We start from the raw sequence: 55,224 nt of genomic DNA, 5'->3' as shown, positions 1-55,224 counted from the left end.
GCAGAGCCACAGCCGTACAAGCCGGACCAGGACGGTCTTCGCGCGAGCGGGTCATCCAGCATGTACGAGCTGGAATTTCCGGGCCCGCAGCTGGCATCTGCCGATGGCCGCGGCCCGGTTCTCGTGCACGCGCTACAGGGTTTCTCCGACTCCGGCCATGCCGTGAAGTTGGCCGCAGCGCATCTGCGCAACACGCTGGAGAGCGAGTTGGTGGCCTCATTCGCGATCGATGACCTGCTGGACTACCGCTCGCGCCGGCCGGTGATGACGTTCAAGAGTGATCACTTCACCGAATACGCCACTCCCGAGCTCAACCTGTACGCGCTCAAGGACACCAAGGGCACGCCATTCCTGCTGCTGGCCGGGCTTGAGCCGGATCTGAAATGGGAGCGGTTCGTCAACGCCATCCGGCTGTTGGCCGACCAGCTGGGCGTGCGCAAGACCATTGGGTTGGGCGCCATTCCGATGGCCGTTCCGCATACCCGGCCGATTACCCTGACCGCGCACGGCAACGACCGTAAGACGCTCGACGAGCATCCGGGCTGGATCGACGAGGTCCAGGTGCCGGGCAGCGCATCGAATCTGCTGGAATTCCGCCTGGCTCAGCACGGCCACGACGTGGTGGGCTTCGCCGTCCACGTTCCGCATTACCTGGCGCAGACCGACTATCCGGAGGCCTCGCAACGCCTGCTGGAGGAGGTGGCGCGGACCGGCGATCTGGATCTGCCGTTACAGGAGCTCACCGAGGCAGCCGCCAAGGTACGAAACCAGATCAACGATCAGGTGGAAGGCAGCGAGGAAGTGGCCCAGGTGGTCCAGGCACTGGAGCGCCAGTACGACGCCTTCGTCGCGGCACAGGAGAACCGCTCGTTGCTGGCACGGGATGAGGAGCTGCCCAGCGGCGACGAGTTGGCTGGCGAGTTCGAGCGATTCCTGGCCGAACAGGCCAAGTTCGGTGATGACCCGTCCGGGCAGTCGCCGGATGGCCCGATTCTCTAGCCCGGTTAAGCGCTCGCCGCGCCAAATTTGCGGCGAAGGGTGAAAATACTTCACATGAACCCTCCCCCGCGGCTGCTGCGTCCGGTGCCGGACGCCGAGCGCATCGACGGGGTCGGTGGCGACAACACCGATTCCGCCGCCGGCACACCGACGCAGCCGCGGCTGGCGTTCCGCACCATCCATGGCTATCGTCGCGCGTTCCGGATCGCCGGGTCCGGGCCGGTGCTGCTGCTCATCCACGGGATCGGCGACAACTCGGCGACATGGGACAGCGTGCACGCAAAGCTCGCCGAGCATTTCACCGTGATCGCCCCGGACCTGCTGGGGCACGGGCAGTCGGACAAACCGCGGGCCGACTACTCGGTTGCGGCCTATGCCAATGGCATGCGGGATCTGTTGGCCGTCCTGGACGTCGACAGAGTCACGGTCGTCGGACATTCGCTGGGCGGCGGCGTCGCGATGCAATTCACGTACCAGTTCCCGCACCTGGTGGAGCGACTCATCCTGGTCGCGCCGGGTGGGGTGACCAAGGACGTCAACATCGTATTGCGTTGCGCATCACTGCCGTTCATCGGAGATGCGCTGGGACTGTTGAGGTTGCCGTTGGCAATGCCCATGGTCCGGCTGACCGGTGCGGTGGCGCGGGCGACCTTCGGACGGGCGGGAATGGCTCGCGACATCCCCGACGTGCTGCGAGTTCTGGCCGACCTACCCGAACCCCGGGCCTCGGCCGCGTTCACCCGGACGCTGCGCGCCGTGGTGGACTGGCGCGGCCAGGTGGTGACCATGCTGGACCGATGTTATTTGACGGAATCTGTTCCTGTGCAGCTTATTTGGGGCAGTGACGACCTGGTTATCCCCGTCAGCCACGGGCATCTCGCCCATGCCGCGATGCCCGGCGCGACGCTCGAGATCTTCGACAAATCTGGGCATTTCCCGTTCCATGACGATCCCGAACGATTCATCGGCATCGTGCGCCAATTCATCGCATCGACAGAGCCCGGCGAATACAACGAGGACGAATTGCGCCGATTGTTGCGCACCGGGGTCACCGAACACGCCATCGGCGGGGCCGCACGCACCCGCATGGCGGTCCTCGACGCCATGGGCACAGACGAGCGCAGCGCCACATAACCTCGAGAGCTGAAGCGCCACCAAAGATTTGCCCTGTTCACGGGTACCGTCGCAGGTAGCGTATGCGGGACGTAGAGTCGAGGAATGAGCGTTGACGTCGCGGTTGTACGCGTATTCACCGACGAGACAGGCAACTTCGGCAATCCCTTGGGGATCGTCAACGGCGCCGACGTGGCGGCGCCGGATCGGCAGCAGATCGCTGCCCGGTTAGGTTTCAGCGAAACGGTTTTCGTCGATCTTCCAGCCGAAGGATCCAACACCGCACATCTACGGATCTTCACTCCGGCGGCCGAACTTCCCTTCGCCGGGCATCCGACAGTGGGGCTGGCGTGGTGGCTGCGCGAACGCGGAACACCGGTCAACACCCTGCAGGTTCCCGCGGGCGTGCTACCTGTGAGCTACGACGAGCGCACGTGGATACAGGCCCGGTCCGATTGGGCCCCGGAAACCGATTTCCACGAAACCGGCTCCCCTGCCGATGTGGAGGCCGCAGACCCCGCCGACTACGCGGACGAGCTGCTGCATTGCGTATGGGCGTGGCAGGACCGCGACGCCAGCCTGGTGCGATCACGGGTGTTCGCATCCGACCTGGGCGTCAGCGAGGACGAAGCGACCGGGTCCGTAGCGGCACGGATGACTGATTTGTTGAGCCGCGACCTGATCATCAATCAGGGCAAGGGATCGCAGATTCTCACGCAGTGGAGCCCTGAGGGCTGGGTGACGATCGGTGGCCGTGTTGTCGCCGACCAATCGCTCACATTGGATTAGAGCAACCGACACCGCGCCGCGGCAGGTCAGGATCCTGTTGGCGCGTCCCGATGCGCTCTCAGCGCGGCGATCTCACGTTCGAAGTCCTCGGCGGAGCTGAACCCTCGATACACCGAGGCGAAGCGCAGGTATGCAACCTCATCCAAGTCGCGCAACGGGCCAAGGATCGCCAGGCCCACCTCATTGCTAGGGATCTCCGGGGATCCGGCAGCCCGGACGGCGTCCTCAACCTGCTGGGCAAGCAGATTCAGCGCATCGTCGTCGACATCGCGGCCCTGGCAGGCCCGGCGTACCCCCTTGATGACCTTGTCACGACTGAACGGCTCGGTGACGCCGCTGCGCTTCACCACGGCCAGCACAGCGGTCTCCACGGTGGTGAAACGACGGCCGCACTCCGGGCACGATCGGCGGCGCCGTATCGCCTGGCCCTCGTCCGCCTCACGGGAATCGACAACGCGCGAGTCAGGATGACGGCAGAACGGACAGTGCATTACTGCTCCTTCGCCGGTTCTGAACTCCATGTCGTTGGCCCGGACGGGCTGACGCACCGCGCAGCGCGCCCAGACCGGTGTCGAGGATACCCGTGCTCCCGCACGCCTGAAGGTCACGTCCGTGCGCCGATCAGCCGACCGGGGAAACCAGCGTCTGACCGGCTTGCACTGTCGCCGAGTCGAGTTCATTGAGTTCACGAATCTTGGAAACCACCGCTGAGCGCGGTGCCTCCGGCGCAACACGCGAGGCCACGTCGGCCAGGGTCTCTCCAGGAGCGACCTGAACGACCGCCACACGATCCGGCACACCCGCTCCACCGACTCCTGCGGCGCTGACCTGGCCGAGCATCAACAGCCACATCGTCGCGACCGCAGCGCCCACCGCGACGACAAGGGTGGCTTTCAGGCTCACGGGGCGGCGACCATGCACTGCGGCCGAGACGCGGATACCGGTACCCCGGTACGCGACCGGCCGCCCGGCGGGCCGGCGGTAAGCGACGGTGCGCACCGGCAGTGCCCGACGCTGAGTCCGCGGATATTCCGCGCTGTACGCCCGTACTTGTGGCGCGCATTCGCGCGTCGTGTTCGCGCGGACGTGAGAACTACGTGGCGTGGCGAGAACGTTTGTGCTCATCTGCAATGCCTTCCTGTCCTGTCGATCGGTGTGCCCGTTCGCTCTTATGTTCGAATGTACTCGATCATGTGTTCGATATCCGAACATGTGATCGATTTGTAGCATTCACCACCGACAAGTGCCTCTGACCAGTGCAGATGCGCCGCTCAGCCGACCTGCCAGGCAGGATGCACGACACGCATCGAACACATGTTTGATAAATGTCGTCGACAGGTCTAGATTCGGGCCCATGAGCGATACACCCAGCAAGGGACCCGCCACCGGTTCACTGACCGAGCGCCAGCGGACCATCCTGGAGGTCATCCGCGCATCGGTGAATGAACGGGGCTACCCCCCGAGCATCCGCGAAATCGGAGACGCCGTCGGGCTCACCTCCACCTCATCGGTCGCCCATCAGCTACGCACCCTCGAACAGAAGGGATTCCTGCGGCGCGATCCCAATCGTCCGCGCGCCGTTGATGTTCGAGGACTCGAGGAAACCCGCGGTGCGTCGGTCACCAGTGACGTCATCGGCTCGGGCGACCTGCCGGAACCGACGTTCGTGCCGGTGCTGGGGCGCATCGCCGCCGGTGGTCCCATCCTGGCCGAGGAGGCCGTCGAGGATGTGTTCCCGCTCCCCCGTGAGCTCGTCGGCGAGGGCTCGTTGTTCCTGCTCAAGGTCGTCGGTGAGTCGATGGTCGACGCAGCGATCTGCGATGGCGACTGGGTGGTGGTTCGCCAGCAGAACGTCGCCGACAACGGCGATATCGTGGCGGCGATGATCGACGGCGAAGCGACCGTCAAGACGTTCAAGCGGACGGCGGGTCAGGTCTGGCTGATGCCGCACAACCCTTTGTTTGAACCGATTCCCGGTAACGACGCCGCCATCCTCGGCAAGGTTGTCACCGTTATCCGGAAGATCTAGGCCTGTCCGGGCGGTGGCCCGGGCGCGGAATCATCATCCGCATGACCGTCCGAGGACGGTAGAAATAGCTGGAAATACGCAACGTCCTGCCAGCTGCCAAGCTTGTAGCCAATCCTGCGGTAGAGCGCAACCTGCTCGAATCCCATTGCCAGGTGCAGCTTTTCGCTCGCGCCATTGGGCACTACGACACCCGCCAGCACCGTGCGATAACCAAGATCGCGAAGCCGGTCAAGCAATGCCGTGTACAGCCGGCGGCCCGCGCCGCGCTGGCGTCGCGCACCATCGACATACACGCTGACCTCACAGGCCCATTGGTAAGCCGAGCGTGACTTCCAGGGCACCGCATAGGCATACCCGAGAATTTCCCCGCCATCCTCGGCGACGAGCCAGGCGTGGCGGTGGGCCGCCGTCTGGATGCGTTCGGCAAGAACGACATCCGACGGCGGCACCTCCTCAAACGAAATAGCCGTGTCGGTCACATACGGCGCATAGATCGCCGCACACGCGGCCGCGTCGGCGGCCGTGGCGTCACGAATATGCATGGGCGACTAGAGCGAACGCCCGATGATCTCCTTCATGATCTCGGTGGTTCCGCCGTAGATCGTCTGGATACGGGAGTCCATGTACGCCCGGGCCACCGGGTACTCACGCATGAAGCCGTAACCACCGTGCAGCTGCAAGCAGCGGTCGATCAGGTGGACCTGCTTCTCGGTGCTGTACCACTTGGCCATCGCGGCCTGCTCGACACTCAATTCCTTCTTGTTGAGCAGCGTGATGAACTCGTCGACCATGATCCGGATCATCGTGGCATCGGTGGCGAGTTCCGCCAGCACAAAGCGGCTGTTCTGGAAGCTCTTGATGGGCTTGCCAAACGCCTTACGTTCGGACGTGTACTGGATCGTCGCCTCAAGCATGGTTTCCATCGCGGCGGCCGCTACGACGGCAATCGACATGCGCTCCTGGGGCAAGTTCTGCATGAGGTAGATGAAGCCCTGCCCCTCGTCACCCAACAGGTTGGCGGCGGGCACGCGGACATCGGTGAAGGACAGCTCGGCGGTGTCCTGTGCGTCAAGGCCCATCTTGTCGAGCTTGCGGCCGCGCTCAAAGCCCTCCATGCCGCGCTCCACGACGATGAGGCTGAAGCCCAGCGCACCCTTCTCGGGGTCGGTCTGTGCGACCACGATGACCAGATCGGCGTTGATGCCATTGGTGATGAAGGTCTTGGACCCATTGAGAATGTAATGATCGCCGTCCTTGACGGCGCGAGTCTTGATGCCCTGCAGGTCACTACCGGTGCCCGGCTCGGTCATGGCGATTGCCGAGATCAGCTCGCCGGAACAGAATCCCGGGAACCAGCGGGCCTTCTGCTCGTCGTTGGCCAAATCCCGGAAGTACGGACCCGCGACATCGTTGTGCAAAGTGAAACCGATACCCGACTGGCGAGCCTTGGTGATCTCTTCGCCAATGATGGCGTTGTAGCGGAAATCGACGAGTCCGCCGCCGCCGAACTCCTCGGGCATGTCAGTGCCCAGGAAGCCCTGTTTGCCGGCCTCGACCCAGAGAGAGCGGTCGACGATCTTGTTCTCGTCCCACTCCTCCCGGTACGGCTCGGCATGCCGTTCCAGGAAGGTCTTGAACGACTCGCGGAACAGTTCGTGCTCGGGTTCGAAAATGGTGCGTTTGAACTTGACGGCGCCGGCCATGATCACCTTCCGGTTTGGGTTTACGTACTCGGCAGAATGTATACCAACCCACTGGTCGGTTGGTACTCGCCTACCTGGTTTCGACGGACAGAAAGCCTAGGCTGATTAGGGTGACCAGGCCGGCACTTTCACATACCCACTGGGGGGCGTTCACGCCCGAGGTCCGTGACGGCGAAGTGATCGGCGTCACTCCGCTGGGCACGGATACCGATCCTTCACCGCTGCTGCAGAACATTCCCGGCTCGATCCGGCACCGGGCCCGGGTGACGGCGCCGTCGGTCCGCCGCGGCTGGCTGCGGGACGGTCCCGGCCCCAGCACGGCGCGCGGTTCCGACGAGTACGTGGAGGTGTCCTGGGATGAGCTCACCGAACTGCTGGCCGCCGAGCTGCGGCGCATCGTCGACACCCACGGCAACGAGGCCATCTACGGCGGATCGTACGGCTGGGCCAGCGCGGGGCGCTTTCACCACGCCCAGAGCCAGGTGCATCGATTCCTGAAACTGCTTGGCGGGTACACCTTTTCCCGTCACTCGTACAGCCTCGGCGCAACCGGCGTCATCATGCCGCACGTGATCGGAACCCATGACGGACTGTTCAAGAGGTCAACGTCCTGGGATGTCATCGTCGAGAACACCGATCTGCTGGTGTCATTCGGCGGAATCGCCCTGAAGAACACGGGCGTCAACCACGGCGGAACCACCGCCCACCCCGCGCGCGATGCCCTCAACCGGTTCCGCGGCCGTGGTGGACGCATCGTCTCGTTCAGCCCACTGCGCGACGATATCGACGGCGAATGCGAATGGCACGCACCAGTTCCCGGAACCGATGTCGCGGTGATGCTCGCGCTGGCACACGTGCTGGCCACCGAGGGCCTGGCGGACTTGACCTTCTTGCGCACCTATTGCGCCGGTTACGAACGATTCGAGCGCTACCTACTGGGCACCGACGATGGCGTGCCCAAGAGCCCGGAATGGGCGCAGAACCTTAGCGGTCTGGACGCCGGCGGGCTGCGCAGCTTGGCGCGCCGCATGGCGGCCGGGCGCACCCTGGTGACCGTCAGCTGGTCGCTCCAACGGGTACGCCACGGCGAGCAAGCGCCATGGATGGGACTCACCTTGGCCGCGATGCTCGGTCAGATCGGCATCCCCGGAGGCGGTTTCGGACATGGCTACGGGTCGATGAACGAGCCCGGGCTGGCCCCGGTCAGTTGCCCGCTGCCGACCTTCCCGCAGGGACCCAACCCCGTCGAGACGTTCATCCCGGTGGCGGCCATCAGCGAGCTACTGCTGCGGCCCGGGCAGACGCTGGCATACAACGGCCAAACACTGACCTTGCCGGATATCAGATGCGTGTACTGGGCGGGCGGAAATCCCTTCCACCACCACCAGAATCTACCCAGGCTGCGCCGTGCGCTGGCCCGCGTCGACACCGTGGTGGTGCACGATCCGGTGTGGACGGCGATGGCCAAGCACGCCGACATCGTCGTGCCGTCCACCACCAGCCTGGAGCGTGACGACTTCTCCGGCAGCCGCAATGATCCGCTGCTGGTGGCGATGAAGGCCGTGGCACCGCCGTATGCCAACTCCCGGGACGACTACACGACGTTCTCGGCGCTGGCCGACCGGCTCGGGTTCGGCGCGCAGTTCACCGAAGGGCGCACCGCCTCCGAGTGGTTGCGCCACATCTACGCCGAATGGGCTGGCGCCCTGAACTTCCCGGTGCCGTCCTTCGACGAATTCTGGGACAGCGGCTCCCTGGAGCTGCCGACCGACCCTGGTTTGACCCTGCTCTCGGACTTCCGCGAGAACCCCGACGCGCACCCACTACATACCCCCAGCGGACGCATCGAGATCTTCTCGGAGACCATCGACGGGTTCGGATACGCCGACTGCGGCGGCCACCCACGCTGGTATGAGCCCACCGAATGGCTCAAGGGAAAACGGGCCGAGCACTTTCCGCTGCATCTGATCGCCAACCAGCCCCGTACCCGGCTGCACAGCCAGCTCGACTTCGGCCGCACCAGCCAGGGATCGAAGGTCCAGGGACGCGAACCCTTACGTATGCACCCGGGCGACGCCGCCGCACGCGGTATCGCCGACGGCGACGTGGTGCGGGTATTCAACGACCGCGGGGCTTGTCTGGCCGGGGCGGTTCTCGACGAGGGCCTACGTCCCCGGGTCGTGCAATTGTCCACGGGGGCCTGGTTCGACCCCATCGATCCCGCCGACCCGGATTCGCCCTGCGCGCATGGCAATCCGAACGTGCTGACCGATGACTCGGGAACCTCGTCGTTGGCGCAGGGCTGCACCGGCCAACACGTGCTGGTGCAGATCGAGCGCTTCGAGGGAACGCCGCCGCCGGTGCGCGCACACGTCCCGCCGCGGTTCGTGCCGCGCGACCAAAGCCGTTACTAAAGGGCCAGGAGGACAGCCGCCAGCGCGTGCGGCACCCGGCCGACGACCCGCGTGCCATCCGCCAGGTGCTCGGTGGATTGCACTTGGCCCTCGGTATGAATTCGCGCCACCAAATCGCCACGCTCATACGGGATCACCACATCGACGGGCACATCTCCGCGGGGCACCGCACCGGCGATGGCCTCACGCAGCGTGGCGACACCGTCTCCGGTATGCGCCGACACGAACAACGCCTTGGGCAACGCGCGACGCAGCTGCGCCAACGCCAGATCGCCCGCGGCGTCGATCTTGTTGATTACCATAAGTTCTGGGGACGCCGATGCTGTGTCTCCCAAGTGGTCCGCGACAACCTCGCCGATCACCGCGCGCACCGCCTCGATCTGTGCCAGTGGCGCCAGATCGGAGCCGTCCACCACGTGCACCAGCAGGTCCGCGTCGGCCACCTCTTCCAAGGTCGACCGGAACGCCTCCACCAGCTGGGTGGGCAGGTGCCGCACAAAACCAACAGTGTCCGTGATGACGAATTCGCGCCCGTCGTCGAAGGTCCCGCGTCGCGTGGTCGGCTCCAGGGTGGCGAAAAGCGCGTCCTGCACCAGCACCCCGGCCCCGGTGATGGCGTTGAGCAGGCTCGACTTTCCGGCGTTGGTGTACCCGACGATCGCGACCGACGGGGTATCGCTTTCCAGCCGGCGGCTGCGCTTGGTGTCACGCACCGTCTTCATCTCGCGGATCTCGCGCCGCAGCTTCGACATTCGCTCGCGAATCCGGCGCCGGTCGGTCTCGATCTTCGTCTCACCGGGGCCGCGGGTACCCACACCCCCGCCGGCCCCACCTGCCCGTCCGCCCGCCTGCCGAGACATCGATTCACCCCAGCCGCGCAGCCGGGGCAGCATGTACTCCATCTGCGCCAACGCCACCTGAGCCTTGCCCTCGCGGCTGGTGGCGTGTTGGGCGAAGATGTCCAGGATCAACGCGGTCCGGTCGATGACCTTGACCTTCACCGCCTTCTCCAGCGCCACCAGCTGCGCCGGGCTCAGCTCGCCGTCGCAGATGACGGTGTCGGCACCGGTGGCCAACACGATCTCACGCAGCTCGATGGCCTTACCGGAGCCGATATACGTTGCCGGATCCGGCTTTTGGCGACGCTGAATCAGGCCTTCAAGCACCTCCGAACCGGCGGTTTCGGCGAGTGCGGCCAGCTCGGCCATGCTGGCATCGGCCTCCTGCGCGGTCCCATCGGTCCAGACACCTACCAGCACAACCCGTTCCAGGCGCAGCTGCCGATATTCGACCTCGGTGACATCGGCGAGTTCGGTGGATAGCCCCGCCACACGTTTGAGCGCGGCGCGGTCTTCCAGCGCAAGTTCGCCGTCGGTGGGCGTTTGGTATGTCGTACGCATATTGGCTACCGATGCTCCCACCCCGGGCTCATCGATCGCATCTGAATTATCCACAGGCGCCAATGCCGCCCCACCATTCGTCAGAAATATCGCCATCGGCCAGCAACATAGAAGGCCCGCGCAGGAAGCTGGATTCGTTGGTGATCGTCACCCGAACCTGCCCACCGGGGATGTTGACCACGATCTCGCCGGTCTGGTCTCCACGGTGTCGCAGTGCCGCATAGGCGGCCGCAACGGTCCCTGTCCCGCAGGAACGTGTCTCACCGACACCGCGTTCATGAACCCGCATGTGCACGGCGCCCGCCGGCCCCGCGGACGGCGCCGTCAGCACCTCGACATTGACCCCGTCGGGAAACAGCTGCTGGTCGAACGTGACCGGTGCGGCCACATCGAGCATGCGTAGCTGCTCGGTGGTCAGATCCGCATCCACGCAGGCCAGATGCGGATTGCCCACGTCGATGGCCAAACCGGAGAATCGGCGACCGCCGACGGTGGCCTCACCCGTACCGAATTCCTTCACCGGCCCCATGTCGACGGTGATATCGGCCGTGAGTTGGCTCCAGGAATTGATGCGCACCGGCCGCGGGCCGGCCAGCGACGCGACCACGAACTCATCGCGGTGTTCCAGTCCCACCGAACGCAGGTAATGGGCGAACACCCGTACGCCGTTTCCGCACATCTCGGCTATCGAACCGTCCGCATTGCGGTAGTCCATGAACCAGTCTTCGCTGCCCACCCCGGCAGGTTTCTCGGTCAGTACCCCGCCCTCCAGGGCGGCGCCCACGGTGGTCACGCGCAGCACGCCATCGGCGCCCAGACCGCGTTGCCGGTCACATAGCGTCTGCACGGCAGCCACCGACAGGTCACGTTTGATGTGGACATCCGGCAGCACCACGAAATCGTTCTGGGTGCCGTGGCCCTTGGTGAACTTCACGTATTCGAGGATAGGCGCCAGCGCGACTCGATTTCGCCCGCCAGCCCGCCGGTCTCCGCGGACCCGCCCGCCAGCCATGTGACGCGATGATCGCGTCCGAACCACGATCGCTGACGACGAACGTAGCGGCGGGTGCCGATGAACGTCAGTTCCCGTGCCTGCGCCAGCTCATCGGCTCCTCCCCCAGCCTCCAAAGCCGCGATGACCTGCGCGTATCCAATGGCACGCGATGCAGTCACACCGTCACGCAATCCGACACCCAGCAGATGCTGGACCTCCGCGACAAACCCCTGTTCGAACATCAGATCCGTGCGCCGCGCGATCCGTTCGTCGAGTTTCTCGGTCTCCCAATCCAATCCGACGATCAATGTGTCCCATCGCGGTGGGCCGATGGTAGGCGCCGAGGCCGCGAACGGCTGACCGGTGAGCTCGATCACCTCCAGCGCGCGCACCGTACGACGCCCGTCGGTGGGCAGGATGATCGTGGCCGCTGCCGGGTCGCGCGCGGCGAGCTCGGCATGCAGCGCGGCGACACCGATCTGCGCCAGCCGTTCCTCCCAACGCGCGCGGACCTGCGCATCCGTGGCCGGAAAGGCCCAATCATCAAGCAAAGCCTGGACATACATCATGGATCCGCCGACGATCACCGGCACGTGCCCCCGTGACCGGATGTCGTCGATTGTCGCGACAGCCTGTTCCTGATAGGTGGCCACGGTGGCGGTCTCGGTCACCTCGAGCACGTCGAGCATGTGGTGCACGATGCCCCGGCGTTCGGCATCCGGCACCTTGGCCGTGCCGATATCCATGCCGCGATACAGCTGCATCGCGTCGGCGTTGACGATCTCTCCGCCCAGCCGCTCGGCCAGATCCAATGCGAGCGCCGACTTGCCGGTGGCGGTGGGACCGATGACGGCTATGGGCCGCATCACGACACCTGCCAGGTGCCCGCGAAGTACCCGACCCCGTGCGGAGACCCTTGGTAGAGGCAGCGCGCCTCGACGGCGTCTGACCCCACCAATCCGGCAAGCACCTGGTAGGCGGCGCTCCCGGTGATGACATCCGGTGAGTGGTGCAACGAGGCTGCATCTCCCCGCGTCAGCGCGTCGACGAGGGCGAGCTGCGCCTGTTGGGCGTGGGGCCGGTAGCCACCGGGCGCCTTGTCGGTGAGGGTGTTGGCGCCATCGGCGACGATGAGCACGCCCGGGGGCTTCGGCTGCGCCTCGATCTCGACGCGCAACGCCCGCCCCACGGCGACGCCGTCACCGTGAGCGGCACCGACAAGCCGCACCTCGACCTCGCCGGCTCCCGCGCGCGCACGCAGCCACCCGGCGATGAGCACCGGTAACGGCAGCTCGACGGGTTCGATAGGCACAGCGGCCGGGCCTAGTGAGACGCGCACGTCAACCCCGTATCCGGCGAAGGTGCCCGACACCTCACCGCTGTAGCGGCCGGCCCCCACACCGATGGCGATCCATCGTGCCGGAAGACTTCGCGCCGCCGTGGTGGCGGCCTCACGCAGGTCAGCGGTTTCCTCGGCGACGTCCCCGCCCAACTCGGGCACCAGCAGCGGGGTCGACGGGCAGATCGCTATCGACAGATCCACAGCCCTACGTGGCCTTCAGAGGCGGGGTCAACGCGATATCCACCTCGGACATCGCGGCCTCCTTGCGGAATCATCTGGCATATGTTCGCCCGTGTGGCGATGACACCTGTTTGAATGAACGGTGTAGTGAGCTTAGGGCGCCGTGCTGCGCGGCAACAATTGTAGGAAGAGGTTTCGATGCCGGATCAGTCATCACAGCAAGAAAATGTCACTCCCGCCCCCCAGGCCGGAGTTACCCCCGTCCCCCGGCCGGGGCCGAAACCTCATCCGGTGCCGCGGCGTCCCGCCGCAGCGGCGCCTGCCCCCGCGGCTCATCATGTCGATCCACACAAGTTCGGTCGGGTGGACGATGACGGCACGGTCTGGCTGATCACGAGCGCCGGCGAGCGTCAGATCGGGTCGTGGCAGGCCGGGGACGCCGCCGCGGCATATGCGCATTTCGGACGCCGATTCGAAGATCTGGAGACGGAGATCCAGCTGCTGGAGCTGCGACTCGGATCGGGGTCGGGTGACGCACGCAAGATCAAAACGGCCGCTGAGCACCTCGCCGAGACGCTGCCCACGGCAGCGGTGCTCGGTGACGTGGACTCCCTGTCGGCGCGGCTGTCGGCGCTGACGGAGTCCGCGGACGCTCAGGCCGCAGCGGCGCGTGCGCAGCGCGACGAGGCCCGCTCGGCGAGCATTTCTCGCAAGGAGGAGCTCGCCGCCGAAGCCGAGGAACTGGCCACCAATTCCACACAGTGGAAGGCCGCGGGTGATCGGATCCGCGTGATCCTCGACGAGTGGAAATCGATCCACGGTGTCGACCGCAAGACCGACGATGTGCTGTGGAAGCGGTACTCGACGGCGCGTGAGACGTTCAACCGCAGACGCGGAGCCCATTTCGCCGAGCTGGATCGCGAACGCGCCGGGGCTCGGGAGAAGAAGGAAGACCTCTGTAAGCAGGCCGAGGCGCTATCGGACTCCACAGATTGGGGCGCCACCGCTGCGACCTTCCGCAATCTGCTCAACGACTGGAAGGCCGCCGGGCGGGCACCCCGGGAGACCGACGACAACCTGTGGCACCGCTTCAAGGCCGCTCAGGACAAATTCTTCGCCGCCCGCAACGCCGAATCCGCCTCCCGTGACGCCGAATTCGTGGCGAACGCGGACGCCAAGCGCGCGCTGCTGGTTGAAGCGGAGAAGATCGATCCGGACACCGATGTCGACGGTGCCCGGGCGGCGCTGCGCGCTATCGGTGACAAGTGGGACGCCATCGGAAAGGTTCCGCGCGAGCAGCAGGCCGATCTGGAACGGCGGCTGCGTGCGGTGGAGAAGAGGGTGCGCGAGGCCGGCGAGTCCAGCTGGGGTGACCCCGAGGCCGAGGCACGTGCCGAACAGTTCCGTATTCGTGCCCGCCAGTTCGAGGAGCAGGCCGCCAAGGCCGAGGCCGCAGGCAAGACCAAGGATGCCGAGAAGGCACGGGCCAGCGCCCAGCAGTGGCAGGAATGGGCCGACGCCGCGGTGGCGGCGGTCAAGAGCCGGTCGCGCTAGCTACCCGTACTACTTGTCCCGGTCCTCGTCGTCCTCGAAGGCGTCATCAAGGAAGCTGCGCTGATCGCGCTTGGCGGCCTCGCGCCGCTCCTGCTCGGCTGCCAGCTGCACCGCGGTGCGTGACCAGACCACGCGCGCCCAGTGGAAGGTCAGCAAGATGACGGCGATCCAGGCGATCACCAGCCCGATCCCCGGGCCCGGATGCCCGGTTCCAGCGGTCTGACGCGTCCAGATCGCCAACATGCCAATCACGCTGGAGACGAACGAGCCTGCCAGCGCAATCCAGGACAGCACCCATCGGCGCGTCAGCAGTGCCAGCATGGAGAACCCGACACCGAAGATCATCGCGAGCCACACGAAGATCCGGGACGGCACCCGCACGGATTCCTGATCGGCAATCGCGCCGTTCACCAGAACGTCGAATCCTCTGGCATGACCGGTGTGTGGGAGCACGAAGGTCAGCAGCAGCGCGAAGACCAGGACCGCGACCACCATGGCGCGGGCGCCGGGATCGATTTCGCCGGCAACCTTTTTTTCGGCCGCGTCGATATCCTTCTGAAACGCCGCGAACTCATCAAATTCGGCGTCTTCTTTTCCCGATTCGGAGTCACTCATAGCCCGCACCCTGCAACCTCAATCTGCTCTGTCTTCGGGGCCCCGATTCCGGGCATCCCCAAGCCAATCCCCGGGGTACTGGGCTTCGTGCCCGATTCGTGTGCGTCGCCCGCACGGGTGCGGCGGTGACCGAGCACTCCCCCGTCGGCGATCAGATGGTGCGGCGCGGCGCCGGTCACCTCGACGGTGATGACGTCGCCGGGACGCAGGGCCCCGTCGAGTTGTCCTTGCGGCCGGAAATGCACCAGACGGCCATCGCGGGCTCGCCCACTCATCCGGGCGGTCTCGCCGTCCTTGCGCCCTTCGCCGGTGGCGATCAGCACCTCGATCGTGCGACCGATCTGTTTCTGATTCTCCTCGAGCGTGATGGATTCCTGCAGCGCGATAAGGCGTTCATAGCGTTCCTGCACAACGGATTTCGGCAGCTGATCGGGAAGCTCCGCAGCCGGGGTACCTGGCCGGATCGAGTACTGGAACGTAAAGGCGCTACAGAAACGTGCCCGCCGCACAACCTCAAGGGTCTGCTGGAAGTCCTCTTCGGTCTCGCCCGGAAAGCCGACAATGATGTCGGTGGTGATCGCGGCGTCCGGCATGGCCGCCCGCACGTTGTCGATGATCGACAGGAAGCGCTCGGACCGATAGGAACGGCGCATCGCCTTGAGGATGCGATCCGAACCGGACTGCAGCGGCATGTGCAACTGCGGACACACATTGGGGGTTTGTGCCATCGCCTCGATGACATCGTCGGTGAATTCGGCGGGATGCGGAGAGGTGAATCGCACGCGTTCCAGTCCCTCGATGCGACCGCAGGCACGCAATAGGTCAGCGAAAGCACCACGGTCCCGGGGAATCTCGGGATCGGCGAAGTTGATGCCGTAGGCATTCACGTTCTGCCCGAGCAACGTCACCTCGAGCACGCCCTGGTCCACCAAAGCCTGTACTTCACCGAGGATGTCTCCCGGGCGGCGGTCGATCTCCTTGCCCCGCAAGGAGGGAACGATGCAGAAGGTGCAGGTGTTGTTGCAGCCCACCGAGATCGACACCCACGCCGCATAGGCCGATTCGCGGGTCGCCGGCAGCGCCGACGGAAAGTGCTCAAGGGCCTCGACGATCTCGACCTGAGCCTCGTTGTTGTGGCGTGCGCGTTCCAACAGCGCGGGCAGCGAGCCAATGTTGTGGGTGCCGAAGACGACGTCTACCCACGACGCTTTGGCGAGCATGCCCTCACGGTCCTTCTGCGCAAGGCATCCGCCGACCGCGATCTGCATGTTCGGGTTGGCGGCCTTGCGGGGCGCGAGGTGGCTGATGTTTCCGTACAGCTTGTTGTCGGCATTCTCACGCACCGCGCAGGTGTTGAAGATGACGATGTCGGCGTCGGTGCCATCGGCGGCCTTGACGTATCCGGCCGCATCCAGAAGGCCCGACACCCGCTCGGAGTCGTGCACGTTCATCTGACAGCCGTAGGTCCGGACCTGGTACGTCCGGACCGCCAATTGCTCGGAAGTCGCGGTACTGGTCACCGGCTTATGGTACGTGCCCGCGTTCAGGTGGTTTCCGGCGCCGATTGACGACGCTTCACGACTCCCGCTCCGGAACATGCCGACCCTGCCACCACTCGTCGATGCAGTAGACGGCGCTGACGCTGATCCACATCCACCAGCCGGCACCGAACCACGCCCCGGGAAGTGTGGGTTCTACGAACAGCTCACGAAGAGCCACCAAGACAGCCACGCAGATCAGCCCAGTGACGACTACGAACGAGATATCCCGCCGGGGACGCGGCCGCTCGAGAATCTCTGTGTCGCGCAGATGTAGCCCCGTATCGACCGTCACCTGCCCCGATGGCGTGGCCAAACGCATTAGCGAGCTGGGCAGCAAAAACAACCCGAACACCAGCCCAAGACTCGCCACAATCCAACCCCAGTAAGTTGCCCCGTTAACGACCGCTACCGGAAAAGATGCGATGAACAGAACAGATGCCATCACCCGTGCGAATGCCTTGGTTCGCGGACCGTCGAAGGAAGACCGTCGCCGCGCCCGCATACACCCAGTATGGCAGATGTTTGCTACAGCCGCCCACGTCGCACATCCGATCGCCCGCCGCCGAATTCGCGGCCCCATTCGTTCCGCGCTGCAGACGTGTGAGGAACCCGTATTGTCTGACCATGCCGGTGAGTACCGACACGTCAACGAGCGGGGCTAATTCCTCCGCAACAAGCATCCCAATGATCTCTCTTGAGCATGTCGACAAGCATTTCGGCGACCTACACGTGCTCAAGGACATCACCCTCGAGATCCCACGCGGTCAGGTGGTCGTGATCCTCGGCCCCTCCGGCTCGGGCAAGTCGACTCTGTGTCGCACCATCAACCGTCTCGAACCCATCGACAGCGGCACCATCCGGATCGACGGTGACGTACTCCCCGAAGAGGGACGCGCTCTGGCGCACCTGCGCGCGGAGGTCGGGATGGTTTTCCAGTCCTTCAACCTGTTCTCACACAAAACAATCCTGGACAACGTGACGCTGGCACCGATCAAGGTGCGCAAGCACGATAAGGAAACGGCGCGCACGCGCGCGATCGAGCTGCTTGATCGCGTCGGCATCGCCAGCCAGAAAGACAAGTACCCAGCACAACTGTCGGGCGGCCAGCAGCAGCGCGTCGCCATCGCCCGATCACTGGCCATGGGCCCCAAGGTCATGCTGTTCGACGAGCCCACCTCAGCGCTCGACCCCGAGATGGTCAACGAAGTTCTCGACGTGATGGTCTCGCTGGCCAAAGAGGGTATGACGATGCTGGTGGTCACCCACGAAATGGGGTTCGCGCGCAAGGCGGCCGATCGCGTCATTTTCATGGCCGACGGGGCGATTGTCGAGGATTCCGACCCGGAGAGCTTCTTCACCAACCCGAAGTCCGAACGCGCCAAGGATTTCCTCGGAAAGATCCTCGGGCATTGATTCCTCAGGCACTGACGAGCCGTTCGCGCGAAGAAGCTCATACACGCAGGCGACGGCACACCGCCCTGGTGGCAGCTCTCGCCATGATCACCGCACTGATCAGTTCGTGCGGCAGCACCGAACCACGCCAACTACTCGGGTCGATCCGCGGCGGCACCGTCATCCTCGGCACCAAGTTCGACCAGCCGGGCGTGGGCCTGCAACACCCCGACAAGAAGATGAGTGGCTTCGACGTCAAGATCTCCGAATACGTTGTCAACGCCGTCGCCGACGAGCTGGGCGTCAAACACCCGACCATCCGTTGGTACGAGACCCCCTCGGCACAGCGCGAGCAGCTCATCGACAACGGCACGGTGGACATGATCGCCGGGAGTTACTCGATCAACTACAGCCGAGCGCAGAAGGTCTCGTTCGCCGGCCCGTATCTCATTACCTACCAAGGGCTTCTGGTGCGCAAGGCCGATGATTCACTGACCAAGCTCGATGACCTGAACCGGGGCAAGAAACTGTGCTCGGTGTCCGGCTCGACGCCCGCGCAAAACGTCAAGAACCTGCTACCCGGTACCCAACTGCAGGAGTTCGACTCGTACTCCTCGTGTGTGGAGGCGCTGCGGCGCGGCAAGGTCGACGCGCTCACCACCGACGAGACGATCCTGGCCGGATACGCCAAGCGCTACGAGGGCGAGTTCAAGCTGATTCAGATGAACTACGAGCTGAGCAAGCCGTTGTGTATCGGGAAGCCCATGAAGGAGCGCAAGAACGGCGACCCGTTCTCCAGGGAGGTGTACGGAATCGGCCTGGCCAAGGGCGATACCGCGGCCATCGAAGCCATCGATCGCGCACTCGACAAGATGATCGCCACCGGTGTCTGGGACTCCGATCTACGGGAAGCGCTTGGCGGCAACACGATCGACGATTGGGAAAAGCGCGCCGCAAGCGGCGTCTATGGGTTGCGGCCCGACCCGTCATTGGCCGCGATCGACAAGATAGCGGGCACCAAGCCCGTCGCCGATGCGGTGTGTGAGGCCGCGTGAACGCGCTGTGGGCGAGCATGGGTCCGCAGCTGTGGCCCGCGTTCTGGACCACCCTCAAACTGACGTTCTTCTCGGCGGTAGGTGCGTTTGTCTGGGGCACAATCCTTGCGGGTCTGCGAGTCTCGCCGGCGCCAATCATGCGAACCTTCGGAACCTGGTACGTGAACCTGATCCGGAACACCCCGCTGACCCTGATCATCCTGTTCTGCTCGGTGGGGCTCTATCAGAATCTCGGAATCGCGTTGGCACCCGAGAACTCCAATTTCATCAAGAACAACAACTTCTGGTTGTCGGTCCTTGGGTTCTCCTTGTACACAGCGACTTTCGTATGTGAGACGCTGCGCTCAGGTTTCAACACCGTCCCTCTGGGCCAGGCCGAGGCGGCCAGGTCTCTCGGATTGTCTTTTACGCGGGTCTTGTCTCTCATCGTGTTGCCGCAGGCCATCCGATCGGTCCTTGCCCCGATGGGCAGTGTGCTGATCGCACTCGTCAAGAACACCTCGATCGCCTCCGCGATCGGTGTCGCCGAGGCCGCCCTGTTGATGCGTTCGGAGATTGAGCTGTTCGCCGATCAGATCCTCTGGATCTTCCTCATCATCGCGGCGGGATACATGGTGATCACCTTGACCATCGGGCTGACATTCGGATACTTCGCGAAGCGGTTGGCGGTGAAGCGATGACCGGCAGCGCCACCGTCATGTACGACGCACCCGGACCGAAAGCCCGTGCTCTCCATCGGATCATCGCCGTCGCGTTTGCCGTGGTGGTGGGCGCGGCGGCGGCGTGGATAATCTGGACTTTGATCGCCAACGAGCAGCTCACCGCCGAAAAATGGTCACCCTTCCTGCGCCTGAACACATGGACGACGTACATCCTGCCGGGCCTGTTCGGCACCATCAGCGCGGCGGCGTTGTCGATCGTCTTCGCGCTGGTGCTCGGGGCCGTGCTCGGCATCGGCCGACTTTCCGAACACCGTACGGTGCGTTGGATTTCCAGCGCCCTCGTGGAGTTTTTCCGCGCTATCCCCGTGCTGATTTTGATGGTGTTTTCGTACTACCTGTACGGCCAGCAGGCAGTTTTCCCGTCCGAGTACCTGGCGTTCGCCGCCGTGGTGACCGGATTGTCGCTGTACAACGGTTCGGTCATCGCCGAGATCCTGCGTTCCGGTATCCAGTCGCTGCCGAAGGGGCAGTCCGAGGCTGCCGTAGCGCTAGGCATGCGCAAGTCGCAGATGATGCGACTCATCCTGCTCCCCCAATCGATTGCCGCGATGCTGCCGGCACTGATTTCGCAGATGGTCATCGCGCTGAAGGACTCGGCGCTGGGCTACGCCTTCGGCTATATCGAGGTGGTGCGCTCGGGCATCCGATCCGCGTCCTACTACGGCAACTACCTGCCCGCCCTCGTCGTGGTCGCGATCATCATGATCGTCATCAACTTCGCACTGTCCTCGCTGGCCACCAAGGTCGAGCGTCAGCTGCGCGAGGGCTGGAGGAAAAAGAGCCTCGGTAAGGATCTGCGCCAGGATTACGGCGAATAGTCAGCGGACCGGCAACGGCGATTCGTCGCCGTCGGGCCGTGGACCGAAGATACGGCGCTCTGTGTCGGCGATCGGGGTGTCGTTGATGCTGGCCTCTCGCCGGGACATCAAGCCCTCCGGGGTGAATTCCCACAGCTCGTTGCCGTAGCTGCGCCACCACTGTCCGGCCTCGTCGTGCCACTCGTACTGGAAGCGCACGGCCATCCGGTTCTCCCGGAATCCCCAGAGCTCCTTGCGCAACGCATACCCGTTCTCGTTGGCCCACTTTCGGGTCAGAAACGCGATTATCTCGGCGCGGCCGGTGATGAACTCGTCGCGGTTACGCCAGACCGAATCCTCGGTGTAGGCGGCCGCGACGCTCTCTGGGTCGCGAGTGTTCCACGCGTTTTCGGCGGCCCGCACCTTCTGGCGGGCGGAGTCCATATCGAACGGCGGCAACGGCGGACGTGTCATGTGTCTTCCTTGTCTACAGCGGTGGATTGGCGGGCGAGGGTTCAGCATCCCCCCACCGCAGCGGGCTGGCATTGATGGTCTCAACAACCTCCTCGATGGTGAAGTCGACCGAGCACTGCGCTCCCGGGGCGAAGGTGCCCTCGTCCCAATTCAGGCGTGCCGTTCCGGCGAGTTGTACTGTCGATCCGTTGTGCCAGTTCGGGATCAGCAGACCGCACCGCGGATCGACATGCAGATTCCCCAATGTCATGAACATCGAATTACCCAGGTAATCGGGCCAGCGCAGCAGGCTTGGTGAGAGCACCTGCAGAAAACCGGGATTGCCACCCCGATGCGATGCATCGGCATTGCCCTCGCCGTCGGCCGTGCCGATGATGAAGGTGTCCGTCGCCGACACCGTCTGCCGTTGACCGGCGTCCAGGGAAGTCCCACGGCGCGTTTCACCGGGCAGTCCGGAACCGATGCCTGAGACATCGCGCCGAGCAATGTACTTGGGGCAATTCGAATACACCTGGTCGGTGGAGACGATCAGCCCCTCTCCCGACGGCACCGCTGTGCCATTGACACGCATCCGGCGGCGACGTTGCGGTTGCAATGCGATCATTCCGATCTTGCGTTCCGATCGCAGCGCCTCGGCCAGCGGATCACCGTAGACCGGCATACCCTCGATCGCGATTGTTCGAGCGTCAATGGCGTGCGCGAAGCCGGGTGGACCGACAATCTGACTGGCCCACATGCGGCCACCCTCATCCCGCGCCGAGACAAATACCAGCGGCTGGGCGGCGAGAAAGGCCGCCGCAACCTCCGGCATTTCCGCCGAAATGATCCGGCCGACCCGAATGGCGTCGTCGGACTGACCCATTCGACGCTGGACGGCAAGCTCGCCGGCGTGATAGGTCATCTCAGAAGAACCCGCATGTCGGAGTGTCGCCCGTAGGTGCCGAGTGTGGCTCAATGCCCGTGGCCGCGAATACCTCAAGACGAATCCCATCGGGATCGGTGAAGAAGATTCCGCCGGAGGACGCGCCTTCCCGGTGCGCGACGACGCCGTCGTGCACAAACACCGTCGACAGTTCCTTCAGGACCGCTTCCACCTGTTGCACCTGCTGTACAGAATCCACTTGGAATGACAAATGATGTAAGCCCGGTGTGCCCGGCGAGAATTCCCCGCTGCTCTGTTCCCACAGGGTGAGCACGGGGCCCGCATCGAACCCGAGGAAAGCGAAGCGCTGCGCGCCATCTGTGCTGGCGGCGAGCTGCTCGAATCCGAACGCCTGGCGATAGAACGCGACAGACCGCTGCAGATCACTGACGTTCAGCCCGACGTGACCGGTGACCACGCGGGGTGCGATGGCTGCGCTCATGAACAATCCTTCCTAACCGACAAATTACTCTTACCGGTTAGACCGTAATCGGGGCCGACAATACTGTCAACCATCTATATTTTTTTATCGGTTAGAATTTCTGGCACAGACTCGCTACACAGGGAGGCGGCTAACCTCAGGCCATGTCCGATCCACGCCCCCATCTCGGCGAACCACTTGCACTGGACCTGCTGAACACCCGGTGGATGAGTGGCGATGGACCGCAGGATCTACTGTCCGACCTCGACGGTCTGCGAATCTGGTTGCACACCAACAATCTTCACGATCGCTGCGCGGCCGATGACCAGACACTGGAGGCATTGCTCACCGCGCGTGACGCCATCTACCGCGCGGTGAAAGATTCTCAGATCGATGACATCAACGCCGTACTGTCGCGCGGCGCAATCCGCCGCTCGCTGACCGTCGACGGGCCGACCGACACCGCCGAGGTTCCCGAATCGCACAGGCTTCCCGGTTGGCTCGCCGCCGATAATCTGCTCACCCTGCTGTCCGAGTCCCCTGATCGGATCAAACAGTGCGCCCATCCGCAGTGCGTGTTGTTCTTCTACGACACATCCAAGAACGGCGCCCGCCGGTGGCATTCCATGGCGACCTGCGGAAACAGGGCGAAGGCCGCACGGCACTACGCCAAGAACATGTGATCAATCTTCACAGCCGCACCACAGGATAGATTCTTACTCAACTATCACAATCGGAGTATTACGTAACAGGTATCACTTCGTTACCATAGTCACCATGCGGAACATCGTATTGACCATCGGCGTGTCTGCCGTTTTCGGAGCAGCATGCACAGGGGCAGCGCTCACGGGCGCACCGGTGGCCTACGGCGCTCCCCTGAACTTCGACTGCCTGCAGGTCGCGACGCCCATCGGAATGAACCTGACCTGCGTGAATCCGACCCCATTCACCATGGATGCACATTTCAAGGGCAACTGCGGCCCGCTGCCGATGCTCAATGAGGACACCGAGATCGGCCCATTCAAGACGATCTCCCGCCAAGTACCGTGCCTGCCGGGCGTGCAGTCACCGACGGCCGAGGCGTCTATGAGTATGCGATCCACTGGCGCCGATGAAGGCGACCCACCGCCTAATCCCCCAGCCCGCCCGTTCGGTTTGTAGCGATCGCTTCAGTCATCCGACGTTGCGTCGGTCCTTTTCCGAAGCAAGCGCGTTCTTCACCACGTCATATGCCATGGACTGGCCGTATCCACGACGCGCGAGCATGGCGACCAATCGTCGCGCGGCTTTGACGCCGCCGTCGTCCAGATTTTCCGACCGAAGTTTCTTGTCCACGAGCTGTGCCGCCCGCACACGCTCGGCATCTCCATCTATCTGGGACAGCGCTGCCTGCGCGTTCTCGGCCGAGACTCCCTTGGTTCGAAGCTCTGCAGCCAAGGCGCGCTTGCCTTTTCCGGAATAGGTATGCCGGGATTGCACCCATTGGGTGGCAAAGTCGGCGTCATTGACCAGTCCGGCGGCAATCAGCCGTTCCATGATTCGATCGGAAAGGTCATCGGGGTACCCGCGCCGAGTCAACCTCTCGGTCAGCTCGGCGCGGGTACGCGCCCGACTTGTCAACAGGCGAAGGCAATATGACCACGCCTGCTCGTCCCGCGAGTCAACAGGTTCACGCGTCGGGGCTTCGGGGACCGACGCGACCCGGGCTCGCAGTTCGTCTAGGGATTCTTGAGAACCCAACTCGGACAGAGGATCAGAAATCGACTGGGGCCGGGACGACTTCGTCATTGGTCAGCACCGCTCCGATACCGAGCTTTTCCTTGATCTTCTTCTCGATCTCGTTGGCCACATCAACGTTCTCCAACAAGAAGTTGCGGGCGTTCTCCTTGCCCTGGCCCAGCTGCTCACCCTCATAGGTGAACCAGGAACCGGACTTACGGATGAAGCCATGCTCCACGCCCATGTCAATGAGCGACCCTTCCTTGGAGATGCCCTTGCCGTAGAGGATGTCGAACTCGGCCTGCTTGAACGGCGGTGACACCTTGTTCTTGACGACCTTGACGCGGGTACGGTTACCCACCGCATCGGTGCCATCCTTGAGGGTCTCGATACGGCGCACATCAAGGCGCACCGAGGAGTAGAACTTCAAGGCCTTACCACCCGTGGTGGTTTCGGGCGAACCGAACATCACACCGATCTTCTCGCGCAGCTGGTTGATGAAGATCGCGGTGGTGCCCGAGTTGTTGAGGGCACCGGTCATCTTGCGCAGGGCCTGGCTCATCAAGCGGGCCTGCAGGCCGACGTGGCTATCGCCCATCTCGCCTTCGATTTCGGCGCGCGGCACCAGCGCGGCCACCGAGTCGATGACGATGAGGGAGATGGCGCCGGAGCGCACCAGCATGTCGGCAATTTCCAGCGCCTGCTCACCGGTATCCGGCTGGGACACGAGCAGCGAGTCGGTATCTACACCAAGCTTCTTGGCGTATTCCGGGTCGAGTGCGTGCTCGGCGTCGATAAACGCGGCGATACCGCCGGCGGCTTGCGCGTTGGCAACGGCGTGCAGTGCCACGGTGGTCTTACCCGAGGATTCCGGGCCATAGATCTCGACTACCCGGCCGCGCGGCAGACCGCCGATGCCCAGCGCCACATCCAGTGCGATGGATCCGGTCGGGATCACGGAGATGGGCTGACGCACCTCGTCACCCAGCCGCATGACCGAGCCCTTGCCGAAGCTCTTGTCGATTTGTGCGAGCGCGAGCTCGAGAGCCTTCTCGCGATCCGGTGCCTGCGCCATGGTGTTCTCCGTTTCGTGGTCATGTTCGAAGATCAGGTCTTCGATCGGTTGAGGCAGACGCTAGAACAGGCCACCGACAAGTGGCTGACCTGCGCAAACCATCGCGCGAACATTCATGACATTAGTGCGAACACCTGTTCGAATCAAGCAGGCGCGCCGGGCCGGCGTGTCACCACGGATTCACCACTGGTCACGCGGCACGTCGAAATCGGCGCACAGCGCCCGCCACACGTCACGGGGTTCTGCCCCATCTTCGACGGCCTGTGCCGCAGTGCGTCCGCCCATCGCGGTCAGCACGTGGTCGACCAGTACGGACGAGCCGTAGACCGCACCGAACCGACCGGTGACCAGCTCATGAAATTCCGTCAGACGCACACGGTCACTTTAGGGCCGCGACCGCGTCCTGGCACACCCGTACCGGATCAGTGACGTCCACGGCGCCTGCGGCCGCCCGGCGGGCGGCCTCGGTATAGCGCCGCTCCCCCAACACGCGGCCAATCGCGGCGGCCAGTGAATCCCGGTTGAGCGGACGGACCAACTCAGCGCTACCTTGCCGCACAACACGATTCGCGAGCTCCCACTGATCGCCACCACCGGGAACCACCACGGCCGGCACCCCGGCAAGCAGCGCCTTACTTAAAAACCCATGCCCCCCACCACAAATGGCTAAATCGGCACCCGCCAGCAATAGATCCTGCCGAGCCAGCCCGGCGACCGCCCACGCCGGCAACCCCGAAGCGGGCGGATCCAGAGCCGAAACAACCACCCGCGCACCTGCCGAATCCAAGGCCTGCACCGCCAGTTCGGTCATCCCCTCGGCCCCGGTGAAGGCCGTTGACGGCGCGATCACCACCACGGGACCCGGGCCCGAAGGCGGTTGCAGCACAACGTCGGTAGGTTCCCAGTGCAGCGGCCCCACCAACACCGCCTCCCGCGGCCAGTCGGGGCGGGGCACCTCAAGGGCCGGCAGCGTCGCGATCAACCGTCGAACAGGCCCAGGGTCACGCGCGGGCAAGCCGATCGCGACCCGCGCCTGCGAACGTTGCCGCAGCCCTTCGTCGATTGATCTTTGTGTCAACCGGCGCATCACCCCATCGCGCAGTCTGCCGCGCCAACCCTCGCCGGGAGCCAGTCCACTTCCCAAAGGCGGCAAACCTTTTGAGGGCAGGTAGAGCGGATGTGGATTGAGCTCCACCCACGGCACACCGAGCAGCTCGGCGACCATCCCACCACAGGCGGTGATGACATCGGACACGATGAGATCCGGCGCCAGGTCCCTGAGCTGATCCAGGTTGGCCAGCGCCATGTGGGCGGCCCGCTGATGGATCTTGGCGCCCGCGTCCGTGTCATCGTCGGCAACCCGGGGCTGCAGCCCCAACAGCTCCACCGACTCGAGCCCGACGGCACGGGCCTGCTCCAGCCAGCGTGTCCCGGTCAGCAGCACCGGATCGTGGCCGGCGGCGGCGAATTTCAGGCATAACGCGATGGCGGGAAAGGCATGCCCCGGATCGGGACCGGCAACCACGGCGACACGCACCGCCCTACCCTGCCACAGCGATTCGGACTACCGTGAAACGCATGACCTACAGCACGCTGGAACTGGCAGCCCTCACCCCGGCGCAGACCGTCACCCGCTTCCTGGAAGCCGCCCAGAACGGTGACACCGACTTTGCGGAAAGTGTCCTGGACGAGAATCTCGTCTATCAGAACGTGGGCCTACCGACGATCCATGGGCGTCGCGCCGCACTCAAGGTGTTCGAGCCACTCAAACGCCCCGGGTTCGGTTTCGAGGTGCAGATCCATCGCACCACCACCAACGGCAACACCGTGATGAATGAACGCCACGATGCCATCGTCCTCGGCCCGCTGCGGTTGCAGTTCTGGGTCTGCGGCGTCTTCGAGGTTTCCGATCGGGGCACTATCACCCTGTGGCGCGACTACTTCGACATGTTCGACATGTTCAAGGCGACGCTCCGCGGCCTGATCGCCATCCCGTTGCCGGCGCTGCGACCGAGTTTCTGACCGCTAGTCGGCCTACGAACCGGTCCAGGCTCCCTTGGGCCGCACCCCGATCTCTGGACGCACCCCTTCTCTGAGCGTCGCCGCGTGTCTACCGTTGCCTCATGACAGAGACGCTCGCCATCACTGCCCCCATCGAGATCGTCGAGGGATTCTGGGACGCGATGCGCCGCAGCGACCTGCCGGCCCTCGATGCGCTGCTCGCTGACACCGTGCGCTGGGAAAATGTGGGTCTGCCCACGGTGCGGGGGCGCATAACGGTGATGCGGGCCTTGTCCTCGCTGAATCTGCCGGGCGCCGGTTTCGACGTCAAAATCCACCGGATCACCGTCAACGGCAACACAGTGATGACGGAGCGCACCGATGTCATCATCGTGGGCCGGCTGCACATTGCGTTCTGGGTGTGCGGTGTCACCGAGCTTTCCGCGGATGGCAAGGTCACACTCTGGCGCGACTACGCGGACGTCTGGAACCTCACCAAAGGCCTCGCCCGCGGCATCCTGGGAATCGTTGTTCCCGCTCTGCGCCCGAAGCTCTGAATCTCACGGCAGCGGAGTCTTGTCCGATTCCGTCACCGCGCGGTACAGCAGCACTCCACCGAGAATCAGCACGCCGACCACAAGCATCGGGACCACAAGCTTGAAGATGGCACCCACCACCAGGAATGCCAGCCATACGACCAGCAGCACGCCAATGATTTTCCACAACACAGGTACCCACCGTTCTCTCAACTTGCCGCGATAGCAGAAGCCTGGCAGGACAATTGGCGCCTGAGGAAGCCTGAACGCCGAAGATCAGGGAAAGATCGGGGATTACCCTGACAGCTGCCCAAGCTCATCGAGCGCGCCGGCCCATCCGGTGAGACGATCGGTGGCCTGCACCAGATCCTCGAAGAGCGGACCCCGCGACAGCGGCGACGCAATCACCGCGCCACCATTGCCCGCCGAGACCAATTGCGCTGCCGCGGTGACCAACTCGTTGTACTGGCGTACGCCTGTATCGAGCTGCACGGTGAAGGCATTGATGGTCGGCTGCAGGTATTCGCGTGTGTGCGGAGCCTCGACAGCGGCCCGCTCCATGGACACCACTTCCTTGGCGGTGGCGGCCATCACATAGGCGGCCTGGTTGGCGGCCGAAAGAACCTGCCGCCCTTCGCTGTCGGGAATCATGTTGCCGCGCTCGACCACGCCGAGCAGGGAGAAAAGTGAACGCTCGGCCGCGTCCAGGGCCGCCATCGGTGGCCGGGCCGACGACCCGAAGGGGGGCAGCCGCCGCTCTACCCCGGGACGCGGTGGTGGCAGCGGCTCGGCCTTGAGAACGCGGTACCGCACGAACAGATAGGTGGCTGGAATCGCACATCCGGCCGTCAGCAGCGCCGGGATGATCAACAGCCAGGGTGGTGCGCCGGTGGTGGCGAGCACCGTGGTCACCAGCAGACCGGCGGCGCAGGCCAGCGCCCAGCGGATACTCCAGCGCTTGGCTCGCAGCCGCTTTCGCAACAACTTCTCGCGTTTGTCGGACATCGCGCGCATTCGTGCCGCGAGCTCCTCACCCAGATCGTTGACGTTGGTGGCCAGGCGGCGCAGCAGCTGCTCCCAACCTCCGTGCACCGCGGCGCGGCGAGGCGGTTGGGGTGTCATGTTCACATTGTGCCCGAAAATTCGGCGTCCGCCGAGTGCGAATGTCGATACAACAAATCCGCCGAGGGTGAGCGCTGGCGCGCACCCTCGGCGGATTTTGAGAGAAGAAAGTTACTGCTGACCCAGCGGGTTGGCCGGGTTGGCCTGCTCGGTTGCCGTCGCAGGCGCCGGGATCGCGGTACCCCCTGCGGGGAGTGCCTCACCCTTCATGGAGGCGCGGATCTGTTCCAGGCGCGAATGCCCGGCCATCTGCACACTGGCCTGCTCCACCTCGATCATGCGGCCCTGCACGGAATTCTGCGCCAGCTCGGCCGAGCCCAGGGCGTTGGCATAGCGGCGCTCGATCTTGTCGCGCACCTCGTCCAGGCTCGGGGTGTTACCGGGAGCGGCCAGCTCACTCATCGACCGCAACGAGGCGGATACCTGCTCTTGCATCTTGGCCTGCTCCAGCTGGCTCAGTAGCTTGGTGCGCTCGGCGATGCGCTGCTGCAGCATCATCGCGTTCTGCTCGACGGCCTTTTTGGCCTGGGCTGCGGCGGCGAGCGCCTGATCGTGCAGAGCCTTGAGATCCTCGACGCTCTGTTCGGCGGTGACCAGCTGCGCGGCGAAAGCCTCGGCGGCGTTGTTGTACTCGGTCGCCTTCGCTGTGTCGCCCGCGGTGTTCGCCTGGTCGGCCAAGGTCAGGGCCTGGCGAACGTTGACCTGCAGCTTCTCGACGTCGGCAAGCTGACGGTTGAGTCGCATCTCCAGCTGGCGCTGATTCCCGATGACCGAGGCGGCCTGCTGCGAGAGCGCCTGGTGGTTCCGCTGCGCCTCTTCAATGGCCTGCTGAATCTGTACCTTCGGGTCTGCGTTCTCGTCGATCTTCGCGTTGAACAGTGCCATCAGGTACTTCCACGCCTTGACGAACGGGTTAGCCATGGGATCGATCCGCCTTCTGCTTGGATGCCGGTAGTCGTCGCTGCCTACGACTGCGTGGGTCCCAACTTATCTGTTGCACGTCGATCCCCACACCCCCTACGGGGGGCGCAAAACAATGCGACCGCCACAGTAGTTAGGCGGCCGCCATTGCGCGAACCTGGGGAATGACCACCTTGGTGGCGACGTCGATCCCACCCAGGGAACCGGCCGCCGACGTCGCCGCGGGCTGCGGAACCGCGGCCGGAGCCTCGCGCCGCGCCAGTCTCACGCTGACCTCGGACAACACCTGCGAGAGCGGGACCTCGAGCGCGCCGCAGATCGCCGCCAGCAGCTCGCTGGAGGCTTCCTTCCGACCGCGTTCTACCTCGGACAGGTAACCGAGGCTGACCCGCGCGGTGTCCGACACCTCCCGCAGCGTCTTGCCCTGCCCGGAACGTGCGCTCCGCAGGGTGTCGCCGATGGCTTCTCGAAGCAACAGCGCCATGTCCTTCTCCTTAACGTCCGTCCGCGTCCATACCGCGTAGTAGTTGAGTCTGCCTTGCTCAACGTTGCCGCGCTCGCGGAGGTTCCCGGAAGTTTTTGGGTGACAGACACCTCAGTCAGTCGTCGCGCAGGTTCTCACCAAAATCGTCGTTTTCTCATTGATACGTCGTCAGTATGTCGTCTTCTCAAACGGTTGTCTTGTGTGAGAACAGTCAGGGAGTGTCCGGGCGACCGAGCTCCTCGATTTGATACCCGCCGGTCGCGAGAGGCCCGTTGCTCGGCTGCCGCCTCCAGCGCTCGGCCTCCGGCGAGCATCACCGCAATCAACGCCCAGCGATATTCATGCACCAGCAGGGTGCCGACGAGAGACAAGACCGCGATGGGTCAATCCCGGCATGGCGGCGGCGCAGCGCGGCCAGTACCAGACCCATGCCGGCACGATGGCGATCATTGTTCCCACCGCCCAACACTTGTCGGCCACCGGGGACGACCCGGCCAACCAGGCGGCTGCGCCCGGCGGCCAACGTACCGACGGTGAGAACTACCAGGGCGGGCCTAACCCAGCGCTTCAACTGCTCGACCCACCCAGTAGTAGCCGATCCGGCCGCCTTCGTCATGACAGCAACGTCCTTGGCATCCAAGGACAGTGAACAGGGGCGAAGGTATGACAGCGCCGCAGATCAGGCATGTTCTTGGGGAGTTGTGGTCGTCGTGGTCGTCGATACGCTGGGAGGTGTAGATATCGGTGGCGTGGTAACCACCGGAGTGGTCGAGTCTCTCACGCATCGCTCTGGGTTGTGTTCGCAGTGATAACCCTGGTCACACGCAACACACACGGGTGTCGGTTTTGGCGGGTTTGGTCCGCCGCTGGGTAAGTTGTCGCATTTACCGTCACCATCCAAATCAACGCAGGGCGGCTTAAATTCTTTGACCGGCGCGTGCCAATCCTTACCTATGTATTCGACCCAAATTGGAGGAGTAACACTAGGACCGAATGTCTTGCTCGTTCGGGTGCTCTTCGCCGTGTGCGGTGTGCCGTTCAATATGGCATATCGAATCCAGGGACCGCGACGGCCCGCGAGGTCTGGGTCCGACTCTTTATCGAGGTAATCCGGGGCGGCAATCGCAACGTGCCCGTGACAGGTGAGGGATTCACCGTGGGCTTGCACGTCGGCTTGAGGATCACACGGCGGCGCGCCTTGGGAACCTACGCCCGGTATGCTGTGCGACGACGCAACGATGAATCGACCCTCGTTTGCGAGTGTTTGCACCCCCGATCCGGGTTCGATTCCTTCGCCAACTTTGAGCCAATTACCCGACTTTCCCGCAATTGATGCTTCGTTGAGGAAGCTGTTCATCTGATCGGCCGTATACCGATTTTCTCGGAAGTATGGAATATCCAATATGATTCCGAGTTGACCTAGGTAATAGTTACATGCCAGTTGGGGTTTGCAAATTCCTTGGGTCGGCGGCTGGGCGGCAGCATTGATGGCGTCCACCAATGATTTGCGCTGCAGTATTTTTGCTTCTTCCTGAGCGTCTTGATAGGAGATCTTGCGATTGTTATCCCATGTGACGAACACATCGCATTTTGTCTGTGGAGGGTCACTGTGTTCGATGTCGTACTTGCATCGTTCTACGGCATCGACTAATCGACCCGCGCGCTTTCTATTGTCCGCGGGTGCTACCCCCACACCTGGGGCGTTCTTCTCCGACGTGCACTGCTCTCCATTCGGACAATTGGTGTCGGTTCGACCGCACGAGACCGCTATCACCAGGCTGGCGATCAGCGACATCACCGCCACGGTCGGAGGTATCCACCGCAACTTCATGCCCTACTCCCTTGAAGAGATGTAAGTTTTGGCTGCAACGGCATTCAGGGCCATCACGGTGCCGTCGCGCCGCAGTAATCGCAGCTTGCTCGGGCGGCGACCGGGGGAAGAGGGACTTTCGTCACCGACTGATCGCTGAAGGACACACAACCGATCCCGAGCCGTCGCCGACTGACGGTAGCTTCGTACCAAACCGTACGGCCATCACTTATCGATACTCCACGGCTGGCAGACTGCCACGACCCACCGCCCCCCTAAACCCGTTGCTCACCGTCATGTAGATAAGCGTTCCACGACAATCGCATTGCGCCGACAACCGACATCGTCCTGGACGTCAACTGCACGCGTTCGCCGCCTGGAGATACCATTCTGATCGCGAATCAACCTACACACCGCAACCACTTTCGCATCATTGTGTCTGCGGTTGGGTGTTCGCCATTCGATGGGGCGGGATGCGGTCGTGTTTTGATAATTCCGGCGCTGAAGCGCTCCTTTCCACTCTGGAACACGAAGCGCTCTCCCGTCCGCGGATCTGGGCATGAAGAAGTCATTTGCTGACGTAACAGCGGATTTATCGCCAAGGTTTTAAGAGCCTAAAGTGACTGCCGGACAAGCCTGTAATGGGACCTATCCGGCAGTCTGGATGGTTGGTCAAAGCCCCAGCACTGTGATCTTGTTGTCGACATGGGTGACGTGCCGTGATGACCACGCCGCTGATTCTGCTTGCCGTTTTTCGGCCCAGGACCGCACGGTGCCCGTCAGGGTGACCTTGTTACCCGAGGCGTCGACATTGATGGTGGCCGCGTCCAGTTGAGCGCTGCGAATGATCGCGTTCTTGATACGTTGTGCGGTGTCGTGAGCGGCCGCCCGGGCAGCCAGCGAGATCCTGTTAGTCACCGAGTACACGCCCCGAAGATGCTCAATGGCGTGCTCGGCGGCTTGACGCTGAAAATCCCATTGCACCTGACCGGTCAACGTCACATGGTGTCCGGTGATCTCGGCTTGGACCATGTCAGGGACATTCCACGCGGCCTTCAAGGCGCGGTCGACTTCCTTACCGATATCAGTCTCAGTCACCGTCAACGCTGACGGGGGATGCACGTGCACGTCATTGGAGACAAATCCGCAATCTACCCCCATCGGGGCGGTACTCGGCCGCGAGGGTTACGCCGGACAGACGCGCCGTTTCTCGTGAAGAGCGATGGCGATTAACGGCGCACTCTTGCCGGCTTTGGCTTGCACCCTGCGGTGTTTACGCGGGGCGCCTGAATACTTCGCGCTCGAGCCGTGCCAGACGTTCGGCGACGGTTCCTGAATCCCCATGATCTTCGGCGTGGAGTCGATCAACGACCCATACCCGGATAAGGGTCGACAGTGACAGTCCCGCTTTACGAGCAGCCTGGCTCAGCCGCTCATGCTCATCGGCAGCCAAGCGCACCGAAACCACAGTCTGGCGGCCAAGATTCGGACGGCTTACGGTGACATGCTCAGGCACCGGGCCTCCCGAGTAGGCCTCCGCGCGTGCGCCTTCGTCGGCGAGCAAATCATCAATCCTGCTCATTCTTGCTGCTCCTCACTGTAGAGGCTCTTATCCTGTTGATTCGATACCCAGGCATTGCTGCCCCACCAATCGCCATCCGGGCGCTCATCAGGGTCGGCATCGGCGGATATCAAGATCACGGTCAGTACCGCCCGCGCTGCCGGCGAATAGCCGATTACCCGAACCGACAGGCCCGACCGACTCGCGGGGTCGGGCGCTTGCCAGACGGCGTGACGGTCGTTGACCGCTGCGTCCGCCCAGACCGGAGAGATGCCGTGCCGCTCGCCGATGTAGTCGGCCCGCTTGCTCCAGTCAACTAGCATACACCTACAATATACTACGAATAACTACGCGATCTGGTGTGCGTTCATCTGGCGCCTCAGTGCCCTGTTCGCTGCCCTGCACGGCTACCGGGAGCCGCCACTTCGGCTGGAACGCGCTGAGATCCGATTTGCAGAGCCAGCACTTGGCTCACGTCCATCAGCCCCGCTCGCCAGCCCTGAAATCGACCCACTCAAGCGGGACACCTCACATGTCTCAAACAACACCCCATACCCTCGCCGACACTTTTACCAGCCATTATGTCGATTTTTACGGCCTGAAAAGGCACAGAGATCTGAGGTTGCTCGCAAGTTGAGAATCTACCCTCTTACTGGCGGTCTTCCGCCACGAAGGTTAGACCGCCGGGCTAGCCGGTGGTGTGGGTGCGGCGGTGGTAGTGGCGAGCGACGCGGGCCCGGTTGCCGCAGATGTTGGCGGTGCACCAGCTGCGGCGCGGATTGGTGGCCAGAAAGAGCATGGAGCAATCCGGGTTGGCGCAGCGTCGCAACTGGTCGCGGTAGCGGGGATCGGTGAGTACGGTTATGGCGTCGGTGGCGGTGGCCGCGAGCGCGGGGTTTCCGCCGTATTCGACATGCCAACGCACGCTGCGCTGCAGCTCGGTGGCGATTAGGTCCAACCGTGTGCTAACGGGTGCCGCCGCGGCGGCGGCGTTGATGTCATCCAGCGACTCGGTTGGCGGCACGCGGTGCTCAAGGTGGGCGTCGAACGCGTCGCGAACGGCGTGGCGTAGCCGGCGGGTGGCGGTGGGATCGGGGATAGGCGCACCGGGAGGCAGTCGCGACTCCTGCAGCTGCCACCACCGGCGCAGCTGGTCGGGATCGGACAACAAGTCGGTGGCCGGTTGGGTGACCGTGACCAGTGTATCGGCGAGGTCGACCGATATCGACGGTTCGCCGCCCATCGGAAAGCCCGCCTGTTGCAGCGCCTCCAATGTCGGTCCCGTCTGGATCCTCACGTCGCCATTTTAAGCGTGTGGCGACGCGCAACCGTTGCTCTCTGATCATGCGGAATACCTGTTGAGAGCCCGATGACCACGGTTGCCTTCAATGACCTAATGCGCTACCCTTCGAGCTATGCATTAGCATGGTCTGCTGATCACCGACCGTTGAGGAGTCCTGTCATGACCGTCGACCCACCATTCGTTACCCGCGCTCGGGGGTGGACCTGGCCTGGCGTCGTGGCGGCCACGCTGGTCGCCGCGGTCGGCGATGCCGCGTTCGCGTTCATCGCGTACGTGCTGATCGCCCGCCGGTTCAACTTCGAGACACTGTTGCAGTACATCGCCAGCGGCCTGCTCGGCGAGTCCGCATTCACCACCGGCCGCGCCGGGATCGGCGTCGCGGCGCTGGGGTTCGCCATCCACCTGGCGCTGGCGGCAGTGTTCACTTTCTTCTACGCGCTGGTCATCGCACCCCGGGTGCACACCCTGCCGATAGCCACCGCCATTGGAGCGGCCTACGGTGCAGCGATCTGGGTGTTCATGAACACCGTGGTCTTGCCGTTAGGCCACGCAGCCGGCGAAACGTTCTTAAGTGGCTACTACCTGGCCTTCCTCGTCGATCACGCGCTGCTGGTCGGATTGCCGATCGCCGTGATTCTGTTCGTCTTCGTCCGTCGCCGCGCCGCTGACCTCGCCCAGTTCCCATCCACCCGCAACCACCGTTGAGGAGTATCGTTTTCATGCCCGCCATCCGTCACCACAGCCTGACCATCGACCATCTGCATGTCTTCGTCCGCGAAGCCGGCGACCGCGACCGGCCGACGCTGGTGCTGCTGCCCGGCTACCCGTCGAGTACCCGCGCCTACGTCCGCCTGATCGACCGACTCGCCGAGCAATGGCACACCGTGGCCATCGACTACCCCGGCTTCGGGCAGTCAGACCCGCTGCCCCAATCCCCCACGTTCGACCGGCTCGCCGAGGTCACCGGTAAGACGATCGACGCGCTCGCCATTAAGGACTACGCCATCTACATGTTCGACTTCGGCGCCCCGGTCGGCTTCCGCATCGCCCTCGAGCATGACCAGCGGGTGGCGGCGATCATCACCCAAAACGCCAACGCCTACACCGACGGCTTCGGACCCGGCGTCGCCGCGCTCGCCAACTGGTGGGAAGACCGCGACGCCGGCCAGCCCGCCGTCGACGAGTTCGTCAGCCTGCCCGGCACCCAGATGCAATGGCAGGCCGGTGCCCGCGATCCCGAGCACATCGACCCCGCACACGCCTTTGACGACCAGCGCGTGTTGGACCTGCCCGGGCGTGCCGACTACATGAAAGCCCTGCTGTGGGACTACCAGAACAACCCGCCCCGCTACCCCCACTGGCAGGCCTGGCTGCGGGAACGCCAACCCGCCTTGCTTGCGATCTGGGGGCAAAACGACCCGTTCTTCATCCCCGCCGGCGCCCAGGCCTATAAAAACGACGTGCCCGACGCGACCGTAGTGCTGCTCGACACCGGCCACTTCGCCCTCGAAGAAGAAGCCGACACCATCACCGAGCACATTCACGAGCTAATGAGGAAGGCCTTCACCTGACCACCGCAGCTGGCACGGGCGGCTGAACGGACTGGGAGCCCCGATACCCGCCAGCCGCTCCGGCATCCAGACCCGAGGAGAAGCTGACGATGAGTAACACGTTGCAGGACAGGAAAATCGTGGTGGTAGCGCGGCCCCGCGCCGCCATCGCCGCCGTACGGCAATTGCACCGATTCACGGGCCGAACGCTCATCGCCTGGAGCGCGTCGGGCAACGTCATATTCCTCCGTCGGCACGCCCGCCGACTGCAAAAACGGCTCACCGGCGCGCGAGTCGAGCTGATCCCGCACACACGTGCATTCATCTCCGACGACCAACCCGAAGTTCTCGCCAAAGCCATCCACCGGTTGCTGGCACCCACGCCGGAACTGGAACACATCCTTGACACAGCATCATGACCGCCGAATTCCACGGGGCTGCGGCTACTGTCTATGAGCTCGCGTCTTACCCCATCAAAGGACTCTCCCCTCAAACCGTGGCATCAGTTGCGTTGAAGACCGGCCGCGGTTTTCCCTACGATCGCGAATGGGCGTTGGCCCGACCTGGCGGCGAATACCGTCCTGGCAATGGGAAAGCGATCCACAAGAGCAACTTCTTCGTCCTGCTCAAAGAGGATCGACTTGCCGGGATCACAACCAATCTCGATGTTCACAGCCGGGTTTTGGAGGTCAAGGTACGCCAGCACGTCGTCTTACACGAAGACCTGGCGACGCGGGCGGGTGTACGAGCGGTCGAGCGCTTCTTCGCGCGAATACTCGATTGTCCAGATGAAGCAGAGCCGATCCTGGCGCGAGAACCCGGGCGTCGGTTCACCGACGCGGCAATCAAATCGGACACCTTGATGAACGCCGTGTCGATCATCAACCTCGATTCGATCCGCGACCTCTCACGCAGGAGCGAACGCGTGATCGACCACCGCCGATTTCGGGCAAACATCTATATCCAAGGCACACCACCCTTTGCTGAAGCAGAGCTAGTTGGTAAAGAGTTTTCTATCGGTGACGTCTTGCTACGCGGGCTAGCGGCCATTCCTCGGTGCGCAGCGACTGAAGTCAATCCATCGACCGCCGTTCGCGATCTGGCGGTGCCCAGGCTCCTCGTAGAACATTACGGTGATGCCAACCTTGGGATTTGGGCTGAGGTCATTAACGGCGCGACTATGCGGCAAGGTGACCCAGTCAAGGTCAATCCCTACGCTGGCAACGGTGAAGCTTAATGAATCAATCCGAGACCTCTGTGGTGATCGCGGCAAAGACGCGGTTGACAGAATCGATTTGGCGTTTCGAGCTCATACCAGAGGGACTGCAAGCTCTCCCACCTTTCACGGCGGGAGCACATATCACCGTTCGTACACCCAACGGTTCGGTACGCAGCTACTCACTGACGGACCCCCCAGGTTGTCATAACCGCTATGCCATCACGGTATATCGTGACACGACCGGACGGGGAGGATCAGTCGATCTTATCGATCAGACCAAACGCGGTGACCGGCTGGTCATTTCGCCGCCTCGAAACACATTCCAATTGGCGCCCTCACGCGCCTATCTCTTCATCGCCGGAGGCATAGGTATCACGGCCATACGCTCCATGGCTTTAGAGGTTGCGAGGACAACCGACGCATCGGGGCTGCTTATCTATCTGACGAAGAGTCGAGCTAATTCGGCATATCTTGATGACATGCTTAAGCTGTCGCCCGGGATGGAAGTCCTGCTGCACCATAGCACCAGCGCGGGCCGACTCGACCTGTGGCCATATCTTTCCCAACCGGATGAAACCCACCTCTATTGCTGCGGACCAACGCCGTTGATGGACGAAGTCCGCGCCCTAACAATGCACTGGCGCCCCAGCCGCGTGCATTTTGAAAACTTCCAGGGAGTCAATGCCCTGGGCATGGCATGCTCACCGTTTTCAGTACGCTGGCAGTCAACCGATCAAACTATCGACGTGTCGCCCGCGCAGACGTTACTGGACGCTCTGCGGTCGGCCGGGATCTCTGTTGCATCATCATGTGAAAGCGGCACATGCGGCACGTGTAAGTTGCGTCTTGTCTCCGGCCGAGTCGACCACCGCGACGCCTACCTTGAGGATGCCGAACGCGACAGCTACCTCATGCCATGCGTTTCTCGAGCCGACAGTGAAACGCTTGTGGTAGCACCGCTCTGACCAACGCACCCCGTCGGTGGTGTTGCGGTCGGCGTCGTCGCGCAGTAGCGTCACTGACCCGACCGGTGAGTCGATGACGGCGTGGCGGATCGTAGGCGTCGAGGCTGCGCCGGATATCGGGACCTCCGACAGCCGTCGGAATTACTCACTACGCGGTGGACGTCTCGTCGGGTGGGTCGGGTGTATTTGGTCAGTCATGTTGAACCGACGATGAGCGCACAGGCCGGGTCAGGTGGCGCTATCACGCAGCCGTCGGACCGGTGGCCGCGGCGAGCAGTATCTCGGTGACGCTGTCGGGTTGGGTCACCATTGGCAGGTGGTCGGCATCGGTGACACGGATGGTGGCGTTCATCCGTGTGGCGACGAAGTGCTGGGTTTCCGCGGCGATCATGCGGTCGTTTTCGGCGATGAGGAACCAGCTTGTGCGATCTTTCCAGGCGGGCCGTGGGGCGGGTGCGGTGATGCACGTCGGTGAGAGGGGGCGCTGGACTGCGGCGAGCATGGCGTGTTGTTCGGAGGTTGCGTTTTGTGCGAATGCTGCTGCGAAAGCGCTGTGCGGCAGCCAAATTAAGCCGTGACGATCCGGTTCTAGGGCGGGTGCGAGACGATGCGCAGGGGCGCGGTGAAACAGACTGGCGACTGTTTCACCTTCGTCGGGTGCGATCGCGGCGACATAGACTAAAGCCGTCACCGAGTCGGTATTTGCCGCTCCGATGACCGCGCCGGCGTAAGCATGACCGCCGAGAACGACGCGTCCCTCGATACGCTCGAGAACTCGGTTCAGCGCTGCGGTGTCGTCGTCGAACGATGTCAGCGGTAGCGGTGCGGCGATGACGTTGTGGCCGCGCTGCTGTAGTCGATGGATGACAGGTGCCCAGCTGGAGCTGTCGGCCCACGCCGCGTGGACCAAGACAAAGGTTGGCTCGGTTGTCATCGGGATTCCGCTCCAAAGGTGGTGGTCATCAGTTTGTCGGTGCGCGTGGCGATTTCGTCGAGTTCTTCTTCCAGCTGGTCAAGCCGTCCCCGTGCACGGGCCGACCCTGAGTGCCCTGGTGTCTGTTCGGAACAGTTCGTCATCAAACTCTTGCATCAGCGGACTCTCGCAGTTGGGATGTCAAATTCACCAGAACATGGACCTGTGAGGAGGATTGGCATCATACGACGCAGGTTTGGGTCACCACCCTGTGTCCCCCGGCGGCCTCAGCCGAGATGGCGCGCTGGCTCAATCTTGCCCGTGTCGATGAATTGACGGTGTCGCACTATCTTGTGACCTCTCACTTCCCAGATGTGAGAGTAGTCGACCTCCACGTGCTTGCCGGTCGCGCGGTTCGTTCCTTCGAACCGCCCCACCGATACGACTTTATCGCCGTCACAGATGAATTCGTGCGGCGTCAGCGTGTATGGCTCCCACTCTTCCATTGCCGGCATCAGCATGCCCTCAAGGACTTTCTGCGGGCCACGGCCGGCGACCTTGTAGTCCATCATGGTGATCCACTCGATGTCGTCAGACATCAGGGCCAGCGCGCCGCTTGGATCGCCGGCGGTCAATTTTGCGTAGAGTTCTTTGACGATCTCCAAGGGCGCCCGGTAGGTCGCACTCGTTGCTTCGGATTCCGAGCCCGATGCCGCAACCGGTTCGGATCCGGCGTTCCCATCGACGTCGATCTTCTTGTGCTTAATGACACCCATCGCAACCCTCGCTCCCAGTCCACCCGTGTAACTTCTGAAAAGATGTTTCAAAGGTTACACCCGCGCTTGCTAACCTGTCAACATGTAGTTGAGCGGTTACCAGTGCGGCGGTGATCCGCCCGGGAAGGTGAGGCCGATGCAGCCGCTCGATGTCATCGTCGGCCTCGCGGGAGACCCGGCCCTGGAACTACTGAACAGCCGGGCCACGCCTTCCCCAGGTTCAGAGCCAATCGAATTGATCGGAGACGGGGCGAATTATGTACGGTGGCTCGCACGCACGGGACTCATCGACGACGACGACCGCGCAGTGCTCGAAGATCTGTTCAGCGCTGGTCAACTCGACGGCGCCGCTGGGGATGCCCGTACTCTTCGGGAGAAGCTGCGGCCGATTCTGTTGGACTGGGCAGGCGAAAAGTCGGTGCCGTTCCCCGTTGATGTGATTGACGAGCTGAATGCGCTGCTGGCGCAGGATCGGCGCTACACCCAGCTCAACCCCGACCATGACACTCTCTTGCTGCATGAGCGGCGGCACTGGGAACAGCCCACACAGCTTCTGGTCCTATCCGCACAAGCCTGGGCGCACCTGCTCGTCGAGGGCGACCCGACCCTGATCCGGCAATGCCCTGGCTGCACCGTCATTTTCTACGACCGCACCAAAGCCCACCGCCGACGCTGGTGTTCCATGGCAATCTGCGGCAACCGCGCCAAAGTACGGCGCCACCGAACGTCCGCAGCTGAGACGAACCGGCGAATCTGACCCGTCGTCGTCGGCGGCCCGATCGTCGTTGGTGGATTAAGTCAGATGCTGGCCGCCATCGACTTTGAGCGTCACACCGGTCACAAATGTGTTCGTAAAGCACACATCCGGGGGCGTCACCGGCTCGCATGTTGACTGCGGCTGGGCCGGCCCAGATGGTGGACGTCAGGCGAACCGGCGCCGGCTCGGCGGGCGGGAGCCACGCGGGTGTTCCCGTCGTCACACACCGACATTCTCACGGGTAGAAAGCCTTGCACCCGTTAGAAGGCAGTGGTAGATTGCTAATGGAGAGAACTCATATTCATCCATTAGGTGATGGCGGAAAGAAAGAGACCCGCAATGGCTAACTTTGTTCCCGTCGAGCCCGAGGCCGCCACCGGCCGGGCTGCCGAGCTGCTCGCCCAAGTACACAAATCGCTGGGACTGACCCCCAACATGACCAAGGTGATGGCCAGCAGTCCTACTCTGCTGCAGGCTTACCTGGCGCTGTCGGGCGCGGTCGCCGGCGGCGTGTTGAGCCCAGCGGTGCGCGAGCGGCTCGCGATCGCCACCGCAGAACTGAACGGATGCGAGTACTGCCTGTCCGCGCACACCTACATCGGCGCCAACATCGCCAAGCTGGACTCCGACGAGCTAGCCAAGGCGCGAGAGGGTGACTCGAAGGACGCCCACGTGGCCGCGCTGCTCAAACTGTCCAACACCATCGCCGCCAACGCCGGCGACGTTGACGAAACCGAAGTCAAGGCTGCCCGCGAAGCCGGCGCTACCGAGGAAGAGATCGGCGAAGTCGTCGCCAACTTGGCGCTCAACATTTTGACCAACTACTTCAACGTCTTGGCTCATGTCGACAACGACTGGCCCGTCGTCGCCCTGAACCACCACCAGAACTAAGAGTCGTCGGTCCCGCCACGATCACGAACAACCACCAACGAGGATCAACGCCAACGTGCCTGAGCAACGACCCCCTTCCCCACCGTTCGACACCGTCACAGCACTGCAGAAAGTCCAGGCCGCCGAAGACGCCTGGAATACCCGCGACCCCCGCCACGTCAGCCTGGCCTACACCCCACACTCCGTATGGCGCAACCGCGACCAATTCCTATCCGGCCGCCCCGCAATCGTCGAGTTCCTCACCAGAAAATGGGAACACGAACTCGACTACGTGCTGCGCAAAAGCCTGTGGGGATTCCGCGGGAACCGCATCGCCGTGCGCTTCCAATATGAATGGCGCGACGCCAGCCATCAGTGGTACCGCAGTTACGGCAACGAGTTATGGGAATTCGACGACGACGGACTCATGCGCCGCCGAGAAGCGAGCATCAAAGACCTCCCCATTGCCGAAGCCGAACGCCGCTTCCATGGCCCCCGTTCCGCCAATGAACGCGGACAAGGACACGACATTCCCCTGCGGTGAAGATTTTCTGCCGTGCCGGCCCGTCACCGACCACGCGGGGCTTTATCGACGACCACACCGTAGATGATGTGACGATGATCGCAGCTCCATCTGTTCTCGTGTTCGATGTCAACGAGACTTTGATCGACATCGATTCCATCGCACCGTTTTTCGAGCGACCCTTCGGCGATCGACGAGGCTTGCGGGCGTGGTTCGGTCAGCTGGTCACCTACTCGATGACGGCGACGCTCTCGGACCACTACGTCGACTTCTTCACACTGGGCCAGGGGGTGCCGCAGATGCTCGCCTCCGTCCACGGCGTCAACATCGCCGAGGCGGACGAACGGACACTTGACCACGGGATGCTGACCATTCCTGCACATCCCGACGTCGCCGATGGATTGACAGTCCTACGTAACAACGGTTTTCGCCTCGTGACGCTGACAAACTCACCGCCCAATCCGGGCGGTGCCAGCCCGCTGGAACATGCCGGACTGGGGCACCGTTTCGAGCGCCAGCTCAGCGTCGCCTCACACCGAGTGTTCAAACCCGCGCCGACGTGTATCTGCGCGCTTGCGACGAACTTGGCGTGGCGCCGGCGGAATGCATGATGGTCGCCGCCCACGTCTGGGACACCACCGGCGCGCAATCGGTCGGGCTCGGCGGCGAGCTGATTACCCACGCCGGCAACGCCCCGCTGCCGATCTCCGGCCTGCCGCAGCCGGAGATCGTCGCCAGCGATCTACGGGAGTTGGCGGCAATCCTCCGAAGCCGCGCCGATGAGTCTTCTCCCGCGTAGTGAGTAGTTGCGCCAACTTCCGAAGGTCCCGATACCTGGCGCAGCCGCGACAACCACAACTGGCCACGCCGTCAAAGACTCTCCGAAAAAGTGGTTCCTCCGGAAATGGACGGCAGTCCTCGGGAGGGGGCCAGCGCCGAACGCGACCGGGATCGGACTCGCGAGAGCGGCGTAATGCCTTGGTAATTCATCATCATCCGGTTTCTCGACTTTTTCTTGCCTGGCGTCTACCGCACTGCCAGTGCGAGACCGAAGTCGCCGGCGTCGTCGGTCCACCACCGGGTGCGCTCCAGCCCGACCGCGGCGAGTTCGGCGACCACCGCTTCGGATCGGAACTTGCACGCAACTTCGGTGAGCATCTCCTCGCCGGCGGTGAACTCGACCGTCAGGTCCAAGGCGCCGACGTGTACCCGCTGGGGGCCGACAGCCCGCAGCCACATCTCCATGCGTTCGGCCCGGACATTCCACCGGGCGACATGCGCGTAGCCGCTGAGGTCGAAATTGGCGTCGAGCTCCCGATTGATCACCGCGAGCACATTGCGGTTGAACCGGGCGGTCACCCCGGCGGCATCGTCGTACGCTCGCACCAGCCGGCCTGGGTCTTTCACGAGGTCGGTGCCCAGCAGCAAGCTGTCACCCGATCGCATCGCGGCGGCCAGTGCCGCGAGGAATTCGGCGCGTGGCTCGGGGGCGAGATTGCCGATCGTGGAGCCCAGGAACACGAAGAGTCGCCGCCCTTTAACGGGGATCTCGCTTAGGTATTTCTCGAAATCACCACAGACCGCATGGATCTCGATGTTCGGATAGTCGTGGCGGATCTTAGCTACTGACGCCGAGAGCGTGCTCGCGTCGACGTCGAACGGCACGTACCGGCGTAGCGTGCCGGCATCGCGCAGCGCGTCGAGCAATAGCCGGGTTTTCGTCGAGGTACCACTCCCTAATTCGACCAGGGAGTCCGCGGCACTAGCGCCGGCAACCTCGGCGGAACGTGCCGACAGGATCTGTGTCTCCGCGCGAGCCGGATAGTACTCGGGCAGCCGGGTGATCCGATCAAACAATCTGCTGCCTACTGAATCGTAAAACCACTTGGGCGGCAGTTCTTTCGGTGTCTTTTGTAGTCCACGGAAGACATCGCGACGCAGTGCCTCGTAGGCGGAGTCCACGGCCAGGTGGTTCGACAGGGTTACCGTCATAGCAGTCCTTTCCGGTACCAGACCGGCCGTGCCACGGGGCGCGGCGGTTGGAGAGTCACCATCCTTCGTGCGCCAGCTCAGCGACCGTGGCTGTGATGCCACGCTCCATCACCCGGTCGGTCAGGTCGTGGGCCGGACAACGGCCGCGCTCGACGTTGCGGATCAACCTGCTCATCGCATCTTCGAGTTCAGCGGGTACTCGTTCGGCGGCAATGGCCACGCACCGCTCGGCGGCCGCGCGCAGCCGCCGGTCAGCTAGGCCGATCCGGGCGGCGGTCTCCCAGCCCGCGGCGACCGGTTCGACGGCCTCGGCCGCGGCCTCGGCGGCAACCGGGTCGTCGAGCAGAGTCACCAGCGTGAACACCACGGCCGGCCAGAGCACGTCGGGAACGCTGTCGAGGTAGCGGATCTCGAGTCGGCCGCGGGGGCGCACCGGCGGAAACAGAGTGGTCAGGTGGTAGTCGAGGTCGGCGGTGTTGGGGCGACGCCCGCCCAGCAGCACCCGGCCGTCGGCCCAATCGGCGAAAGATACACGCCGCCGCACCGCGACGGCGTCGGGGGCGTGTACCAGCATCACCGGGGCATTGAGCGCGTAGCGCGCCCAGGAGCTGGCCGGATCCTCGCAGTCGGCCTGCTGGATGGGTCCGCAACGTGCGGAGCCGAGGCGGCCCCACACCTGTTGCCGGGTCGACACCCAGCCGGAGAACTTCCCGCGCAATAACGGCGAGTTGGCGGTGATCGCGATCATCGTCGGACCCAACGCGTGTGCCAGCCGTAGTCGTGCCGCCCACCTGGCCTGCGGTCCCGCGTCGAGGTTGATTTGGATGGATGCCGTCGATGTCATCATCGCCGCACCAGCGGCAGCGGTATTGCCGGCGACGAAGAATCGTTCCATGGCGCGGTAGCGTGCGCCCGGATTGACGCGCTCGGGTTCGCGTAGCGGGTCGGTGCCCAACAACACCAGACCCAGCCCGGCATTGCCGAAAGCCGATCGAAGCACCGCCTGGTCGGTTGCCATCGCGCCTACGGCAGGAAGTACGCCCTCGGCGGGTGGCCCGGACAGCTCGACCGCGCCACCAGGTTCCACGCTGAACGCGCTGCCGCCCGGTAGCGGGGGAAGCGCGTCGAGAACGTCAGTGATCTCTTCCCAGCCCGGTCGGCGGGCGGGGGCACCCGGGTCGAAGCAGTGCGCCTCGACCTCCAGACCGACCCGCCCCGACCGGCCATCGGTGAAACACCCGCGAGTGATGTAGTGCGCCGCCGCCGCCGAATCGGCCAGCTCGGTAACGGGCAGGCGGTCCTGATCCAGCTGGGGTGCAACAGAATGTGTCATAGCGGCTTTCCCTCGAGGTCCCAACCACCGCTGTGCGCCACCGGCAGTGCGTCCGGTTGCTCGGGCGCACCCTGGTTGCGGCTCACCAGGCTGCGCTGAAAGCTCCGAGATATTCGACTCAATTCGGCCCCCGGCGTTCGCCGTCATGGTTGACGTTGTCCGCAGGGAATGCGTCTGCCGCGTCGAAAGCGTCGGTGAATCGGATCGCGATCGCAACCAGCGTCATCATGACCGGGACGGTGACCAGCGCCACGGACAGCCCGGCCCGCTGGGCCAGTTGGCCGATCAACGGTGGACCAATGAGATAGCCGACCCAGCCGATGGCGGCGACCAAGGCAATTGCGGTTCCCGCGTCGCTCGGGGAGTATGCGGCCGTCATCGCAGCGGGCACCAGCAGCGCCACTCCCGCGCCTAAAGCCGCAAACCCCACAAAAGTCGCCGTAAGATCGGCGGTTACCAGTGTTACGCACAGACCCCCGGCGGCGAACAGCGCCAATGTCGGCAGCAGCCGGCGGATGGATATGCGCCTGTACAGCCGGCGGCCACCCAACCGCGTCACGGCCATCACCAAAGTGAATGGCACGTAGCTGAGCGCGGCCACGGCAGGCGCCGCGCCGACGACGCGGCCAAGATACTCGCCCGACCAGTCGGATGCGGATCCTTCACACAGAAAAGACGCGAACGCGACGGCCGACAAGATCATTACGGTCGGACTTCTCCAGATCCGCGGAGGCCGTTCGGTTCGCTTACCGGCGGTGGGTGCCGGGTCGCTGGGCAAGCCGCGGGAAAGCGGCAGGACTACGACAATGACCATGGCGCCGATGACGGTCAGCTGGGCAGCCAGGTCCACGTCCGCGCTCACGCAGGCCGCGCCGATCAAAGACCCCAGCAACACGGCGACGCTGCGCACCCCGTGGAAGCGACACATGATCGGGCTCGCAGCGAGACGCTCAACCGCAGCGGCTTGAACGTTCATCGCGACGTCCAGTCCGCCTAAAAAGAAACCCACACACGTCAGCGCCAGAAAAAGCTCCATCTCGGACCTGGCAAGACCCAGAAGGGGCCCGGACGCCGCGTAGCCGGCCACCGTGACCGGGACCAGACGGTGACTTCCCCAGCGTGGCAACACCCAGACGCACAGCGTCGTCGCCAGCAAAGCACCCAAAGGAGCACCCAGCAGAGCATCGCCCAGCTCGCCGTCGGAAAGTCCCAAGTCGCCTTTAACGTGAGAGATGTGGGCCACCCACGACGAAAACACCAGAGCATGAGCCGCGAATACGGCGAAGACACCAATTTGCGCGCGATTGGTCGACTCCGCGACTCCCAGCTGCCGCGACAACGTTGCCGGCAAGCCCTGCCTTTTCTGCGGTTCAGCGATCGGCGAAGCTCGCTGCTTGTCTGGCGTTTGCAGCTGCCCGTCGTCGCCTGCGTTGCGATACATCACCAGATGACCGACCGCCCAGTACGCGCACGAGGGATTTCGCTTCTGTCGGGCTTCATCGCGACGTAGCAGCGATGAAAGTGGCTACCGCGGAGGCGAGTTCACGGCCGTTGTCCTCCTGGAGGAAGTGTCCAGCCCCGGTTATCGTGACGGGTTCGTAGGCGTGCGCACCGGGAATCAACGAACGCAGCACCCCGTCGGCGCCACCGGTGATGGGATCTTGGTCGGAGAATGCGCACAGAAACGGCTTGTCGTAGCGTCCCAGCGCGTCCCATGCTGCCCGATTCGCCGCGGCGGCAGCGTCGTCCGGGCTGGTCGGCACCAGCATCGGGAATTGCCGGGCGCCGGCCTTGTAGGTGTCATCAGGAAACGGGGCGTCATAGGCGGCGATCTCGTCGTGTGTGAGCGCTGTCGAGCAGCCGCCACTGACGATCTTGCCGACGTCGAAGTTGGGCGTCTCCTGACTGTATTTCTGCCAAGCAAGGAAAGCCTTGCCGAGACGTCGGTCTCCCGTAGGCAAGAACGTGTTGGCGGCAACGACGCGGGCAAAGCGATCGGGATCTTCACCCACTAGGCGCAACCCGATCAGCCCACCCCAGTCTTGGCAAACCAGGGTGATATCGGTGAGTCCGATCGCCTCGATGGCAGCGCGGGTCCAGTCGACGTGAGCCTGGTAGGTGTAGTCGTCCCGACTGGCCGGCTTGTCGCTGCGGCCGAAGCCGACCAAGTCGATCGCCACTGCGCGCAAACCTGCGCTGGTAATCACCGGAATCATCTTGCGGTAAAGGAATGACCACGACGGCTCACCGTGCAGCAGCAGTACCGGCGGCGCGTCGGCAGGTCCCTCGTCGACGTAGTGCACTCGCAGGATGGTGTTGCCATCGCCGCTGGCCACATCGATGTAGTGGGGCTGGAACGGATAGTCCGGAAGGTCAGCGAAACACTGGTCAGGCGTGCGAAGAATCTGCAAAGCTGCTCCGTCCGTATGGGTGCTCAGATGACGCGCATCATCACCATGCCCGAACGTTATTGTACTGTCAAGTACAGTTTGCTGCTGGGAATGCAGGTCAGCGTGCGGCGGCTGTCGGCCGGAGTCGTCCGGCATGAACCGCGGTCAGCTTGGCGGCACGGTGCGACGGCGAATGTTGTCCACCGCCGCGTTCAAAGTGTCGCGCAGCGTCGTGAGGTCCCCGTTGATCCGTGCCAGTAACATGCCGCCCTGCAGGGCGGCGATCAGGCTGGCTGCCAGCCGGTCCGGGTTCTCCCGTCGGCCCAATTCGCCGCGAGCACGCATCGTGCGTAGGCCCTCGGCGAGCGGTTGCTCCCACCGGCGGAACGCCGCGGCTAGGGCTGGGCGAAACGCCGGGTCATTCTTCAACTCCGCAGCGGTCGAACCGAGGGGACAGGCGAACGGGCCACCGGGTTGCCGGTGCAGGCTGACCACCTCACGTGCCCAGCGCTCAATGCCCTTCATGGAGTCGACGTGAGCTAGGCCCGGTTGGGCTGCCAGCACTCGCTCCAGTTGGCGTTCGACCACCGCCGCGACCAATTCCGATTTGTCGCTGAAGTAGTGGTAGAGCTGCGATTTGCCGGTGCCCGACGCGGCCAGGATGTCGTCGACAGAGGTTCCGGAGACGCCGTTCTGGTACATGAGCGTGGCCGCCACGTCGATGATGGCTGCCCGGGTGCGTTGGCCCCGCTCGGTGGTCGCCACCGTCGCGCGCGGCGGCGCGGGTTCGGGATCGGTGGCCATGACCTCTACGGTAAGCGAGCGACGAGCGGCGGCCGTTGCGCCACCCCGGTTTCGTATCGCGCCCGGCGCGGTCGCCTGCGCAGCATGTTCTCCGGGCCGCAGATCGAACTACACCGGCGGTCAGTCCGCAGTACGCGGCGCGCATCGGTTAACCAGCTCGTCCAGGCCGGCCTTGCCGGATCCAACGCATGTCAGCCACGTCAGCAGGCCCACCAGGAGCCACTCCGGTGCATAAAACAAGTTGCTCAGGAAATCCCACCAACCCGGGTGCTTGTGCGCGAGGTCCGGGCCGATGTCCGTGATCAACGCGCCGACCATGTCCCCGGCCAGCACCAGTGACACGACGCGGGTGCCGAGGCCCAACATCAATGCCGCACCGCCAACCAATTCCACCACCGCGGTGAGGGGAGCGAGAAATCCCGCTGCGGGGATGCCCAAGTTGGCGAACATCTGCGTGAACGTCGTGAGATCGCCGAGCTTGCCGATGGCACCGCTGAAGAACATGAAGCCGATGGTGAGTCGCAGCACCAGATTCGGCAACCAGCCGAGGGTGTTCAGCACGTCGGAGACACGACGGTACGCCGGCCGGAATCCGGCGGTAATGGAGACGCCATGGATCACGATATGCCTCATTGGCCTGTTCCTCCCTCGCGACGACTTCTGCGTCGATGCCTAGTGGTGTCGGCGGGTGGCGTAGGCGTTACAAGCAGCCGACGTGGTCATCGACACTCATTGGGCGCGCACAGATCGGTTCGCCAGACCGGATGTCGTCACGTTGTGCTCGAACGGGCTGTCAGCGCCAGTCTTTGAAGGCGTCGAGCAACTGCGCGCGGAACTCCGGCGCCAGCTCGACCTCACGGATCCGGCCGACCCTGCCGATGGTGACCCGAAACTGCTGCAGGTAGTTGTCGCACCCGTCGCAGTCGAGCAGGTGCTCGTCGAACCGAGCCCGCGTTTCGAGATCGAGTGACCCGTCGAGATAGGCGGTGATCATCTCGACGAGTTCGTTGCAGTCCAGTGGCTTCACGACGCTTCCCTCAGATAATCTTCGAGGGTCTGCCGAATCACCGCACGGCCGCGATGCAGCAGCACCCGCTGGTTGGCAGCGCTGATATCGAGTAGTGCACACACCTCGTCGGAATCGAGACCAAGCATGTCGCGCAGCGTCACCACGATGCGCTGGCGCTCGGGCAGGGTATCGAGGCCACTCTGAGCGATGGCGGTGAGTTCGCTGCCCAGAGCCGAGCCTTCGGGAGTGTCCGGGAAAGGCGTCGGCGTCTCTGTCGCCTTCCAGTGCCCGGCCAACTCGCCGCCGGCAGCACGGAATCGCTCGGGGTCGACCGTGCCGCCCGTGAATGCCTTGATCTGAGTGTCAACGTGCCTGCGCTCGTTGAGACCCCTGGACTTGGCAATGTTGACCAGAACCGTGAAAAGCCAGGTACGCAAGGATGACCGTCCCTCGAACTTTTCCAAGCCCTTGAGGAGCGCGATCCACGTCTCCTGCACGACGTCCTCGGCATGCTCTCGACTCGGCACGTACCCACGCGCCACCCGCAGCATTGCCGGTGTGTGCCAGTCGACCAGACGGGCGAAGGCGCCCTCGTCGCCCGCACGAAGCGCGGCGATCAAGGTGCCCTCGTCTTCCGAAGCCGTCGTTGCGATCATGGTCGCTTAACGACGGTACTCTATCGGTACTCTGGGTTCGCGAAGTCGAATCGGCTCCCCGCCTCCCACCCGCGTCGGTCGTTGCCGTGGGCGGGCACGCCGCCCTCGTCGCGCAGCATTCGCGCGAAGTGCAGCAGATTCCATGTCATGAACGTCGTATTCCTGTTGGTGAAATCATTGTCCGGACCGCCGGAACCGGGGTCGAGGTATGAGGGTCCCGGTCCGGCTTCTCCGATCCATCCGGCGTCAGCCTGCGGTGGGATCGTGTAACCAATGTGCTGGAGGGTGTACAGAACGTTCTGCGCACAGTGCTTCACTCCGTCCTCATTGCCAGTGATGAGGCAACCGCCGACCCGGCCGTAGTACAGGGATTGACCGGCGTCATTGAGTAGGTGCGAACCGCCGTACAGACGTTCGTGAACCTTCTTCATGATAGAACTGTTGTCGCCCAGCCAGATTGGCCCTGCGAGCACGAGGATATGTGCGGCAAGCACCTTCTCGAAGATGCTCGGCCATTCATCTACCGACCACCCGTGGTCTCGCATGTCGGGCCAAACCCCAACTGCGATGTCGTGATCGATGGCCCGCACGACATCCACGGCCACACCATGTTTGGCCATGATGCCCGCCGATGCGTCGACGAGCCCCTGAGTGTTGCTGACCCCCGGCGTCCGCGTGAGAGTGCAGTTGATGAACAATGCCCGTAGTCCGATGAAGTCCAGCGTTGGGTCAGACACGGTCACGAACTTTCGCGCTGCTGAGTGCATCGCCCAGCGTCCACAACGCAATCCCCAGCAGAGCGACATCCTTGATCAAGAACTGACCGGTCATGCTCAACCACGGGAAGCCGCCTTCTGCGGACTCCATGGCTCCGGGGGTCGTGAACAGGAAGCTGATCGTGGCCGTAAAGAGGCCGATCGAAACGATGCTACCGACGGCGGAGACCTTCGGTAGCCAGGGCTTCACCACCAGTAGAACCGCGGCCGTGACCTCGACGACACCGAGTAACGATGAGAATGTCGTCACCGAGAAGAACTCGTACAACCAACTCATGAAGGGACTGTTGGCGACGAGCGGCTCGATCCCTTGCGCCTCGTAGGCGGTGAATTTCAGAACGCCTATCCACCCGATCACGAGCGCTAGTCCGTAGCGAGCGACCGCGCTTCCGATGCGGGTGAGGGTTGCGTCGAGTGACGTCCTATCGACGGTGTCATTGTTTGCGGGCATATTGCGCCCTCCTCAGCTGTTCGAGGGCCGACGGTGCGTCGACCAGTTACCGGAAGATGAGTGCCACGGGGCGAGCCGAGCGTTACAGCGTTATTGGGGGTGTGACTCGATACCAGTAAAGAAATTCCTCACGCGCGAGGTTGGGGACTGTGTTCGGCAGCGTGCGGGCGGGTGGGCCGACGCGGGGTCGCGGTGAAGGTGCTGGCCGCGGAGCGATAGGCGCAAGCGTCGTTGGCCTGGTGGCAGCTGGCACGAACGCTGCGGGTGTATTCACTGGCTGGTGGCACTGGTGCTCGGCGGCGGACGCAGGGCGCAGTGGAGCGACCGGCGCGGACGGGAGCGCCAGCGGACGGAAGCGAAGGGAGCGCAGCGCAGCCCGGAGGTAGCCGCCGAGTTGTCTGTTCTGCTGGTCAACGTGTGGTGAGCAGCCCGATCAGGGTGTCGGCGTTGCGGCCGAGGTGGGCGAGGACACTGCTGCCTTTGGCGACGCTGGCCTGGGATGGGGAGCCGATGACGCCGGTGGGCGTGTAGGCGTGGATGCCGAGGCTGGTCAGGTAGCGGCGGTCGTTGGCGGTGTGGTCGCTGGTCTGCCATCCCTCGCGCAGGTAGTCGGCGTGGGCGGCGAGCAGGATGGAGGTTTCCAGTTCGCCGGCGTGCATGTCGTCGTGGTTGCTGCTGTGGATTCCGGCGGCGGCGCGGGCTTCGGCCCAGTCTTCGCGGCTGGGGTAGAGCCCAACCTTGACGGGGTTCTTGGGGTGGTTGGCTTGTTGGACGACGTTGGTCAGCACGGCGTTGCCGCCGTGGCCGTTGACGACGATCAGCCCGGCGATGTTCTGGCGTGCCAGCGATTCGATGATGTCAGCGACGATCGCGGCCAGGGTGGTGGCGCTGATGCTGATGGTGCCGGGGTAGGCCGCGTGTTCATGCGAGCAGCCGAATGTGACTGGTGGTAGCTGAAATACGCTGTGGTGCTGATTGATTGATGATGCGATGGCACTGGCGATGAGGGTGTCGGTGCCCAGCGGCAGGTAGGGGCCGTGCTGTTCGAATGAGCCGACCGGCAGCACCGCGACGGGGCGGGCGGTTGCGGGGTCTGTGCTGGTGCTGTCGGGAATGACTCGACGGCTCACGGGAGGACTCCTTGGGTGGCGTTTTTGATGCGGCCGGCGAGCTGTTGCAGGATCGAGTCTTTGTTTCGTCGCCGGCGCTCCCGCACGATGGTGCCTGCCTGGGCCAGATGACGTCTGGCTCGCTGGGAAGGCGCGGCCAGGTAGCCCGGGATCGCCGTGCCGGTCAGTGCGAGTGCTTTTTGGTATTCGCCGGTGGCGATCCAGGCGTGCAGGAGTCGCATGTCGGCCACGGTCTGGTCGCGATGCTGTTGTGATGTCCAGGCGTGATGGTGCCCGGCGAGCAGCGCTACTGCTTTGTCGGGGTCACCGATGCGTAGGTAGCCGGAGGCGATTTCGCTGGCGACGTAGGCGCCGTGGGCGTAGATCGCATGATCGTGCGGGTGGGGTTGCAGGTCACCGAGTTCGAGGGCTGCGGCGGCGTGGCGGTGAAAGGCCCGCTCATTCTTGTTGGCCAGCTCAGCGAGGGCCTGTTGGCGGGCGATGCTGGCGGCCAGACGGCCCACGTCGTGGCCGTCGATGAGTTCGGCGGCATCAGCGGCCAACGCGGCGGCCAGGTCGGGGTTGGTGCGGGTGAGAATGTTGGATTGGCGCATCAAGATCATGGCGTTGAATGCCGGGCCGGCCGTACGCAGGTGCAAGGCGGCGGTGTGGGTGAGTCGTTCCGCGGCGGCGTGATCTCCGACATCTTGGGCGATCCACCCGGCGACCTCGGCGGTAGTCCCGGCAGCATGCCGCATTTCCGCTTTGACCTGTGATGGCGCGTGGACGATCAAGGATTCGATGGTGAGCAGATCAGATTCCACCAGCGGGCGGGCGTGCTGGGGGCCGAAGGTGTGCTCAGCTCGGATGTGGGCATGTTGCTGGGCGGCGATGACGGCCACTACGTCACGGTCGACGGGCACTTGCAGCAGCAGCGGGTGCGGCAGGTCGGTGGTGATCGGCACGCTGAAGATCTCGTCGGGTTCGACGCCGAACACCGCGGCGAGGTCTTCGCGCCACATCGGGCCGAGCATTCCGGTCCGCTCGATCTGGGCGATTTTCTGCCGCAGGGACTCCTGGGTGGGCAGGTCGGCATCCCCGCGTAGCGTGCGGACGTTTTCGACCTCGATCGCCAACTCGCGCAGGCTGTAGCCGTAGCGCTTGCGGGCCGCGCTGAGCCGCTGCGCGTTGAGTGCGCGGATCGGGTCGGCTGCGGCCATGACTTCGATCATGCCGCATATATCAGCGCAGGTCAGCAACCTGTGCGCGTTTGCGGTCATCACTGCTATCACTGCCTATCACTTCCTGGCGCATCGCGGGATGGCGCTTCCTTGTCTGGCGGGTGAACACACCCGCGGGAAAACAAACGAGGAAGGACAGCACCGGCATGAAACTGAGAATCGACACGAGCGGCGTGACGTTCTTGTGCACGCGGGTTCCTGAGCAGCGCACCAATTTCGACACCGGGGCACCACGCGTCGACAAGGCCACCGGGCAAGCGCTGTGGCAGGTGCAGTTGATCGCCCTGGACGCCACCGGCGGCGAAGTGCTGGCGGTCACCGTGGTCGGTGAACCGAAAGTCACTGTCGGCCAGCCGGTGGCGGTAGCGGGTCTGGTGGCGTTGCCGTGGTCGCAAGACGGCCGCTCGGGCATCGCGTATCGCGCCGAATCCATCACCGCCACCGACCCCGCCACGGCGACCGTCAAGACGGGCCAGCAGGCCCGGTAACCGGATGCCGGCCCGGCAGTTGCGCACACCAGCGCGTCGGGGCTGCCGGGCTGGCACCCCCACTCCTTCCCTTTTTTCCGTCGTCAGTGAAAGCAGGCCGTCATGTCGAATACCCCAAACAATAAGCCCCACAACAACAATCCATCACCCGATGATGACTGGATCGGTGAGCTGATCGTGGCGGCAGTCAAAGCCGCCGGACAGCTACTGTGGTGGGCGATCCTGTTTCCCGTCCTGAGCGTCCCGGTCATCGTGGCGCTCTGGGTCACCGTCAGCCACGGGGCGCGGGCCGGCGTGTTGACCGCCATCGCGGAGATCGCGGCATATGTCGGCTGGTCGGTATGCGAGCCGTCATCGTTTAGCCGGTGGGTGACCAACCCGCTGCGGCAGCGGTTCTGGGCGTGGTGGCGGTAT

At 63.8% G+C, this 55,224-nt stretch carries 66 protein-coding genes and 2 pseudogenes (2 of these 68 only partly in view); 25 read left to right on the top strand and 43 right to left on the bottom strand.

The genetic code is table 11. The features are described from left to right. The 3 genes from B4393_RS13910 to B4393_RS13900 form a co-directional block, all read left to right on the top strand. Positions 1-999, top strand: the 3' portion of a protein-coding gene (locus B4393_RS13910) for a proteasome assembly chaperone family protein (protein ID WP_070940088.1). Its footprint begins 18 nt before the window's first position; the window shows 999 of its 1,017 coding nt (coding positions 19-1,017); its start codon lies beyond the left edge, outside the window; the stop codon is at positions 997-999. Between the two features lie 54 nt (positions 1,000-1,053). Continuing rightward, positions 1,054-2,133 carry an alpha/beta fold hydrolase gene (locus B4393_RS13905; RefSeq protein ID WP_109420984.1) on the top strand — a complete coding sequence of 360 codons (1,080 nt, stop codon included), beginning with the start codon at positions 1,054-1,056 and terminating at the stop codon, positions 2,131-2,133. Positions 2,134-2,217: 84 nt separating this feature from the next. Beyond that, the gene (locus B4393_RS13900) at positions 2,218-2,901 is read left to right on the top strand and encodes a PhzF family phenazine biosynthesis protein (RefSeq protein WP_078334611.1); all 684 of its coding nucleotides are present in this window, start codon (positions 2,218-2,220) and stop codon (positions 2,899-2,901) included. Between the two features lie 26 nt (positions 2,902-2,927). On the opposite strand, the gene nrdR is transcribed toward B4393_RS13900, so the two are convergent. Together nrdR and B4393_RS13890 are read right to left on the bottom strand one after the other, a co-directional pair. Continuing rightward, positions 2,928-3,392: a transcriptional regulator NrdR gene (gene nrdR, locus B4393_RS13895; RefSeq protein WP_030093814.1), complete on the bottom strand. Its 465-nt coding sequence runs from the start codon at positions 3,390-3,392 to the stop codon at positions 2,928-2,930. Positions 3,393-3,522: 130 nt separating this feature from the next. Continuing rightward, positions 3,523-4,026, bottom strand: coding sequence for a LysM peptidoglycan-binding domain-containing protein (locus tag B4393_RS13890; protein ID WP_070940090.1), 504 nt, complete (start codon positions 4,024-4,026; stop codon positions 3,523-3,525). 229 nt (positions 4,027-4,255) lie between these two features. Here B4393_RS13890 and lexA point away from each other — a divergent pair, with 229 nt between their 5' ends. Next, a complete protein-coding gene (lexA, locus tag B4393_RS13885; protein ID WP_078334610.1) occupies positions 4,256-4,930 on the top strand; it encodes a transcriptional repressor LexA in 675 nt (224 codons plus the stop codon). Here lexA and B4393_RS13880 read toward each other — a convergent pair. Then, positions 4,927-5,472: a GNAT family N-acetyltransferase gene (locus B4393_RS13880; protein WP_078334609.1), complete on the bottom strand. Its 546-nt coding sequence runs from the start codon at positions 5,470-5,472 to the stop codon at positions 4,927-4,929. The genes lexA and B4393_RS13880 overlap by 4 nt on opposite strands. Positions 5,473-5,478: 6 nt before the next feature. Beyond that, a complete protein-coding gene (locus B4393_RS13875) occupies positions 5,479-6,633 on the bottom strand; it encodes an acyl-CoA dehydrogenase family protein (RefSeq protein WP_070940249.1) in 1,155 nt (384 codons plus the stop codon). Positions 6,634-6,743: 110 nt separating this feature from the next. On the opposite strand from B4393_RS13875, the gene B4393_RS13870 reads away from it, so the two are divergent. Beyond that, positions 6,744-9,047: a molybdopterin-dependent oxidoreductase gene (locus B4393_RS13870; RefSeq protein ID WP_078334608.1), complete on the top strand. Its 2,304-nt coding sequence runs from the start codon at positions 6,744-6,746 to the stop codon at positions 9,045-9,047. Here B4393_RS13870 and hflX read toward each other — a convergent pair. The 4 genes from hflX to B4393_RS13850 are packed head-to-tail and all read right to left on the bottom strand — an operon-like array spanning position 9,044 to position 12,984. Then, positions 9,044-10,447 carry a GTPase HflX gene (hflX, locus tag B4393_RS13865; protein WP_078334607.1) on the bottom strand — a complete coding sequence of 468 codons (1,404 nt, stop codon included), beginning with the start codon at positions 10,445-10,447 and terminating at the stop codon, positions 9,044-9,046. The genes B4393_RS13870 and hflX overlap by 4 nt on opposite strands. Before the next feature lie 46 nt (positions 10,448-10,493). Next, positions 10,494-11,381, bottom strand: a complete 888-nt coding sequence (dapF, locus tag B4393_RS13860) for a diaminopimelate epimerase (RefSeq protein WP_078334606.1) — start codon at positions 11,379-11,381, stop codon at positions 10,494-10,496. Continuing rightward, positions 11,378-12,307, bottom strand: coding sequence for a tRNA (adenosine(37)-N6)-dimethylallyltransferase MiaA (gene miaA, locus B4393_RS13855; protein ID WP_078334605.1), 930 nt, complete (start codon positions 12,305-12,307; stop codon positions 11,378-11,380). Before miaA ends, dapF begins: the two co-directional genes overlap by 4 nt. Continuing rightward, entirely contained in the window at positions 12,307-12,984 is a 678-nt protein-coding gene (locus B4393_RS13850; RefSeq protein WP_078334604.1) for a class III extradiol ring-cleavage dioxygenase family protein, read from the bottom strand. The genes miaA and B4393_RS13850 overlap by 1 nt, the downstream gene beginning before the upstream one ends. A gap of 270 nt (positions 12,985-13,254) precedes the next feature. Here B4393_RS13850 and B4393_RS13845 point away from each other — a divergent pair, with 270 nt between their 5' ends. After that, positions 13,255-14,517, top strand: coding sequence for a DUF349 domain-containing protein (locus B4393_RS13845; protein ID WP_191986965.1), 1,263 nt, complete (start codon positions 13,255-13,257; stop codon positions 14,515-14,517). A 9-nt stretch (positions 14,518-14,526) separates the two neighbouring features. Here the strand turns inward: B4393_RS13845 and B4393_RS13840 are convergent, their stop codons facing one another. Genes B4393_RS13840 through B4393_RS13830 form a run of 3 tightly spaced genes read right to left on the bottom strand, consistent with a single transcriptional unit; the run spans position 14,527 to position 17,118 of the window. Beyond that, entirely contained in the window at positions 14,527-15,132 is a 606-nt protein-coding gene (locus B4393_RS13840) for an Rv2732c family membrane protein (protein WP_078278091.1), read from the bottom strand. After that, positions 15,129-16,652, bottom strand: coding sequence for a tRNA (N6-isopentenyl adenosine(37)-C2)-methylthiotransferase MiaB (gene miaB / locus B4393_RS13835; RefSeq protein ID WP_078334705.1), 1,524 nt, complete (start codon positions 16,650-16,652; stop codon positions 15,129-15,131). Before miaB ends, B4393_RS13840 begins: the two co-directional genes overlap by 4 nt. A 55-nt stretch (positions 16,653-16,707) precedes the next feature. Next, on the bottom strand, positions 16,708-17,118 hold the full coding sequence (locus B4393_RS13830) for a hypothetical protein (RefSeq protein ID WP_078334602.1): 411 nt from the start codon (positions 17,116-17,118) through the stop codon (positions 16,708-16,710). 239 nt (positions 17,119-17,357) lie between these two features. Here B4393_RS13830 and gluA point away from each other — a divergent pair, with 239 nt between their 5' ends. The 4 genes from gluA (at position 17,358) to B4393_RS13810 (ending at position 20,660) form a co-directional block, all read left to right on the top strand. Beyond that, a complete protein-coding gene (gene gluA, locus B4393_RS13825) occupies positions 17,358-18,086 on the top strand; it encodes a glutamate ABC transporter ATP-binding protein GluA (protein WP_165758462.1) in 729 nt (242 codons plus the stop codon). An 83-nt stretch (positions 18,087-18,169) separates the two neighbouring features. Next, positions 18,170-19,120 (top strand): glutamate ABC transporter substrate-binding protein, encoded by a 951-nt coding sequence (locus B4393_RS13820; protein WP_236743170.1) that lies wholly within the window; start codon positions 18,170-18,172, stop codon positions 19,118-19,120. Further along, positions 19,117-19,800, top strand: a complete 684-nt coding sequence (locus B4393_RS13815; protein WP_070940103.1) for an amino acid ABC transporter permease — start codon at positions 19,117-19,119, stop codon at positions 19,798-19,800. The genes B4393_RS13820 and B4393_RS13815 overlap by 4 nt, the downstream gene beginning before the upstream one ends. Beyond that, on the top strand, positions 19,797-20,660 hold the full coding sequence (locus B4393_RS13810) for an amino acid ABC transporter permease (protein WP_078334599.1): 864 nt from the start codon (positions 19,797-19,799) through the stop codon (positions 20,658-20,660). The genes B4393_RS13815 and B4393_RS13810 overlap by 4 nt, the downstream gene beginning before the upstream one ends. Here the strand turns inward: B4393_RS13810 and B4393_RS13805 are convergent, their stop codons facing one another. Genes B4393_RS13805 through B4393_RS13795 form a run of 3 tightly spaced genes read right to left on the bottom strand, consistent with a single transcriptional unit; the run spans position 20,661 to position 22,477 of the window. Then, positions 20,661-21,113 (bottom strand): nuclear transport factor 2 family protein, encoded by a 453-nt coding sequence (locus B4393_RS13805; RefSeq protein ID WP_078334598.1) that lies wholly within the window; start codon positions 21,111-21,113, stop codon positions 20,661-20,663. 13 nt (positions 21,114-21,126) lie between these two features. Further along, positions 21,127-22,014 carry a pyridoxamine 5'-phosphate oxidase family protein gene (locus tag B4393_RS13800; RefSeq protein WP_078334597.1) on the bottom strand — a complete coding sequence of 296 codons (888 nt, stop codon included), beginning with the start codon at positions 22,012-22,014 and terminating at the stop codon, positions 21,127-21,129. A gap of 1 nt (position 22,015) precedes the next feature. After that, on the bottom strand, positions 22,016-22,477 hold the full coding sequence (locus tag B4393_RS13795) for a VOC family protein (protein ID WP_078334596.1): 462 nt from the start codon (positions 22,475-22,477) through the stop codon (positions 22,016-22,018). Positions 22,478-22,620: 143 nt separating this feature from the next. Here B4393_RS13795 and B4393_RS13790 point away from each other — a divergent pair, with 143 nt between their 5' ends. After that, positions 22,621-23,139 (top strand): CGNR zinc finger domain-containing protein, encoded by a 519-nt coding sequence (locus B4393_RS13790; RefSeq protein WP_078278099.1) that lies wholly within the window; start codon positions 22,621-22,623, stop codon positions 23,137-23,139. A gap of 94 nt (positions 23,140-23,233) precedes the next feature. Beyond that, complete coding sequence (locus tag B4393_RS13785; protein WP_070940109.1) at positions 23,234-23,617, top strand: hypothetical protein; 384 nt, start codon at positions 23,234-23,236, stop codon at positions 23,615-23,617. Positions 23,618-23,629: 12 nt separating this feature from the next. Here the strand turns inward: B4393_RS13785 and recX are convergent, their stop codons facing one another. The 4 genes from recX to B4393_RS13765 form a co-directional block, all read right to left on the bottom strand. Then, complete coding sequence (gene recX, locus B4393_RS13780) at positions 23,630-24,244, bottom strand: recombination regulator RecX (RefSeq protein WP_078334595.1); 615 nt, start codon at positions 24,242-24,244, stop codon at positions 23,630-23,632. After that, the gene (gene recA / locus B4393_RS13775) at positions 24,210-25,250 is read right to left on the bottom strand and encodes a recombinase RecA (protein WP_070940111.1); all 1,041 of its coding nucleotides are present in this window, start codon (positions 25,248-25,250) and stop codon (positions 24,210-24,212) included. The genes recX and recA overlap by 35 nt, the downstream gene beginning before the upstream one ends. A gap of 180 nt (positions 25,251-25,430) precedes the next feature. Further along, positions 25,431-25,625: a DUF3046 domain-containing protein gene (locus B4393_RS13770; protein ID WP_070940115.1), complete on the bottom strand. Its 195-nt coding sequence runs from the start codon at positions 25,623-25,625 to the stop codon at positions 25,431-25,433. 4 nt (positions 25,626-25,629) lie between these two features. Further along, entirely contained in the window at positions 25,630-26,787 is a 1,158-nt protein-coding gene (locus B4393_RS13765; protein ID WP_078334594.1) for a glycosyltransferase, read from the bottom strand. A 41-nt stretch (positions 26,788-26,828) separates the two neighbouring features. Between B4393_RS13765 and B4393_RS13760 the strand changes: the two genes are divergently transcribed. Beyond that, on the top strand, positions 26,829-27,272 hold the full coding sequence (locus B4393_RS13760) for a limonene-1,2-epoxide hydrolase family protein (protein ID WP_070940117.1): 444 nt from the start codon (positions 26,829-26,831) through the stop codon (positions 27,270-27,272). A 101-nt stretch (positions 27,273-27,373) separates the two neighbouring features. After that, positions 27,374-27,808 (top strand): limonene-1,2-epoxide hydrolase family protein, encoded by a 435-nt coding sequence (locus tag B4393_RS13755; protein ID WP_078334593.1) that lies wholly within the window; start codon positions 27,374-27,376, stop codon positions 27,806-27,808. 3 nt (positions 27,809-27,811) lie between these two features. Here the strand turns inward: B4393_RS13755 and B4393_RS27205 are convergent, their stop codons facing one another. From B4393_RS27205 to B4393_RS13715, 10 genes and pseudogenes are all read right to left on the bottom strand, one after another. Beyond that, complete coding sequence (locus tag B4393_RS27205) at positions 27,812-27,979, bottom strand: hypothetical protein (protein ID WP_165758459.1); 168 nt, start codon at positions 27,977-27,979, stop codon at positions 27,812-27,814. Positions 27,980-28,081: 102 nt separating this feature from the next. Then, on the bottom strand, positions 28,082-28,909 hold the full coding sequence (pspM, locus tag B4393_RS13750; protein WP_109558313.1) for a phage shock envelope stress response protein PspM: 828 nt from the start codon (positions 28,907-28,909) through the stop codon (positions 28,082-28,084). A 111-nt stretch (positions 28,910-29,020) separates the two neighbouring features. Next, on the bottom strand, positions 29,021-29,830 hold the full coding sequence (gene pspA / locus B4393_RS13745) for a phage shock protein PspA (protein WP_070940120.1): 810 nt from the start codon (positions 29,828-29,830) through the stop codon (positions 29,021-29,023). A gap of 133 nt (positions 29,831-29,963) precedes the next feature. Next, positions 29,964-30,314, bottom strand: coding sequence for a helix-turn-helix domain-containing protein (locus B4393_RS13740; protein ID WP_078334591.1), 351 nt, complete (start codon positions 30,312-30,314; stop codon positions 29,964-29,966). 251 nt (positions 30,315-30,565) lie between these two features. After that, positions 30,566-30,930, bottom strand: a pseudogene (locus B4393_RS27475) (heavy metal translocating P-type ATPase); the annotation flags it as partial. Between the two features lie 63 nt (positions 30,931-30,993). Further along, on the bottom strand, positions 30,994-32,145 hold the full coding sequence (locus B4393_RS27470; protein ID WP_133052530.1) for a hypothetical protein: 1,152 nt from the start codon (positions 32,143-32,145) through the stop codon (positions 30,994-30,996). 651 nt (positions 32,146-32,796) lie between these two features. Then, on the bottom strand, positions 32,797-33,222 hold the full coding sequence (locus tag B4393_RS13730) for a BON domain-containing protein (RefSeq protein WP_236743162.1): 426 nt from the start codon (positions 33,220-33,222) through the stop codon (positions 32,797-32,799). Positions 33,223-33,397: 175 nt separating this feature from the next. Beyond that, the gene (locus B4393_RS13725) at positions 33,398-33,706 is read right to left on the bottom strand and encodes a plasmid mobilization protein (protein WP_197419993.1); all 309 of its coding nucleotides are present in this window, start codon (positions 33,704-33,706) and stop codon (positions 33,398-33,400) included. Continuing rightward, positions 33,703-34,008 carry a hypothetical protein gene (locus B4393_RS13720; RefSeq protein WP_055581544.1) on the bottom strand — a complete coding sequence of 102 codons (306 nt, stop codon included), beginning with the start codon at positions 34,006-34,008 and terminating at the stop codon, positions 33,703-33,705. The genes B4393_RS13725 and B4393_RS13720 overlap by 4 nt, the downstream gene beginning before the upstream one ends. Positions 34,009-34,373: 365 nt before the next feature. Beyond that, positions 34,374-34,982: a CGNR zinc finger domain-containing protein gene (locus tag B4393_RS13715; RefSeq protein WP_055581545.1), complete on the bottom strand. Its 609-nt coding sequence runs from the start codon at positions 34,980-34,982 to the stop codon at positions 34,374-34,376. Between the two features lie 165 nt (positions 34,983-35,147). Here B4393_RS13715 and B4393_RS13710 point away from each other — a divergent pair, with 165 nt between their 5' ends. From B4393_RS13710 to B4393_RS13690, 5 genes are all read left to right on the top strand, one after another. After that, positions 35,148-35,693, top strand: coding sequence for a hypothetical protein (locus tag B4393_RS13710; protein ID WP_133052531.1), 546 nt, complete (start codon positions 35,148-35,150; stop codon positions 35,691-35,693). A 14-nt stretch (positions 35,694-35,707) separates the two neighbouring features. Then, complete coding sequence (locus B4393_RS13705) at positions 35,708-36,559, top strand: alpha/beta fold hydrolase (protein WP_044544037.1); 852 nt, start codon at positions 35,708-35,710, stop codon at positions 36,557-36,559. An 89-nt stretch (positions 36,560-36,648) separates the two neighbouring features. Then, complete coding sequence (locus B4393_RS13700) at positions 36,649-36,957, top strand: alpha/beta hydrolase family protein (protein ID WP_055581546.1); 309 nt, start codon at positions 36,649-36,651, stop codon at positions 36,955-36,957. Then, positions 36,954-37,775 carry an MOSC domain-containing protein gene (locus B4393_RS13695; protein WP_063892969.1) on the top strand — a complete coding sequence of 274 codons (822 nt, stop codon included), beginning with the start codon at positions 36,954-36,956 and terminating at the stop codon, positions 37,773-37,775. Before B4393_RS13700 ends, B4393_RS13695 begins: the two co-directional genes overlap by 4 nt. Next, positions 37,775-38,722, top strand: coding sequence for a PDR/VanB family oxidoreductase (locus B4393_RS13690; RefSeq protein WP_078280935.1), 948 nt, complete (start codon positions 37,775-37,777; stop codon positions 38,720-38,722). The genes B4393_RS13695 and B4393_RS13690 overlap by 1 nt, the downstream gene beginning before the upstream one ends. 241 nt (positions 38,723-38,963) lie before the next feature. Here B4393_RS13690 and B4393_RS13685 read toward each other — a convergent pair whose 3' ends face one another. Together B4393_RS13685 and B4393_RS13680 are read right to left on the bottom strand one after the other, a co-directional pair. Then, complete coding sequence (locus tag B4393_RS13685) at positions 38,964-39,656, bottom strand: alpha/beta fold hydrolase (RefSeq protein WP_044544035.1); 693 nt, start codon at positions 39,654-39,656, stop codon at positions 38,964-38,966. A 266-nt stretch (positions 39,657-39,922) separates the two neighbouring features. Further along, positions 39,923-40,411 carry a nuclear transport factor 2 family protein gene (locus tag B4393_RS13680; protein ID WP_050019268.1) on the bottom strand — a complete coding sequence of 163 codons (489 nt, stop codon included), beginning with the start codon at positions 40,409-40,411 and terminating at the stop codon, positions 39,923-39,925. A 136-nt stretch (positions 40,412-40,547) separates the two neighbouring features. On the opposite strand from B4393_RS13680, the gene B4393_RS28075 reads away from it, so the two are divergent. The 4 genes and pseudogenes from B4393_RS28075 to B4393_RS13660 all read left to right on the top strand — a co-directional run bounded on the left by B4393_RS28075 (position 40,548) and on the right by B4393_RS13660 (position 43,360). After that, complete coding sequence (locus B4393_RS28075; protein WP_055581549.1) at positions 40,548-41,168, top strand: CGNR zinc finger domain-containing protein; 621 nt, start codon at positions 40,548-40,550, stop codon at positions 41,166-41,168. A gap of 339 nt (positions 41,169-41,507) precedes the next feature. Beyond that, positions 41,508-42,059: a carboxymuconolactone decarboxylase family protein gene (locus B4393_RS13670; protein WP_044544033.1), complete on the top strand. Its 552-nt coding sequence runs from the start codon at positions 41,508-41,510 to the stop codon at positions 42,057-42,059. A gap of 55 nt (positions 42,060-42,114) precedes the next feature. Then, the gene (locus B4393_RS13665) at positions 42,115-42,582 is read left to right on the top strand and encodes a nuclear transport factor 2 family protein (RefSeq protein WP_044544032.1); all 468 of its coding nucleotides are present in this window, start codon (positions 42,115-42,117) and stop codon (positions 42,580-42,582) included. 77 nt (positions 42,583-42,659) lie between these two features. Then, positions 42,660-43,360 (top strand): annotated as a pseudogene (locus B4393_RS13660) (haloacid dehalogenase type II). Positions 43,361-43,587: 227 nt separating this feature from the next. On the opposite strand, the gene egtD reads toward B4393_RS13660, so the two are convergent. The 13 genes from egtD to B4393_RS27465 form a co-directional block, all read right to left on the bottom strand. Further along, complete coding sequence (gene egtD / locus B4393_RS13655; protein WP_044544031.1) at positions 43,588-44,553, bottom strand: L-histidine N(alpha)-methyltransferase; 966 nt, start codon at positions 44,551-44,553, stop codon at positions 43,588-43,590. Between the two features lie 55 nt (positions 44,554-44,608). Further along, complete coding sequence (gene egtA / locus B4393_RS13650) at positions 44,609-45,886, bottom strand: ergothioneine biosynthesis glutamate--cysteine ligase EgtA (RefSeq protein ID WP_044544030.1); 1,278 nt, start codon at positions 45,884-45,886, stop codon at positions 44,609-44,611. A 118-nt stretch (positions 45,887-46,004) separates the two neighbouring features. Next, positions 46,005-47,327: an MFS transporter gene (locus B4393_RS13645; protein ID WP_109551471.1), complete on the bottom strand. Its 1,323-nt coding sequence runs from the start codon at positions 47,325-47,327 to the stop codon at positions 46,005-46,007. 55 nt (positions 47,328-47,382) lie between these two features. Next, complete coding sequence (locus tag B4393_RS13640) at positions 47,383-48,297, bottom strand: haloalkane dehalogenase (RefSeq protein ID WP_044544029.1); 915 nt, start codon at positions 48,295-48,297, stop codon at positions 47,383-47,385. Positions 48,298-48,441: 144 nt separating this feature from the next. Continuing rightward, positions 48,442-49,080: a TetR/AcrR family transcriptional regulator gene (locus B4393_RS13635; protein WP_044544028.1), complete on the bottom strand. Its 639-nt coding sequence runs from the start codon at positions 49,078-49,080 to the stop codon at positions 48,442-48,444. 120 nt (positions 49,081-49,200) lie between these two features. Then, the gene (locus B4393_RS13630) at positions 49,201-49,713 is read right to left on the bottom strand and encodes a DoxX family protein (RefSeq protein WP_050019267.1); all 513 of its coding nucleotides are present in this window, start codon (positions 49,711-49,713) and stop codon (positions 49,201-49,203) included. Positions 49,714-49,873: 160 nt separating this feature from the next. Then, a complete protein-coding gene (locus B4393_RS13625; RefSeq protein ID WP_225323817.1) occupies positions 49,874-50,107 on the bottom strand; it encodes a zf-HC2 domain-containing protein in 234 nt (77 codons plus the stop codon). Further along, positions 50,104-50,745, bottom strand: a complete 642-nt coding sequence (locus B4393_RS13620; protein WP_044544027.1) for an RNA polymerase sigma factor — start codon at positions 50,743-50,745, stop codon at positions 50,104-50,106. Before B4393_RS13620 ends, B4393_RS13625 begins: the two co-directional genes overlap by 4 nt. A 20-nt stretch (positions 50,746-50,765) precedes the next feature. Then, the gene (locus B4393_RS13615) at positions 50,766-51,512 is read right to left on the bottom strand and encodes a flavodoxin family protein (protein ID WP_044544411.1); all 747 of its coding nucleotides are present in this window, start codon (positions 51,510-51,512) and stop codon (positions 50,766-50,768) included. Next, the gene (locus B4393_RS13610; RefSeq protein ID WP_044544026.1) at positions 51,475-51,972 is read right to left on the bottom strand and encodes a YkgB family protein; all 498 of its coding nucleotides are present in this window, start codon (positions 51,970-51,972) and stop codon (positions 51,475-51,477) included. Before B4393_RS13610 ends, B4393_RS13615 begins: the two co-directional genes overlap by 38 nt. A 410-nt stretch (positions 51,973-52,382) precedes the next feature. After that, positions 52,383-53,102 (bottom strand): creatininase family protein, encoded by a 720-nt coding sequence (locus B4393_RS13605; RefSeq protein WP_044544025.1) that lies wholly within the window; start codon positions 53,100-53,102, stop codon positions 52,383-52,385. Further along, a complete protein-coding gene (locus B4393_RS13600) occupies positions 53,099-54,301 on the bottom strand; it encodes a hypothetical protein (RefSeq protein WP_044544410.1) in 1,203 nt (400 codons plus the stop codon). Before B4393_RS13600 ends, B4393_RS13605 begins: the two co-directional genes overlap by 4 nt. Before the next feature lie 22 nt (positions 54,302-54,323). After that, positions 54,324-54,512, bottom strand: coding sequence for a hypothetical protein (locus B4393_RS27465; RefSeq protein ID WP_162484155.1), 189 nt, complete (start codon positions 54,510-54,512; stop codon positions 54,324-54,326). Between B4393_RS27465 and B4393_RS13595 the strand changes: the two genes are divergently transcribed. Together B4393_RS13595 and B4393_RS13590 are read left to right on the top strand one after the other, a co-directional pair. Further along, positions 54,469-54,810: an SCO3933 family regulatory protein gene (locus B4393_RS13595; RefSeq protein WP_044544024.1), complete on the top strand. Its 342-nt coding sequence runs from the start codon at positions 54,469-54,471 to the stop codon at positions 54,808-54,810. The two genes, B4393_RS27465 and B4393_RS13595, sit on opposite strands and share 44 nt — an antisense overlap. 102 nt (positions 54,811-54,912) lie before the next feature. After that, positions 54,913-55,224, top strand: partial view of an FtsK/SpoIIIE domain-containing protein gene (locus B4393_RS13590; protein WP_044544023.1) — the 5' end (the start) only. 1,089 nt of this gene lie beyond the right edge of the window; 312 of the gene's 1,401 nt are visible here — the first part of the coding sequence; its start codon is at positions 54,913-54,915; its stop codon lies off the right edge, out of view.

It is taken from the genome of Mycobacteroides franklinii, from assembly GCF_002013895.1.
GTDB lineage: Bacteria > Actinomycetota > Actinomycetes > Mycobacteriales > Mycobacteriaceae > Mycobacterium > Mycobacterium franklinii.
This window is presented reverse-complemented; position numbering and strand designations above follow the sequence as displayed.

Coding starts and splice junctions, on each gene's coding strand:
- recA (WP_070940111.1), bottom strand. CDS start 25,250: ATGGCGCAGGCACCGGATCGCGAGAAGGCTCTCGAGCTCGCGCTCGCA.
- B4393_RS28075 (WP_055581549.1), top strand. CDS start 40,548: ATGCAGCCGCTCGATGTCATCGTCGGCCTCGCGGGAGACCCGGCCCTG.
- egtA (WP_044544030.1), bottom strand. CDS start 45,886: ATGACACATTCTGTTGCACCCCAGCTGGATCAGGACCGCCTGCCCGTT.
- B4393_RS13680 (WP_050019268.1), bottom strand. CDS start 40,411: ATGGGTGTCATTAAGCACAAGAAGATCGACGTCGATGGGAACGCCGGA.
- recX (WP_078334595.1), bottom strand. CDS start 24,244: ATGACGAAGTCGTCCCGGCCCCAGTCGATTTCTGATCCTCTGTCCGAG.
- B4393_RS13875 (WP_070940249.1), bottom strand. CDS start 6,633: ATGGCCGGCGCCGTCAAGTTCAAACGCACCATTTTCGAACCCGAGCAC.
- nrdR (WP_030093814.1), bottom strand. CDS start 3,392: ATGCACTGTCCGTTCTGCCGTCATCCTGACTCGCGCGTTGTCGATTCC.
- B4393_RS13820 (WP_236743170.1), top strand. CDS start 18,170: ATGATCACCGCACTGATCAGTTCGTGCGGCAGCACCGAACCACGCCAA.
- B4393_RS13685 (WP_044544035.1), bottom strand. CDS start 39,656: ATGACAACCGAGCCAACCTTTGTCTTGGTCCACGCGGCGTGGGCCGAC.
- hflX (WP_078334607.1), bottom strand. CDS start 10,447: ATGCGTACGACATACCAAACGCCCACCGACGGCGAACTTGCGCTGGAA.
- B4393_RS13810 (WP_078334599.1), top strand. CDS start 19,797: ATGACCGGCAGCGCCACCGTCATGTACGACGCACCCGGACCGAAAGCC.
- B4393_RS13705 (WP_044544037.1), top strand. CDS start 35,708: ATGCCCGCCATCCGTCACCACAGCCTGACCATCGACCATCTGCATGTC.
- pspM (WP_109558313.1), bottom strand. CDS start 28,909: ATGACACCCCAACCGCCTCGCCGCGCCGCGGTGCACGGAGGTTGGGAG.
- B4393_RS13635 (WP_044544028.1), bottom strand. CDS start 49,080: ATGGCCACCGATCCCGAACCCGCGCCGCCGCGCGCGACGGTGGCGACC.
- B4393_RS13755 (WP_078334593.1), top strand. CDS start 27,374: ATGACAGAGACGCTCGCCATCACTGCCCCCATCGAGATCGTCGAGGGA.
- B4393_RS27470 (WP_133052530.1), bottom strand. CDS start 32,145: ATGAAGTTGCGGTGGATACCTCCGACCGTGGCGGTGATGTCGCTGATC.
- B4393_RS13905 (WP_109420984.1), top strand. CDS start 1,054: ATGAACCCTCCCCCGCGGCTGCTGCGTCCGGTGCCGGACGCCGAGCGC.
- lexA (WP_078334610.1), top strand. CDS start 4,256: ATGAGCGATACACCCAGCAAGGGACCCGCCACCGGTTCACTGACCGAG.
- B4393_RS13620 (WP_044544027.1), bottom strand. CDS start 50,745: ATGATCGCAACGACGGCTTCGGAAGACGAGGGCACCTTGATCGCCGCG.
- B4393_RS13740 (WP_078334591.1), bottom strand. CDS start 30,314: ATGGCGCTGTTGCTTCGAGAAGCCATCGGCGACACCCTGCGGAGCGCA.
- B4393_RS13690 (WP_078280935.1), top strand. CDS start 37,775: ATGAATCAATCCGAGACCTCTGTGGTGATCGCGGCAAAGACGCGGTTG.
- B4393_RS13630 (WP_050019267.1), bottom strand. CDS start 49,713: ATGAGGCATATCGTGATCCATGGCGTCTCCATTACCGCCGGATTCCGG.
- B4393_RS13615 (WP_044544411.1), bottom strand. CDS start 51,512: ATGCACTCAGCAGCGCGAAAGTTCGTGACCGTGTCTGACCCAACGCTG.
- B4393_RS13880 (WP_078334609.1), bottom strand. CDS start 5,472: ATGCATATTCGTGACGCCACGGCCGCCGACGCGGCCGCGTGTGCGGCG.
- B4393_RS13710 (WP_133052531.1), top strand. CDS start 35,148: ATGACCGTCGACCCACCATTCGTTACCCGCGCTCGGGGGTGGACCTGG.
- B4393_RS13760 (WP_070940117.1), top strand. CDS start 26,829: ATGACCTACAGCACGCTGGAACTGGCAGCCCTCACCCCGGCGCAGACC.
- egtD (WP_044544031.1), bottom strand. CDS start 44,553: ATGACGGTAACCCTGTCGAACCACCTGGCCGTGGACTCCGCCTACGAG.
- B4393_RS13595 (WP_044544024.1), top strand. CDS start 54,469: ATGAAACTGAGAATCGACACGAGCGGCGTGACGTTCTTGTGCACGCGG.
- B4393_RS13610 (WP_044544026.1), bottom strand. CDS start 51,972: ATGCCCGCAAACAATGACACCGTCGATAGGACGTCACTCGACGCAACC.
- B4393_RS13805 (WP_078334598.1), bottom strand. CDS start 21,113: ATGACACGTCCGCCGTTGCCGCCGTTCGATATGGACTCCGCCCGCCAG.
- B4393_RS13800 (WP_078334597.1), bottom strand. CDS start 22,014: ATGACCTATCACGCCGGCGAGCTTGCCGTCCAGCGTCGAATGGGTCAG.
- gluA (WP_165758462.1), top strand. CDS start 17,358: ATGATCTCTCTTGAGCATGTCGACAAGCATTTCGGCGACCTACACGTG.
- B4393_RS13600 (WP_044544410.1), bottom strand. CDS start 54,301: ATGGCCGCAGCCGACCCGATCCGCGCACTCAACGCGCAGCGGCTCAGC.
- pspA (WP_070940120.1), bottom strand. CDS start 29,830: ATGGCTAACCCGTTCGTCAAGGCGTGGAAGTACCTGATGGCACTGTTC.
- B4393_RS13900 (WP_078334611.1), top strand. CDS start 2,218: ATGAGCGTTGACGTCGCGGTTGTACGCGTATTCACCGACGAGACAGGC.
- B4393_RS13840 (WP_078278091.1), bottom strand. CDS start 15,132: ATGAGTGACTCCGAATCGGGAAAAGAAGACGCCGAATTTGATGAGTTC.
- B4393_RS13645 (WP_109551471.1), bottom strand. CDS start 47,327: ATGTATCGCAACGCAGGCGACGACGGGCAGCTGCAAACGCCAGACAAG.
- B4393_RS13670 (WP_044544033.1), top strand. CDS start 41,508: ATGGCTAACTTTGTTCCCGTCGAGCCCGAGGCCGCCACCGGCCGGGCT.
- B4393_RS13695 (WP_063892969.1), top strand. CDS start 36,954: ATGACCGCCGAATTCCACGGGGCTGCGGCTACTGTCTATGAGCTCGCG.
- B4393_RS13790 (WP_078278099.1), top strand. CDS start 22,621: ATGTCCGATCCACGCCCCCATCTCGGCGAACCACTTGCACTGGACCTG.
- B4393_RS13700 (WP_055581546.1), top strand. CDS start 36,649: ATGAGTAACACGTTGCAGGACAGGAAAATCGTGGTGGTAGCGCGGCCC.
- B4393_RS13785 (WP_070940109.1), top strand. CDS start 23,234: ATGCGGAACATCGTATTGACCATCGGCGTGTCTGCCGTTTTCGGAGCA.
- B4393_RS13720 (WP_055581544.1), bottom strand. CDS start 34,008: ATGCTAGTTGACTGGAGCAAGCGGGCCGACTACATCGGCGAGCGGCAC.
- B4393_RS13795 (WP_078334596.1), bottom strand. CDS start 22,477: ATGAGCGCAGCCATCGCACCCCGCGTGGTCACCGGTCACGTCGGGCTG.
- B4393_RS13725 (WP_197419993.1), bottom strand. CDS start 33,706: ATGAGCAGGATTGATGATTTGCTCGCCGACGAAGGCGCACGCGCGGAG.
- miaA (WP_078334605.1), bottom strand. CDS start 12,307: ATGCGGCCCATAGCCGTCATCGGTCCCACCGCCACCGGCAAGTCGGCG.
- B4393_RS13890 (WP_070940090.1), bottom strand. CDS start 4,026: ATGAGCACAAACGTTCTCGCCACGCCACGTAGTTCTCACGTCCGCGCG.